This window comes from Pontibacterium sp., assembly GCF_964228735.1.
Classification (GTDB): Bacteria; Pseudomonadota; Gammaproteobacteria; order Pseudomonadales; family Balneatricaceae; genus Pontibacterium.
The window spans coordinates 1-44,662 of sequence record NZ_CAXRBQ010000167.1 but is presented as its reverse complement, the minus strand read 5'-3'; the positions used below and the strand labels follow the sequence as shown (position 1 = coordinate 44,662).

Below are 44,662 nucleotides of genomic sequence, written 5' to 3'. Positions count from 1 at the left end.
GCGATTGTCAGTGGTCTGGTGTTCTCCACCATCCTGACGCTGATCGTGGTGCCGGTGCTTTATCGCCTGAGCATGGGGCGGGCAGCGCGTGCCAAACAGGCCCGACATCTGAGTTGAATCAAGACAGAAGAAATATTCCGTTTGCGAATGCGGTGAATACAGAAATCTGGTCTACGCTGGCATAAGACTTATTTGCGCAAGCCCGCCCTCTGTGACACTGATGACCACATCTCAAGGAGACGTTTTATGAGTATGGAAAACAACCGCCTGTTGATGCAGCTGGACAAATACCGCCGTGAAGTAAACCGTGAGGTGTTGAATCCGGCAATCTCCGAGCTGGCGTTGGAAGACCTTAAACCGATGCTGGGCATGGTGGCACAGGCGCGGGCGCAGTATGTGTCTGAGCTTTTAGAGGTGGCAAAACTATCAGGTAATAACCTGCCCACTCCTGAACAGATTCGTCAGTTGAAGGTGTGTCGGGAAACCTACGACGAGCTGGTGGCCGCCGCCAATGCACTGGAGACTGTGATTCAGCGTGGTTATCTGGATGTGAAAAACAGTTGAGGTGATACAGAGGCTAAGCAGCCTCTGTATGTTGTGTACTTCGGGACTGTTCAGAACTCGTAGCTGAGCTCAATGTTATAGCGGCGCTCGCCCTCATCCCCGCCGTTCAGGTGTTCCTCAACGGCGAATTCCATCTCGAAACCGCTGATCGGTGCTTCGTATTCTAGCTTCAGATGGGCGATCCAGCGCTCGTCATCGTCCCAGGTCCAGTCGGTCTCATCCTCGGCGCGCTCGGCATCCAATTCACGTTGCCAGAAGGGACCGGCGGTCAGCTCCCAGCCATCTACAGGTGTTATCCAGCTCAGGAACAGACCCGCTTCGTATTGCTGCTCCATCTCAGCTTCCTGCATTTTGTCGCGCTTGTCGTCGTGCCACAGGCTCAGGCGTTCCTGTTTGTACTCAATAAACGGGTGCAGGTAGAGCGCCGGAGACGGGGTGGAGTATTCACCGATTGCCTTAATCTCCCACTCGTAGCCTTTCAGGTCACCGCTACGTGCTTTGGCATCTTCGTGCAGCATGTTGGCGCCGTAGGATACATGCAGGTAACGGTCGTAGCGCGCTTTCAGCAACCAGCGGTCGGCTCCCAGAACACGGCCGGTGTCGTAACGCAGGCCAACGCCTGCATAGGTGATGCGGTCAAACTCGGTACGGGTCTTGTCCTTCTTGAGGCTGCCGTCCTCGTTTAGCTGCAGATCACGGTCTTTATTGCGCTTGAAAAGGTGGCCTACGCGACCGATATATTCCAGCTCGGGTACGCGGCTCTCGGTGGTGTAGGTGATCAGGGTGTCGACTTCTGTTTTGCGCTTTTGCTTGATCTTGCGTTTGTCGAAAGAGCCGCTGTCGTAAGTCGTTACATCGGAGATGGCACCGTCGGTGTATTTCAGATCCGTTTTGATCTCCCATCCTTCAGCGACCGCAGTCGATGCGAACAGGCAGGCACTGCTTAACAGCAGCAGTGCGTTAGAGCGGTTCATAGAGTGTTTCCTTGTCCAAGAGCTTCAGCAGCTGTTTGAGCGGTGCAGGTTTGGCGTACAGGTAACCCTGGGCATAGTGGCCGCCGCGGCTGTGTACAAAGTGCTGTTGGGATTCGGTTTCAATCCCTTCGGAGACGGTTTTGAGTCCCATGGAGTTGGCCAGCGTGATGATGGTTTCGATTACTTGGTCGCCCTGGCCGCGGTTCATCTCGGCGATAAAGCTGCGGTCGATCTTCAGGCCGTCGATCGGCAACGAGTGCAGGTAGCTGAGGGAGGAGTAGCCGGTGCCAAAGTCGTCGATCCAGATATCGGCCCCCACCTTTTTCCAGTCCCGTAGGGTATCGGCGCAGGACTGGATGTTTTCCATCATGCTGGTTTCGGTCAGTTCCAGATGCAGTGTATGTTTTGGTAGCCGATGACGCTGAATAATGTTGTGAATGGCGTCCTGAATGGCAGGCTCACGCAGTACCGCACCGGAGATGTTAACTGACAACTTGAAACGGTCGCGGCGTGGCATGATCTGCTGAATCAGATCAAGACAGGCGTGCTCTAGTGTCCACAGGGTCAGGGGCATGATCTGGTCGGTTTTTTCGATCAATGGGATAAACGTATCCGGTGCAATTGGCCCGCGTTCCGGATGCTCCCAGCGGATCAGAGCCTCTGCACCGACGATGTCACCGTTTTCCATATCCACAATTGGCTGGTAGGCCAGCTTCAGTTCGCCCTTGTGCATCGCATCGCGCACACCCTGCTGAATCAGCATCTTACTGATCACTTCATTGTTCATCTGTGGCTCAAAGAAGCGGTGGCGTTTGCGGCCGGAGTGCTTGGCAGCGTACATGGCGATGTCGGCCTGTTTCAGCAGTTCGGTTACGCTGCGGCCGTGTTCCGGGAACAACGTAATGCCCACGCTGGCCGAAACGGTGTAACGCCGGTCTTCAATGGTGAAGCTGTGGTCGAGCACGTCGGCAATACGCGTGGCGATGCGGCTGATCTGCTGTCGGTCTTTGCAGTTGGGCAACATCATCACGAACTCATCGCCGCCCAAACGGGCCAGCAACAGGCTTTCCGGCACCGGGAAGTCGATGTTTTCCGCTTCAGTGACCAACAGGTTGGTGAGGCGGTTACCGGCCTGGATCAGCAACTTATCCCCCACCTCGTGGCCGGCTACGTCGTTAACCTGCTTGAAGTGGTCCAGGTCGATGAACAGCACGGCGACCTGGTTGTTGTGGCGGTCGGCCCAACTCAGCATCTTGTTGAGCTCTTCGTTGAACATACGCCGGTTGGGTAGTTGGGTCAGTGCATCGTGGTATGCGAGCCGTTCTACCTGACTGCGGGAACGGTTGATCGAGTCTTTCATCTCCTCCAGGGCATCGCCCAGCAGGCCAAACTCGTCGTTCCGCTCCAGCTTGAAGTGGATCTGGCTTTCGCCTGCCGCATAGCGGCGACAATGGTCCACCAGTTGGCGAATGGGCGCCAGCAGGTGCTGAGAAAGGAAGAACACCAGTGCCATCGCCGCGGCAAGTAGCAGGATGATGATGCTGAGTGATGTGATAACAATACTGTTGCGCAATTCCTTGCCCTGCAGTGCCAAATCGGCGCTCATCTCACGGATGTCTTCCTCGGCTTCGGTGTAGGTGATGGCGATGCGCAGCACCGCAAAAGTGGTTTCACCGGAGTGGATGGGTTGGGCGATATGGATGTACTGGCCGATCTTACGGGTATCAGGCTCCAGCGTAACCGGTAGGCCGGGCGGCAGCAGTTCGCTGATATGGCGGCCGTAGTTGTGCAATTCGGCGCTGCCGTCGTGAATGACGGTACCGCTCGTGTTGTAGATGTAGGTGTAGGCTACATTGGTGTTGCGTGACAATGCTTCCAGCTGTTCCTGAATGGAACTGAAGTCGGAGCCGTACACTGCCGTGTCCAGGTTGTTGGCCAGAGATTCTGCCACCAACTGCGCATCGCGGATCAGCTGCTTTTCTACCGCGTCGGTCAGGTGATGTTGCCCCTCTTCGATGGCCGCGTGGGCATACCGTTCCAGGTAGAAGATATTCACCAGCAATACGCAGCAACCCACCAGTGCGGTCATGGCGGCCAGCAGGATGCCGTAGCGTGTGGCGATAGAGTGTTTCATTCAGCCCAGTTCCGGCTGTTGTTGTAGATCTCAGCAAGCAGTTTGGGTACATCGTCATTGAGTGCTTCAAACCCGCTGGTTTTTTCGTAGCGCGACAGCAGTTTGCCGTGGCTGTCCGGGGTCATGCCTAGCAACAGGGCTTTAAGGGCAGCAGCCCGTTCAGCGCTAAGTTTACTGCTGACCAGCTCCAGCGCCCGCGGATAGGGTTTGGAGCGGTAGATAATGCGTAGTTCCGCTTTTAGGGCTTCTGGCACTCGGCCAGGATTTTGCCAGTCGCCATCGTTAAGGGCACCGGCTTCCACCAGTTGTTTGTGCACCCAGAGCAGGTTGTTCTTTTCGTTGCGGCTGAACAGGTAGTTGACCTTGTTGCTGTCCTGCTCGGCGTGCAGGCCTTTGATCTGGTTAAGACGCTGCCCTTGCTTCTCGAGAATCAGGCGGGGTAGGTAGTAACTGCTGAAGGAGTTGTTGTGCTCGAAGGCGATCCGTTTGCCGTTCAGATCCTGCAGGCTTTTCAGGCCGGAGTCCTTGTGGGTGTAGATCAGGGTCTGATAGCGCTGCTGACGTGACTTCCACTTCATCACCAGGGGCACCGCGTCTGCTTCATGCACCAGCACCGCGGCGCTGTAAGGGGTTTCAGTCACCCAGTGCACATCGCCGTTCTTGACCGCTTCGACCAGTTCATCCAGCTCGGAAAACAGGCGCACCTCGGCACGGGTAATACCCACGTGGCCCAGCTGCTTGGCAACGTACTTTGCCATTGGGCGTAACTGCTTGAAGTCTTTCTTGGGACGGTCGCTGAGCTGTGCGAGCACCAAAGTCTCGGCAGCCACATGCGAAGTGATCAGGAGTGTGGACAGGCAGATCATCCTGATCAGGTTGCGCAAACTACGGCGATACAACATAACTACTTCCTGTATCGGAGCACGGCTGTTTCCGTGCTCCGGGTGAGGCGGGGATTCTATCAGGCCATGTCGATCACAGCATCAACCAGCTTGTTGATGCCGGAGGCTGCTTCCGAGATCGAACCTGCCAGCATGTATGCGGGCGTGGTCACGACTTTCTTGTCGGTGTCGGTCACCGTCTCATTCACAGGACAGGCCTGGTGTTTGCCGCCCATCGCTTCGATCGCTGCGGCGGTATCCGCATCGGTGCCGATGGTGCAGGTGGTGCCTTCGCCAAACAGCAGTGGGGTCATGGCCGGTGCAATGCAGATCAGACCAACCGGTTTACCTGCGGCATGCATCGCTTTGGTAAAGCGGGCAACGTCTTCGTTTACGCTGCAGTTTGCGCCTTCCACGGCAAAGTTGCTGAGGTTTTTGGCGGCGCCAAATCCGCCCGGGATAATCAGGGCGTCGTAGTCGTCTGGGTTGGCATCGGCCAGATCGAGAATATTGCCACGCGCCAGACGGGCGGCTTCAACCAGAACATTGCGGCTCTCATTGGCTTCCTCACCTTTAAGGTGATCGATAACGTGCAGCTGCTCGATATTGGGTGCCATGCACTGATAGCTGCCGCTGTTCTGCTCGATACGCAGCAGTGTCAGGACTGACTCGTAGATCTCTGATCCATCAAAAACACCACATCCTGCCAGAATTACCGCAACTTTTTTCATGCTGAGATCCTCTCTTGAACTGAAAAGCATTTAGACCTGATCAGATAGAATGACCTGTAATTGTGACAACCGTCATTACGCCATAGGTATGACCGGGCCGGTAGGAAATACGCTAACTACTTACCACCAGATTACGTTAAGATTTGGGCTAATACCACGCGCCCTCTGGTCCGGCAGGCTCTGTCGGGATGCGTATCGTAAGGGGCGCCGCGCTGATTTTCATTGCCACCGATCAGGTTATTGAATGAACAACCGTCAAATAAGGCAGTGGAGTCATATTTCTGTCATGTTTTTCGAGTCCAATCTCGTGCGAAAGAAGGATGTTGCCCGTGGCCTTTAACAATAGCCAGCGTTTCTACCCTGAAACCCGTATGCGCCGTATGCGTGCTGATGATTTCTCCCGTCGTCTGATGCGGGAAAACACCCTGACCCCGGATGATCTGATCTACCCGGTGTTTGTGATTGAGGGCCAGAACGAAACCGAGATCGTACCGTCTATGCCAGGCGTAGAGCGCATGAGCATCGATCTGCTGGTGAAGGAAGCCAAAGAGCTAGTGTCCCTGGGTGTGCCTGCTGTGGCGCTGTTCCCGGTGACCCCGCTGGATGCTAAATCTGAATTCGCTGAAGAAGCTTACAACCCGGACGGTCTGGCACAGCGCACCGTTAAAGCGTTGAAAGATGCCTGTCCTGAGCTGGGCGTGATCACCGATGTGGCGCTGGACCCGTTCACCACCCACGGCCAGGACGGCATCATCGACGAGAACGGTTACGTGCTGAATGACCGCACCGTGGACACGCTGGTGCAGCAGGCGCTGTCTCATGCGGAAGCCGGTGCTGATGTGGTGGCACCAAGTGACATGATGGATGGCCGTATCGGCTCCATTCGTGATGAGCTGGAAAGCAACGGTCACGTAAACACCCGCATCATGTCGTATGCTGCTAAGTACGCAAGTGCTTACTACGGCCCGTTCCGCGATGCGGTGGGATCTGCTGGCAACCTGGGTAAAGGTAACAAGTTTAACTACCAGATGGACCCGGCCAACAGTGACGAAGCCCTGCATGAAGTAGCTATGGATCTGGCAGAGGGCGCCGATATGGTGATGGTCAAACCGGGCATGCCGTATCTTGATATCGTACGCCGGGTGAAGGATGAACTGTCAGCGCCGACCTTTGTGTACCAGGTCAGCGGTGAATACGCGATGCATATGGCCGCGTTCCAGAACGGCTGGCTGGATGAGAAGTCAGTGATGATGGAATCGTTGATTGCCTTCAAGCGCGCGGGTGCCGACGGTGTGTTGACCTACTTTGCGAAACGCGCAGCACAGCTGATGAATGAGTAATCGGTAGCCAAAATCCAATAGGGCTGCTGATCAGAAAGGAGTTTGAGTAATGGTTGAAGATACCGCAGTACAGAGCAGTGAAGCGGCAGTAGCCCTGCTGGAGAGCCGTGAGAGCGTACCTACCACCGAACCGGTGGAGGAAACCCCGGTTGACCTCAAGGCCCCCGAGCTATACATCAACCGCGAGCTGAGTCACCTGCAGTTCAACATCCGTGTGCTGGAACAGGCGCTGGATGAAAATCACCCGCTGCTCGAACGGCTGATGTTCCTGCTTATCTTCTCCAGCAACCTGGACGAATTCTTTGAGATCCGTGTCGCCGAGCAGCTGCACCAGCTGAAATACGGCCGTGAAGCGGTGGGGCCGGATGCGATGCACCCGGAAAAAATCATCAGCCGCATCTCCGAAATCTGCCATGCGCAGATCGAACGTCAGTACCAGATCCTCAACGAGATTCTGTTCCCGGAGATGGAAGCCGAAGGCATTCATTTCCTGCGTCGTCGTCTGTGGACCGACGAGCAGCGCGAGTGGATCCGCCAGTACTTCGAGAACAATGTGGTACCGGTACTCAGCCCGGTGGGTCTAGACCCGTCGCACCCGTTCCCACGTCTGGTTAACAAGAGCCTTAACTTTATCGTTGAACTGGATGGCAAAGACGCCTTTGGCCGCCAGACCGGTATGGCGATTATCCCGGCACCGCGTTCGCTGCCGCGTCTGGTACGTCTGCCGGATGAGATCTGCGAAGGTGAGGGCGATCACCTGATCTTCCTCTCCTCCCTGATCCACGAATTTGCCGATGAACTGTTCCCGGGTATGAAGGTGAAAGGCTGCTTCCAGTTCCGTATCACCCGTAATGCCGACCTGACCTTCGACTTCGAAGAGATCGAAGATCTGGCCAACACCCTGCGTGGTGAGCTGCACTCCCGTAAATACGGTGATGCGGTGCGCCTTGAGGTGGACAGCCGTACGCCGGAAGAGTTGATCTCCTTCCTGCAGCAGGAATTCACTTTGAACGAGAGTCAGACCTACCGTGTCAACGGCCCGGTGAACCTGACCCGTATGATGGCGGTGCGTGATCTGGTGGAGCGCAACGACCTGCGCTACAAACCGTTCTCTCCGGGGATTCCGGGCAAGCTGAAGGATCAGAAGGATATCTTCACTGCACTGAAGCAGAGCGACCAGTTGTTGCTGCACCCATTCCAGTCGTTTATTCCGGTAGTCGATCTGCTGCGTCAGTCTGCCAAGGATCCCAATGTCGTGGCGATCAAGCAGACGTTGTACCGTACCGGTGTGAAGTCCGACATCGTTAACGCGCTGGTGGAAGCGGCCCGTAGCGGTAAAGAGGTGACTGTGGTTATCGAGCTGCGTGCCCGCTTCGATGAGGAGAGTAACCTGCACCTGGCCAGCCGCCTGCAGGAGGCCGGCTGCTTGGTTGTCTACGGTGTGGTGGGTTACAAGTGCCACGCCAAGGCGATGCTGATCGTGCGCCAGGAAGGCAACAAACTGGTACGTTACTCGCATCTGGGTACCGGCAACTACCACTCCGGTACCGCGCGCCTGTACACCGACTACAGCTTCCTTACCGCCGATCAGGAAGTGGGTGAAGACGTACACAAAGTGTTCCAGCAGCTGACCGGTATGGGCAAGATCCAGAAACTGAAGAAGTTGTACAACGCACCGTTCACCTTGCATGCAAAAATGCTGGAGATGATCCAGCGAGAGGCACGTCATGCCAAGTCCGGAAAAGACGCGCATATCATGGTGAAGGTGAATGGTCTGACCGAGCCGAAGCTGATCCGTGCGCTGTACGACGCGTCGCGCGCAGGTGTAAAAATCGACTTGGTTATTCGTGGCATGTGTCGTTTGCGTCCGGGTATCCCGGATCTGTCCGAGAACATCCGTGTCCGTTCGATTATCGGCCGCTTCCTGGAGCATACCCGCGTGTGTTACTTCGCCAACAACGGCAAACCGGAAGTGTTTGCTGCGAGTGCCGACTGGATGGAACGTAACATGCTCAACCGTGTGGAAACCGGCTTCCAGCTGTTTGGTAAAAACGCTGACCGTCTGAAGAAAGAGATGGATTACTACATGATGGACAACACCCAGGCATGGGACCTGCACGCCGACGGTAGTTATACACAGGCGCATCCGGCGGAAGGTGAAGAGCCGTTCTCTGCACAGCAGGCGTTGCTGGACGATTTCGCACGCTGAGACCTACCCTCTCAGACAACAGCCTCGATGGAGGCTGTTGTCTTTTCCCCATCGCTCCTTCTAACACAAGCACATTTCCTTTCCCTGCGATTTACTATTTTTTGTATTTTCCAGCTACCCTCTATCTGGCGTATAACTGTTCTAAACGTGACGCATATCGCACTATTGTTGCAGGCATATGACTCTATGGTCGCCAATTGCGCTTTTAGTAAATATCCGTCAGAATTGACCTCTTTTATTTCTTATGGGAAATAAGTGTTTCTAATCCTGCATGGGTGACCCCCGGCAGTAGACCGCCAAGTACGTGTTAAAAAGCGCGTCAGACATGGCTTAGGAATCAGATTATGATCAACCAGCAACCGGCACTTGAGCTTGTTGATATCCACAAATCGTACGGTGCAATTGAGGTCCTGAAAGGGGTCTCCCTGACCGCCAACGAAGGCGACGTAGTCTCCATCCTGGGCTCCAGTGGCTCCGGTAAGAGTACGCTGCTGCGCTGTATCAACTTACTTGAGCGTCCAAATCAGGGACAGATCCGCGTTGGCGGAGAAGAGCTGGCCCTAAAACCTGCCAAAGACGGCGCGCTGGTGGCTGCTGACCGCAAACAACTCGAAAAGATGCGTTCCCGCATCGGGTTTGTGTTCCAGCAGTTCAATCTGTGGCCGCACAAAACAATCCTACAGAACATCATCGAATCTCCGATTCACGTACTGAAACAGCCGAAAGATCAGGCTGTTACCCGTGCACAGGAACTGCTGCGCAAGGTCGGTCTGTACGAGAAGCAGGATGTCTACCCGGGCAACCTGTCCGGTGGTCAGCAACAGCGTATCGCGATCGCCCGTACACTGGCGATGGATCCACAGCTGCTGCTGTTTGATGAACCGACTTCAGCACTCGACCCGGAACTGGTGAACGAAGTGTTGAGTGTTATGCGTGACCTGGCTGATGAAGGCCGCACGATGCTGATCGTAACGCACGAGATGCGATTTGCCCGTGATGTGTCTTCACAAGTAATTTTCCTGCATCAGGGACAGGTGGAAGAGTGCGGAACGGCCGAACAGGTCTTCGAAGCGCCTAAGTCCCAGCGCGTGCAGGACTTTATGTCCAGTCACCAGTAACAAAACAAACAACAATAAACTCAAAAGAGAGATAGTAGAGATGAAACTTCAGAAGCTGATCGGCGCTGTAGCGCTTATGGCAGGCTCCCTGATGATGGGATCCCAGGCAATTGCAGGCGACAAGCTGCGCATTGCAACTGAGGGTGCGTACGCGCCATTCAACATGGTCAACGCTCAGGGCGAACTGGAAGGTTTCGACGTTGATATCGCACGTGCACTGTGTGCAGAGATGAAAGCGGATTGCGAAATCGTTGCTCAGGACTGGGACGGTATTATCCCGGGTCTGCGTGCGCGCAAATATGATGCGATCGTCGCTTCTATGTCTATCACTGAAGAACGTCTGCGTGTTGTTGATTTCACCGACCCATACTACTCCAACGTGCTGGCATTCGTTGCGGCTAAAGGCAGCTCCGTTGACACCAGCAAAGACGGCCTGAAAGGCCTGACCATCGGTGCACAGCGTGCAACCATCGCCGGTCAGTACCTGGAAGACAACCTGGGTGACATTGCTAACGTTAAACTGTACGACACTCAGGACAATGCGTACCTTGACCTGAACGCAGGCCGTCTGGACGTATTGCTGTCTGATAAGTTCCCAGCGTATGACTGGCTGCAGACCGATGCGGGTAACGGCTTTGAGTTTAAAGGCGAAGACATCGACATCAACGACAAGATCGGTATCGCGCTGCGTAAAGGCGACAAGTGGAAAGCTCGCATCAACGATGCACTGAAAGCGATCGTTGAAAACGGTACTTACGCGAAGATCAACGCGAAGTACTTCCCATTCTCCATCTACTGATCTGACTGCGGGGACGGCTGCACGGCTGTCCCTGCCACAATCCGGTTAATTACATGGATCTGCAAGGATTTGGGCACCTCCTGGTCTCCGGTACATGGGTGACGATACAGCTGGCTTTGGCCAGTCTCGTATTCGGCCTGATGTTCGGTTTGATGGGCGCTGCCGCTAAACTCTCCCCATTTCGTGTCCTGCGTTATATGGCCACGCTCTACACCACGCTGGTGCGTGGTATTCCGGAGCTGTTGCTGGTACTGACGCTCTACTTCGGTGGCTCCCAGCTGCTGATGTGGTTTATGGGTTTCTTCGGCTACGACGAATACATCGAGATCAGCCCCTTCATCGCGGGTGTGGGTGCGCTGTCGATCGCCTTTGGTGCTTATGCCACCGAGGTGTTTCGTATGGCGATGCTGGCCATCCCGAAAGGGCAGTGGGAATCGGCCTATGCCTTTGGCATGAGTCCGGTGCAGACCTTCTTCCGGATTATCCTACCGCAGCTCTGGCGTCTGGCGATTCCAGGGCTGGGTAACTTGTTCCAGGTCCTGCTGAAAGATACCGCACTGGTATCTGTCGTGGGCCTGAACGACCTGATGCGACAGGCTTATGTTGCTTCTGGCTCCACCAAAGAGCCGTTTACCTTCTACATGGCGGCGGCCCTGATCTACCTGGGTCTGACCGTTCTGGCCACGTTGACCACTCAATTTCTGGAACGTCGTGCTGATCCGGCAGGCAAAGGAGCACGTGCATGAGTTGGGAATGGGGCATAATTATCGAATATTTACCCCGTCTGCTGGACGGTGCCTGGCTGACGCTTGAGTTGGTACTGGTCTCCGGGCTGATGGGGTTGGCACTGGCCGTGCCGATCGCGCTGGCGCGTTCATCCGATAACTTCTGGGTCCGTGCACTGCCGTTTGCTTACATCTTCTTTTTCCGTGGTACACCGCTGTTGGTGCAGATCTTCCTGATCTACTACGGAGCATCCCAGTTTGATGCGGTGAAAGAGTCGGCACTTTGGGTTGTGCTGAAAGAGCCATACTGGTGTGCGATTATCGCTTTCACCCTGAACACCGCTGCGTACAGCGCCGAGCTGTTTCGTGGTGCGATCCAGGCGATCCCGAAAGGTGAAATTGAAGCCGCAAAAGCGATGGGTATGAGCCCGCCACTGATGATCCGTCGTGTTGTACTGCCACGTGCCTTTGGTATCGCACTGCCGGCGTACGGTAACGAGATGGTACTGATGCTGAAGGGTAGTGCACTGGCGTCCACCATCACGCTGCTGGATCTGACCGGTATGGCACGTACCATTATCGCCCGTACCTATACCCCGCTGGAGATGTTTATGGCGGCAGGTCTGGTTTACCTGGTGATCGGTGCTGCGATGATCGGCATCTTCCGTCTCATCGAATACCGCTTTAACCGCTACCAGTACTACAAGCACACACCGCTGCCGGCCAACATCGACCCGCAGCTGCGTGATGAGCACATCGACGACTAAATCAACACTGAGTCTAGGGTTCCGAGAAGCAAAATTTTACCCTTGGAACCTATGACTTAGTTGGTTTAGGCGGTGGACTACTACGTTTAAGATCACCTACTTTGCCCCAAACACCTCATCAAAGAAGCCGATACCGGCAGCAGTCAGCACCAGACTGCCCTTAGCGTTGCGATAAGCGATGTTCCTGGCTTCAAGTACTTTTCGAGACTCATCAATTAATCCTCCCTTGAGCCCACATGCTCGCAAGATATCTTGCTTTTCTTCCGTATCAATTTGTTCAAGTAGTTTGTCATTCACGCCAGCCTCATGGGTCGTAAGCAATGCAAACTCATAACCGCACTCTTGGACACCACGCGCCAAAACCATCAGCAAAGATTGAATCTTCATCGCGACATCACTGTATGCCTCATCTCGCTCCAGTGAGCGAATAAAAACAAAACCTTCTCGAAGGACAAGCTGATAACCGATGCTTTCATAGTGTTCCCGATAATAACTGTCGTAGTTTTTAAACAGTTCTTCGTAAAGCTCATCGGGCTGCAAGGATCCATCGCTTCGATAGGACCTCTCATTGATCACTCGCCCGTTTACTAGCTCGCGGTATATTTGTTGGCTAAGTGACATATTAATCATGAGTCATACCCTTTAAGGCTAGGGGGAAATACTCCAGACAGTGCCCCTGATAACGTATCCGATTTAATGAGAACCGTGGCTTCAATGGGGTATCAAGGCGGCTGCGAAGCCAACCTAACCCCTCTAGCAGGTCTGGTAGTGCGTAGTCATCCAGCCTCTCGGTAAGGTAGCCATGAATGTGCTGGTGAACATCAGTTTCGTCTTGAGTTATCTCACAAGACTCCATTAGAACTTGGATATGCTGTTTACGCCGCATCAACAATTGCTCCTGTTGATAGCGGTCATCATTCTGGCGATCTAACCTTGCCAACTCCGATTCCTGATTCTTGCGAAGTTTCGGAAGGGCCACTCGAAGGTGTTCGTCAAAGCACTGAGCGTGGTTGATATCACCCCATTCAAGACGCGCATCAAAGCGCATTTTTTTTAGGCCTGCAAAGATCTTCCCATAGTTAAATACATCTAAACGGCTATCAAGATACTTACTGTTGAGCTTCCCATCGTGGAGAGTCAATACTTCGTCTCTCAACTTATTGAAAATGCTTTCAATACAATCATATTGGTGCCGTTGCCTAGCACTTTGGCGGACATATCGTTCCAGGGTCTTCCTTATCGCCTCGATGTCTTTGGCATAAGCTCGAATGCTATTTTTTGCGTAAAGGACTCGTTGGCTAACTGAAGGCATTCCAGCTTTTTGCAGTGTTGTCGCAATTTCTTCAACAGCTGTGAGTGCTGGGAATCCAGTCTTGATTTGTTCTCGCTCATTCAGAAACTGAAGCGTGGGCAATACATGCTTCTGATAGATTTGGTTGATCTCTTCTAACGCTTTTTTTGCCTTCAGAGTTTGTTCAAGATCTGCAATATCCTGTTCCTCGACAACTTTGGAAAGATGGTCGGCCTGCCCTTGAAGGCTGAGAACATTTTGTTTGATTCGGGCATGAGCATTTCTCAGTCTCTCGAAAAGAACCACTAATACCTGTTCAAACTCTTCGTCTCCCTGAAGGATATGACACTCTTGCAGTCGCTTCAGGCTGTTGTTTAGGTCAGAGCGAAGAACTTCAAGCTGTTCACTGGATAGTTCTCGCAGCCGGCTACGATCAAAATGGCGAAACATCTCTATTACAAAGGGTTGAAATACCATCACCGATCGATGGCGATCCACTTCCATAAGTAGCCCAGAATGGGCCAAATTATCGATATCTAAGGTCTGTCTGAGTCTTTTCTGGTCTCGCTCCTGTTCGACAGATTGAATTGCCCTGCGAACACGCTCGTAATAAAAACTAAGCGGAACCTCCCCCCCTTCCTGTTGTTCATCCAGATAATCGATAAGGTCCAAAAAAACATCCTTTTTTTCGATCATCGCAATGAGGGTTTTATCTGTGGAGACGATCATGAAACAACCTCAGGCATAGGTTGCTGCGACTCCTTAAAAAGTCGCTCACAATAACTGTGATAAACGACACGACGCCGGTTGTTATAACTTGCTGTAGTAGCCCGAAACGACCCAAGATTCACGTAGTTTTTCACCGCTTGGACTATTTCTGATGAGATATCAGGACTGGCACCGAACAGCACAAATCCATGTTCTTCTGCGATACGAATCGCTGTCTTGAGGTTTTCCCTATCCAAAGAACCCATCTCATCCATAATAAGCGGTATACAGATCTGAGCATCGCTACGCAGCAAACGCTTAATCAAGACGGACAGAAGTAGACTGTTAACCATACTGGTGGTGCCGTTGGACTGCTCCTTATCGTCATAGATTTCCAGTCCCTCCAAGCGATAGCGGTAATAAACTTTCTGGATAATTTGGTCCATGCTCAAAGTCGGCCCGCCTTTCGCTGCTTTCTTAAAGAACTCCTCGCAGAAGTCATTCAAACGGCTATAGAGCCTCGCATCATGCAGTTCCTCTGTGTAAAAATTAATTGTTTCAAGCTCTTTTAGCAGTTGTTCGAATCGCGGATGTAACGTTAGGCAAACCTGAACCTCAGCTAGGTTTGAGACCTGATAGTCTTTAAACTGCTGATTGATTTCATGGCTGAACGTCTGGATCTGTTTCGCGGCACCTTTCAGCTCATCCATTTTTATGGAGGTCTCTTTGTTATGAGAGGCGACACGATCTCGGTAATTCAACCAACGTCCATCTAGCGTATCGAACTCCCTCCTAAATCGATCTCGGTAATGTTTAACATCTGCAAGGCCTAACTGCCGATACCCTTCACTTACATCCTCTTCCAACAGGTTTGCCTGAAGGAGTTTTGAAACACCATCGACGACCTCTTCGCCGAGTCTCTGAAGAGATCGAGTTTGTTCACGCAGAGAATCTATTGTTCTTTCTTCCACCTCCATCTTTTCTGGCTCAAGCAGGTCTTTCCAGAGGTCGATAATTCGAGCATGCGTGTCCTTAATACTGGCCAAATGCGACAAACGACTATTAACTTCTGCTTGCTGTTTCTCATCGGCTTTGAAAGCTTCCTCTTCGGCAGTTAACTCACGACTAAGTACATCATGCTTCCCTTTCAACTCCTTTAATTCTTGGCTAAGAGCATTGGATTGTTGCTCAAAGTCTTGGAGTTGATCTTGATACTCGGCGGCTTGGGACTGATGGGTCGTATAGGCTTTGACCAACTCCACGTCCGCCTTGACGCTTTCAACCTCTTTCCTTTTCTGCGTAAGATGTTGTTCCAAGTCAGCTGAGGACTGTTTTCCCAGTGCATTGAGGTTTCTCAACTCCTTCTGAACCTTTTGTTGCTGTTTGCGAACGTCATCCAGCCTAGCCTTAAGGTCCATACGATTTTTCTGTGCATCAAAAGGAACAAAGGGTAGGTCAGGGAATGCTTCGTTAAGGAAGCAGAGCTTGCCGCCGTCTTCTCCGAAAAGGGCAGAAAACTGTTGAATAATTTCCAACTGATCGCCTGATGGCTGTACCCTTAACTGCGAGAAGCTTTGATTAATGCTGTATAGCACTGCCGCACTGTCGCTGGAAACGTGTTCAAGCAATGCTGGGGTTCTTCCTTCGAGTAGAGAAACCAATCCTTCCTCTTGGGACTGTAGCCGTCTGCTCTCCCTGATGAGATTTTCCATACGGCGCTGCCGGGCTTCGGCAGACTGTAAATTCCCTATGTCCTCCTCAAGCTCCTGACGATAGCCCACTAACGCCTCTACAATCTGATCATTACTAAAGCTTTCGGGGTACTCACGGACTATCGTAGCAATGCGTTTGAGCCTGTTCTGAGTAGATTCTGCCGCTCTGTGGATGGCTTTTTGCTGACCAGATATATCTTTAAACTCACCATCCTTCTGGCCAAAAAGCTTCCGATTCCCCTCAAATTCTTGGTACTTCTCCCGGTATTTCTGTTTACCATCCTTCACCGCTTGGGTAAGTCTATCCAAAGACCTGTTTAAATTGACTTCTACATTTACATAAAGCTGAGCAGCCCGCCTAGAGTCATGTTCATATTGCTTATAGTTGCTCTCGAACGCTCCCCAAGAGGGCAGATGATTCTGAAGATTCTGTAGTCGATCACCTTCTTCCTTGAGGCTGTGATACGCTTCTAGGATCTGATCAAAATCGATAGATACCTGTTCAGCTTCACGTTGCTTCTCGCCCTCGATGATAGTGGCAACGGCATTCGGCAACGTTTGATCATCCCGAGCACTAATATCAAACGCTAAATGAATCAGTTGTCGCCAAGCCTCTATTTCTCTTACCGTCCCTCCTTGCTTTAGAGGTAAAAGGCAATATCGACCAAGCAAGGGATCTAGAGGTTTTTCAGAAAACAGCCGATCTTTTATCGTTTTAACATCGCCCAGCTGCTCTCCACCCAGTTGCTTGAGCTCTGAAAGCAGTGATTTCAGAGACAGCGACTCCTTGGGTCCTCCCAAGCCTTCGTTTTCATTACTAGCAAAGTCCCAAAATAGGTTCCGTATCATTTCGTATTCACACGGCACCGCCATACGGCCATAGCTGAATTCTCTGTTGGCGCGATGGAGAACCAGACAAAAAGTACCGTGAACATTTTCGGCTTCTAAGATGATGAAGGAGTGGTCTTCGGGAAAGTAATAGCCGTAACTTTCCTGACCATCGTACTCACTGCCATTGGCCCCCTTAAAGCCAAATTTTTTCTCACAGCGCCGGAAATTCTCTTCTGGCAATAAGAATAGCTTTAGGGCATTTAGCATTGATGTTTTGCCGAGGTTGTTACGTCCGAACAATGCCGTATGTTGATCCACTCGAATTTCTGTATAGGCATAGGCCGCACTGTTAACAAAGACCAGTTGGCGTATGGTGAAATAATCCTGAAAGGCACCTGCCTGGTGCATAAGCGTTATCCTTAAGTTCCGAGAGTTTTTACAGATAGGTTTCTTGCTCGAGAGTGCGCCCAGCACTTCTAAGTACTTGGATAGCACGATCTAAATCCGGGTGACGCCCTGCATATCGTGATAGATCTGTACGTTCCTGGAGTGATAGAGGTCTAGATGATCCGGTAAGGCGATCTTCAATATCCTCTGGTAAGAGAAAGCGGATATTTAGATCGCCAGTCATTTCGAACAGCGTAGAGAACATCTTCACGCCGCCCAGGTCTGGGTCAAATAAACAGCTGATACTCTGATACTCTTCTAGAAAAGATCGGTGCAGAGAGTTCGTGATACTGTTTCCCTGCCCAAATATAAGGTCTACATCACCCATTTCGACAGGCATTACGCAGTGGTTGATTGCAAAAGTCAGTGTTTGCTGGAATGCAAGGAAGTTCTCTAAGTTCTCAACGATCAGAGCATGTGCGTTCAGGGCAACGGGACATTTCCAATCTTGATCACGGCAAAGCACCACCTGGGGGTGGCTAAATTCGATGCTGCGTAACAGGAGAAAGGAACCGCTTACGCGACTGCGATGACTATCGCCAGCTGAAGCGGCACTTATACGATCAGAATAGGAGACTTCGCTGTACCTAGCCCAGAGCTGGCAAAACGCCTCCTCGTTTTTTATTTGAACCCGATAACAATCCCGTTTCATCAACTCAGCGGTGAAGACCTGCTGGATCCAAGAGGGGGAATATCCGTCCCTCTCTAACAGCTTAACCAGCACGTCATAGTTGATCTGAAGGCCTGCTCGGATCTTGCTCAGATAAGCCGCCATCCGACTTAGCTTCGGTACTCCTGCCACTTTTCCATCCTTGAGCCCATACGCATCATCCTTTGGTTCTTTTTTGGAAACAAATCAATCATGTACCTAGAGAATAGCCTCAAATCATTGAGATAGCGATAACCGTACCCCTACCCACATGTGAGGAGAGATAATGCCCCTAAAGGGCTTACGCCAAGGTGGGGAATCGGAGATGAATATCCCAAAACCTGGATCAGTTGAGCAGAAAGGCATCCGCTGGAAACAACATCAAACAGTGCTAGGAGTAACCGGTTGGCTCGCTAACAGCGTGTATGAAGTCCAAACTATCCTGGGTGCTGATCACCAGGATCAGCTTATCGAATTGATTCGCATGTTCGGTGCCTATCAAGTCTGGCTCGCTGCAACAGTGCTGATAGCAATAATAGACCAACCGCTTGTCATCTCAACCTTCACCAAGCGGGATGTGACAGAGCAGGAGGAAAGCCATTCCCGTTACGCGGCTCTCTACTTTGCTTTGATCATAGCGATCGGTTGGGCGATCTAAGAGGGGGGAATACGGCTTTCTAGGCGGCGGCAATGTCACCTACCTATTGTTTGTCAATCTCTGCAAAACTCATTGTCAGAGCCTCTGCTTCTCCTTACTGATAATAGATCAGGCTATTTAGAAAGCGCTACTCACTCACAACAGGTATCATCGCGGCAACAGCGCATACCAACGATGATATACGCACTACCCAGCAATATAGTTATATTGAAAACACTTAAAGTAAATGTGTAGAGAAAGGCAAAATATTGGGGTGTTTACCGTTCTTTTCTTAGCAGCGCCTTATACCCATCCCGATAGCTGGGATAACGGAAGTTGTAACCGGTTGCCCGCAGCAGCCGGTTACTGCACCGCTTACTTCCCGCCCGCCGCGTTGCACTACGATCTGTGATTTCTACTCCCATTTGCGCCGCTAACCACGCTGATACTTCATGCATGGGTGCCGGTTCGTCGTCGCTGGCCAGATAGATACGGGCCATGGGGTGACCGGTTAGTGAACGGTTCACCAAGTGGGTCAGCACATCGGCACAGTCGTCACGATGGATGCGGTTGCTGAACAGCGGTGGTTCTTCTGGTGCGCTACGACCGCTTCTGACCTGGTTCAGCAGATGGTTACGACCTGGTCCATAGATACCGCTAAAACGCACCACGGTGGCAGGCACACGGGCATGCAGGGCGATATGCTCCGCCTCGAGCATCACCTGACCTGAAAAACTGGTGGGTTCGGTCGGGCTGGTTTCATCCACCCAGCCGCTGTCGTTCTGGTGATAGACCGAGGTGCTGGAGGTGAAGAACAGGTGTTTGGGTGGTGCTGGCAGGGCTTTGAGCAGATGCTTCAGGCCGTCGCAGTATGCGGCCCGATAGCCGGACTCATCATGGCGTGATGCGGCAACGGCATACACTACAATAGTAACTGCGGGCAGGCCTTTCAGACTGTCAGGGTCGCCCAAATCAGCCTGGATCCCTTGGATGCCGTCGGGGAGCTGGTTTATATTACGGCGAAGACCGTATACCTCCAGACCTTGATCTAGTAAGTTAAGTCCTAGCTGACAACCAACATCGCCACATCCGGCGATCAGAACTGACTGCTTCGGCATCACTCTCTCCATCTGGTGTATGCGGGCATATTTGCAAAGGAAGTCTCAGGAATGACCCTCACTGAATTGCGTTATATCGTGACCCTTGCCAGAGAGCAACACTTCGGCCGCGCCGCGGAACGTTGCTTTGTCAGCCAGCCCACCCTGTCGATTGCGGTGAAAAAGCTGGAAGAAGAGCTGGGCATTCCCTTGTTTGAGCGTAGTAAAAACTCAGTAAAGGTCACCCCCGTGGGGGACAAGATTGTGCAACAGGCGCAGCGCGTGCTGGAGCAGGCGGAAGCGATCAAAGACCTGGCCCACGAAGGTAAAGACCAGCTTAAAAGTCCGCTGCGTGTGGGGGCGATCTACACTATTGGGCCTTACCTGTTTCCGCATCTGGTGCCGGAAGTGCAGTCGTTGGCACCGCAGATGCCGCTCTATATCGAAGAGAACTTCACCGAGAACCTGCGTCTGAAGATCCGCAACGGCGAGCTGGACGCGATCATTATCGCTATGCCGTTTCAGGAACCGGATGTCCTAACCCGCGAACTCTACGACGAAAGCTTCGAGATGCTGCTGCCAGCGGAGCACCCGTGGGCATCCACTAAAGAGATCGACAGCCAGGCCCTGTCCGAAACCCAGTTGCTACTGCTAGGCGAAGGTCACTGTTTCCGTGATCAGGTATTGGAAGCCTGTCCGACCCTCAATCAGTCGATGCATGAGCAGCACACCGTAATGGAAGGTAGCTCGCTGGAAACCATCCGCATGATGGTGGCATCCGGCCTGGGCGCCAGTGTGTTGCCGTCCTCTGCGGTGAAAAACACCCACTACAAATCCGAGATGGTGGTGACCCGTCCGTTCAAGGCGCCGGGCCCACGCCGCACTGTAGCAGTGGCTTGGCGTGCCAGCTTCCCACGTCCACAAGCCATCGATGTTCTGGTTCAGGCGATCAGCCGTTGTCACTTGTTGGGAGTTAACGACAGCTGATGTCCCTGCCACTGGCCGAGATTCCTGTTACCGACCTGAAAGGGGTTGGTACAGCACTGGCGCTGAAACTGGAGCGCCTGGCAATTCATACCCTGCAAGACCTGCTGTTCCACCTGCCGCTGCGTTATCAGGACCGGACTCGTATCGTGCCGATCGGCTCGTTGCGGCCGGGAGATGAGTGTGTGGTGGAGGGAGAGATCAAAGTCTCCGATGTGGTGCAGGGGCGCCGCCGCAGCCTTCTATGCCGAATTCAGGATGGCACCGGTACCCTGACCCTGCGCTTTTTCCACTTTAACGCTTCGCAAAAAAACAGCCTGCGTCCGGGCACCCGTATACGCTGCTTTTCCGAAGCGCGCACCGGCGCTGCCGGGCTGGAGATGGTGCACCCCGAATACACCAAGGTGGATTCTGATGCGTTGGTGCCGGTAGCGGAAACACTGACGCCGGTGTATCCAACCACCGAAGGCCTGCATCAGCCGCGTTTGCGCTCACTGGTGAGTCAGGCGCTGACCTATCTGGACAAGCAGGGTTTGCAGGAGCTACTGCCGGACAACATTCGACAGCAATGGCGTTTGCCTGAGTTGAACGATGCGATCCGTTATCTGCACCACCCGCCTGCGGAAGTGGATCAGCACCTGCTTCTGGACGGTAAACATCCTTCCCAGCGACGTCTGGCTTTTGAGGAGCTGCTTGCCCATCACTTCTCCCTGCTAAAACTGCGTGCCAAAACCCGTGAACAAGGTGCACCGGTGATGCGTTCCACAGGTGAGCTGGTCCAGCCATTTCTCAACGGCCTGCCGTTTCCGCTGACCGGTGCACAGCAGCGGGTCAGTGCCGAAGTGGGGAATGATCTGGTACAGCCCTATCCGATGCTGCGCTTGGTGCAGGGCGACGTAGGCTCAGGTAAAACCGTGGTCGCAGCCTTAGCTGCCCTACAGGCGGTAGAGAGTGGCTTTCAGGCGGCCGTGATGGCGCCAACCGAGATCCTCGCCGAACAGCACTACAACAACTTCACCGCTTGGCTGGAGCCGCTGGGTATTCAGGTGGCCTGGCTTGCAGGCAAGCTCAAGGGTAAACAACGCCAAGCCCAGCTGGATGCGATCCGCAACGGCGAGGCGAGGGTTGTTGTCGGCACCCATGCGCTGTTCCAGGAAGAGGTTGTGTTCAACGACCTGGGCTTGGTTGTGGTGGATGAGCAGCACCGCTTTGGTGTGCACCAGCGCCTGAGCCTGCGCGAAAAGGGGCGTAACGGTGAACTGTCACCCCATCAGCTGATCATGACCGCAACACCGATTCCGCGCACGCTGACCATGAGTGCCTATGCTGACCTGGACTGCTCCATTATCGATGAGCTGCCACCGGGCCGCACGCCAGTGGCTACCGTGGTGATTGGTGATGAACGCCGCAATCAGGTGATCGAGCGGGTGCGTTCAGCCTGCAACGAAGGCCGGCAGGTGTACTGGGTGTGCACCCTGATTGAGGAATCCGAGGCCTTGCAGTGTCAGGCTGCTGAAGTCACAGCGGAACAACTGGCCGCGGCATTGCCGGAGCTGCGTATTGGGTTGGTACATGGCCGCATGAAGCCGGCGGAAAAAGCCGAGGTGATGGGCCGTTTTAAGGCTGCTGAGTTGGATCTGCTGGTCGCCACCACCGTGATTGAGGTAGGTGTGGATGTCCCTAACGCCAGCGTGATGATCATCGAAAACCCGGAACGCCTGGGGCTGGCTCAGTTGCACCAGTTGCGCGGCCGTGTAGGTCGTGGCTCGGTGGAAAGTTTTTGTGTGCTGATGTATCACGCACCGCTCTCCAAGCAGGGGCGCGAACGTCTCAAGGTGATGCGTGAAACCACCGATGGCTTCAAGATCGCCGAAAAGGACCTGGAACTGCGTGGTCCGGGCGAAGTGCTGGGCACCCGCCAAACCGGCATGATGCAGTTTAAGATCGCCGATCTGCAGCGGGACAGTGATCTACTCACCCGTGTCAAACAGGTGGCTGGACAGATGCAGGGTTATCCACAGCACGTGGAACCGATGATCCGGCGCTGGTTGGGTGCCGGAGAGGAGTACGGCAACGTTTAGCGTTATAATGGCGCTCACGTTTATTTTTGAAGTATTGCCGGAATCCACATGTCTCAACCAACCGCACAGCAACTTGAACTGATCGAACAGCAACTGGGCCGCAAACCGCGTGGTTTGGCCGGTGTCGCGGTCGCAACCGATTCCGGTGTGCCACTGGTGCTGCAGATACAGTCGCTGGTAGAAGATCAACCCTTTCCTACTCTGTTCTGGCTCTGCTCCAAAGACCTCTATCAGGCTATCGCCGAGATCGAAACCTCCGGTTGGGTAAAACAGATCGAAGCCGAGCTGGAAACCAACGCCGAGCTGCGCGAAGCCTTTCTGGCTAACCAGCAGGCCTACGTGGATCTGCGCTGGAAACTGATGCGCGACGAAGACCGTCAACGTATCGAAGAACTGGGCTTCACCGATCTGTTCAACCAATACGGCATTGGTGGTATCCGCCACTGGGATAAAGTCCGTTGCCTGCACATGCAATACGCCCACCATCTGGCGGATGGAAATGTGATCGGTGCCCGCCTGGATGAAGAGTTTGGCCTCGACAAACTGACCATCAATATCTGATCAAAACCGCCGATATCCTGATATAACTCAAGCAACGGAACGTTTAATGTTTTGCGGCTGCAAAAGCCCGTGAACAGGTCTATGCTGACTGTTTGCGGTTGTGCGCTGACATTGCTTTCCGTTGTATAGGATTTATGGAGTATCGGTAACTGATGTGTAGGTCTCAGCAAGCTGTTTGGATCTTTTTGCTTTGGGTGTTCAGCTTCACCGGCGCGTATGCCGCTACCCCGACCTGTAGTGCGGTTTTTCCAGACGGCGTATCCAGCAACAACAATGGCGGCAAGATCAAGATTGAGTGGGCGTCTAAAGTCATCAGTAGCCCCAATAATATCCTCGCCACCAAGCGTCTGGACGACCGTTCCGGTGGCAACAGTTGTAACACCACTTCTTGCGGTTATACCGGCTCAGCCGCAGAGTCGATGGACTACAACACCTTCCCGAACAACAACAACGACGTAGAGATCGGTTACAACGAAACCCGCACCCTGTTGCCGGGCAACTACGACGATATCCGCCTGAGCTCCAACGCGATCGCAACCCTGACACCGGGTGACTACAAACTGCGTGGCTCCCTTCACCTGCGCAGTAACGCCCAGATCAGAATCAGCGGTACAGGCACGGTGCGGATCCTGCTGAAGGGAAACGGCCGCTTTGAATCCGGATCAGACATCAACGCCGGTGGCGATGCGTCCCAACTGATTATCTACAGCCGTGGCGAAGTCAAACTTGAGAGCAACGCTACTGTAACCGGATTTATCTACGCCAAACGTACGGTGCGCCTCTACAACCGTGCCGAAGTGACTGGCGCAGTCAGCGGCAAAGACGTTGAGCTGCGTAGCTCTGCGTCCAAGGTGACCTACCTGCCGTCTGCGGTATCCAGTGCTGCCTTTGGCGACCTGTGTGGCGGTGGCTCAGTTATTCCTACAGAACCACCTCCGGCGGCCACAGGCTGTGCTGCGATCTGGTCTGACGGTGTGCAGAGCCACAGCAGTCAGGGCGAGGTGAAATTCGAATGGCGTGCCCAGGTTATCAACAGCCCCGACAACATCATCAATGCTGTGGAAATTGATGATGATTCCGGTGGCACCAGCTGCGGCAGCACCACCTGTACGGCTAGCTTCAGCGCGTCTGAAGCGCTGGACTTCGATGGCTTCAAATCCAGTGGCGGCAGTGACTTTAAGGTTGAATACAAACAAAGCCGCACGATCTCACCGGGTACCTACAAAAAGATTGAGCTAAAAGGTCAGGCCCTGCTGACTATGGAGCCTGGTGACTATTACGTAACCGACGACTTCAAACTGAAGTGGGATTCCGAGATCCGCATCTCCTCCGGCACTGTCCGGATCTTTGCGCGTAAGAAGTTCGAATCGGAAGGGCGTGGAAGGGTGAATAGTAATGGCAACCCGGAACAGCTTCTAATCCTTGCCAAAGACGATGTTAAGTTAAAGAACACCGATGACGTTAAGGCGTTTATCTACAGTGAAAAGGATGTCGAGCTGGGGCACGGTTCCGATGTCGTTGGTGGGGTGAGTGGTAAGGATGTGAAGCTCAAGTCCTCCAACGCGACAGTCACCTATGATGCGGATGGCGCTGCCACTGCTGCGTTTGGTGATATCTGCAGCGGTGGTCCGGCTGCTGCCCCCGAGCCGATTGCGGAATACCGCTTTGATGAATGTACCGTTGATTCAACGCTTGCCGACGAAACCGGTAACTACAACGCTACGCCAAACGGGGTATCAACCACTGATGGCGGTGTGGTGGGTAAAGCTCTGGATCTGAGTGCAGGTAGTACCAGTGACTGGGTGGATCTGCCACGTGGTGTTGCCAACGGTCTGGATGATTTCTCCATCGCCCTGTGGATAAAAACCTCGGTGAGCAAAAGTCAGCAGGAGATTATCCAGGCACTGGGTTCCAACACTAACGATGATGAGCTTGAGATCTATCTAATCAACAGTAGTCGCGTACGTTTCCAGACACGCGATGACGATGTTTACCTGGACAGCGGCAGTAGCCTGACCGATGGCAGCTGGCACCATTTGGTGATCACCCGCGATGGTAATCAGGGATGCCTGTATGTGGATGGTTCCTTGCAAGAGTGTGAAACCGGCTTACGCAGTGGCACCCTGTCGGTACCCCAGAATGCATTCGTGCTTGGCCAGGAACAGGATTCCTACGGCGGCAGCTTCTCTTCCTCACAGTCCTTTGAAGGCCTGATGGACGAGCTGAAAATCTACAACCGCACGCTGAGTGCCAGTGATGCCAGTGCTATCTACACCAATGAACAGGCCGGGAATAACTCGGATGGTAGTAGCCGTGCCGCGCTAAATTGTGAACCCGAAGAGCTGGAAGCATCCGTCGACCTTCGTTTTGATGAGTTGAGCTGGAACGGCTCTGCGAATGAGGTCAAAGACAGCAGCACAAGCGGGACCTACAGTGGCAGTGCACAAGGGCAAGCGAACACCATTGCGAATGGTCAGGTCTGTCGGGCAGCTGAAGTAGACGGTTTTGATGACTATATCTCCATCGATAATCTGTCCGATACACTCAAAGGTACGGCAAGCCTAAGCTTCTGGATTCGCACCAATCAAGATGGGTCCGATACTGTGTGGCGGGCACCTGCATTAACAGGTGTGGAAGAGGATGGTGGTACCGATGACATATTCTGGGGATGGTTAGATGCTTCAGGTCGTATCGGCTTGGGTGTCGGAAACAGCAGTGGCATGTCGACCTCGTCAATCAATGATAATGCTTGGCACCATGTTGTTCTGACCCGAGACTCCAGCGATGGAGACTATCAGGTGTTTGTGGATGGCTCGTTGGAGCGAAGCGGAACCCTGGCGACAGGTGAAATTGGTAACAGTTTTGCGAGCCTGGGCCGGGTCGAGAATACGGGCAGTACGGAGCCGGTTTATCTCCAAGGTGAGTTTGATGAACTGGTCGTATTCCCGACGGTGTTGTCCTCTGGTCAGGTGAGTACCATCTTCGATAACCAGAGTAATAATAAACGCTGGGATGGCAGTGATGCTGTTTGTGAAGAAGCAGATACGGTGGACCACTACGGTATTTCCGCTCCAGCGACTGCGCTGACCTGTGAAGCGGCTGAGGTGACAATCACGGCGTATGACTCATCCGGCAATATTGTCGCGCCAGAAAGCGGTACGACCATTACTCTTTCAACAGACAATGCTGTAGATGGCTGGTCGTTGCCACCGAATGGAACGCCTCTTTCCGGGAACAGCTATACCTTTGATGGCACGCAAACCTCGGTTGTCCTCAATCTGATGAATACCAATCCGGAAGTGCTCAATATCGATGTGACCGACGGCAGCGCGACGGAATTGAAAGGAGATAGTGCTAAAGACCCGAGCATCACCTTTGCCGATGCGGCCTTTAGGTTCGATACCATCGCGGCTCAAACGTCAGGTAAAGAAGGATCTGCAGTAACCTTAAGTGCGATTCAGACAGATGCTGATACCGGTCGATGCGTGGCGTTACAACCTAATCCTGCCGCCAACGTGGATGTAACCTTTGCCTACAGTTGTGAAGATCCATCTTCCTGTGCAACGAAGGAAAACGGGCTGACCGTTAATGGTGTTGCTGTGGACAGTGAAGCTGTGAGTTACACCACAGTACCAGTGACGTTTAATTCTAGTGGGCAGGCCTCGCTTAATCTGAACTACAGTGATGCGGGCCAGATTAAGGTTCATGCAGCAGCCGAATTGGCTGTTGAGAGCGCACCGACTAAGGCAACAGTTGTAGGTAGCAGTAACACTTTTGTTGTGGCGCCTGCAGGCTTTTGTATCCAGCCAATGAAAGATGGCTCAATTTTTTCCTGTTCTACTGCCGATGCCAACTGCAATCCATTAGCTGCTGCTGGAGAGAAATTTACAATTCAGGTCTCAGCACGTCAGTGGGGCGATGGTGGGACAGATTATTGTAACTACAGTTCTACTCCGAATTTTGAGCTGAGCAGTCTCACTCTCCAGGAAAGCGCTACTGTTTTAGCCCCTGCTCCGGGTGGTTCTGACGGGGACGTTGTTGCTGAACCCCTGAGCTTAAGTAAGGGCGTAGGCGAAACGGATCAGGTATCTATTGATGAAGTAGGCGTTTTCACTCTTACTTCAAAAGATGTGGATTACATGGGCGTTACTATCCCTGCATCAACCAGCGTACCTATTGGCCGCTTTTACCCTAAATACTTTGTTTTGAATGATGGTGTGAAGCTGACCAACCGTGAGGAGAGCAGCTGTTCCGACGCTGTGTTCACCTATATGGACGAAGAATTTGGGGCGATCTTTAGCCTGACCGCGCAGAACGCAGGTGGAGATAAAACCGAAAACTATTTCGGTAGTTTCGCTAAGTTGAACAGTTTATCTGAACTTAATGTATTGCTGGGACAGGCACCCTCAGGTGGCGTGTGGACAGGGTATAGTGATCGGCAAGAGGTTAACGGTGATGCTCCGAGTTGGAACAAAGGGGTTTTATCAGTAGACCTCGCGTTGGTATTTGAGCGTACAGGCAATCCGGACGGGCCTTATGCTGACTTAGCCGTTGCTATAGCACCGGTTGATGATGACGGCGTTCAGTTAGATAGCTTTGACATTGATACGGACGCTGATTCTGTGGATGACTATGCGCTGATAGAGCGAACAGAGATCCGCTTCGGCCGTATGCAGATTCAGAACACCTACGGCCCGGAAACCGCATCCCTGAATCAGCCGGTCTTTATCCAGTACTTTGATGGCACAAATTTCGTCACCAATGAGGATGATACGTGTACGCCAATTGTAACCAGCGATATGACTTTACAGGTGGAAGGTGCATCGGCACTGGCACAAGGCGTGGTGACAGACGTAACAATCGGTTCAGGTACCACTAATCTGGTCATTGGTACTAAACTGGACGAAGGCAACGCAGGTGAAGCCAATCTCACCTACAGCGCGCCAGGTGCAGGAAATACCGGCACTGTAACCAATACTTATGCGGCGCCAGCGTGGTTGCGGTTTGATTGGCAGGATGGGGATGGCGTCCATGACGACAATCCGTTCGCCACAGCGATCTTTGGTCGCTACCGTGGTAATGACCGGGTGATCTACTGGCTGGAGCAGTAATCCAGCCCGTACCAATCCTGAAGACACAAAAAAGCCCGCAGCAGTCACCTGTTGCGGGCTTTTCTTATGTCTGGGGGAAACTTAGTTGTTTTCCTGGTACCAGTGAACCGCCTGGGTTCGGTTAACCACACCGATCTTTTTGTACAGGTTGTACAGGTGGGTTTTTACCGTGTGCTGGCTCAGGAACAGAGTCTTAGCGATGTCGGCGTTGCTCTTACCCTGGGACGTCAAGTCCAGTACTTCCAGTTCGCGGGGGCTGAGGGCTTCGGTCAGCTTGGAGGCGGAGCGTGGCGCTTTACGGAAGCTGGCCATCTCGTTCATCTGGCTGCGAGAGAACCAGTAACGGCCTTCCAGCAGCTCACTCAGGCCTTTCTCCAGTAGTTCTTCACCCATATCTTCGGTGAAGACGCCACTTAGCACAGGCCACTTGAGCGCATCCTGCAGATCCTGTTCTTCAGCAACGTTCAGCAACGCTACGGTTGTTTCTTCGGCTGCGGCTTGCAGCTCTTCAAGGAGTTTCAGGGCATCTGCCCAGTCTGCCGCACTACAGTCGACCAGAACAAGGTTGTTCTTGATCGTCTCGGCTGATGGCGCACCATCAGAGAACGCGTGAGTGTCCATTTCACTGGCGTCAGGCAGCAGTGCAGCTAACTGCTGGGCAAGTGTCTCTTTGTCTGAAATCAGTATTGTTTTCTGCGCTTCAGACGTCGCAGGGGCGACAGCCACTTCTGACATGTTTCTTTCCATAACAGATGAACCAAAAAACTCCTGATAGTCTAGGATAATTTAACCGACAGCGGGGAGTTTTCTCTAAGAAAAACGTCTTAGAATCCTAAAACAAAACGTTTTGCTGAGCTATAGCAAATTTTAAACCTTACAGTTGAGCAGAGAATAGTATTTTAGACAATAAAAAAGCAGGCATATAGCCTGCTTTTTTATAGAAATCAGAAGCTTACGCGCCAGTCAGCTGCTTGTATTTTTCCATCAGCTGATCCTGGGTCTCTTCGTGATCCGGATCTTTAGGAATACAGTCAACCGGGCAAACCTCTACACACTGCGGAGTATCGTAGTGACCTACACACTCGGTACATTTCGCAGGGTCAATCTCGTAAATCTCATCCCCAGGAGTGATCGCCTCATTCGGGCACTCCGGTTCACATACATCACAGTTGATGCATTCATCGGTAATGATCAATGCCATGACGGCTACCTCACTGAATCAAATATATTATTTATTGCCCAGATGCTCTGTCAGGGCCAGTGCCACTGAAGGGTGGACGAATTTGTTCACATCGCCGCCCAACGAGGCTATTTCACGGATCAAGGTCGATGAAATGAACGACAGGTGCTCCGCGGGAGTCAGAAAAATACTCTCTGCCTGAGGTGCCAGCTGTCGGTTCATGTTGGCCAGCTGGAACTCGTATTCGAAATCGGATACGGCCCGCAAGCCACGCAGTATAATGTTCGCATTATGGTCTTTGACAAGATCTGCGAGCAGACAGTCAAAACCTGCGACCTCGACGTTGTCCAAGTGACCTACTACGTCATGGACCAGTGAAGTTCGAAGCTCCAACGGCAGCATTGGCTGCTTTTTTGGGCTTTCCGCGATGGCTACGACGACCTTGTCAAAAAGCTTGGCGGCGCGCTCCACCAGGTCGGAATGACCGTTAGTGATAGGATCAAAGGTTCCTGGGTATACGGCGATATTCATACTGGACCCGCAGGGGTATGCTTCCGATCAAATATTAGCAATATTGCATTCGCGGCATAGTAGCGGAATTGCAAGTGGCGTACAAATACTATAATGGAATGATTTGATTTGAATCAGGAATAAAAAAACCGTTTTTTATGCAATTTGTATATATAACGTAGGGGTATTCAGATGTATTGGACAAGAAGGTTTTTGCTGGCTTTTACAGTGCTTTGGGCGCTGAGTGGCTGCCAAACCTTACAGCAGATAGATAAAGGATTATATCAGGTGGCGGACGCGGTCAGTGAGGAGGATCGCGTGACCGGTCAACGCAGCCTGAGCTTTGCCGGACGTTCTGAGCAGATTGCCAAGGGCAATCAGTACGTTGAGCAGATGCTGGCGCAAGAGAAGAAAGAGGGGCGTAAGGTTGATGCTGCGCTGAATAAGCAGCAGTACTACCGTTTGGTGCGTGTATTTGACCGCATCCACACCATCAGTCACCTGAGCAGTGAGCGCTGGCACCCGGTATTGATCGACCGTGACAGCTTTAACGCATTCACCACCGGCGGTACCTACATCGTGGTGCATCTAGGCCTGATGGAGCAGCTAAAAAGCGACGACGAGCTGGCTGCGGTCATTGGTCATGAGATTGCCCACACTGTGGCAAACCATGTCTTTGAGCGGCAGAGCCATGCCCAGGTGAGTGCCATTGCCGGTTCGAAGTCCGCCCGCAAGGGTGTTTATCAGGCCGCGTTTACCCACGAAAGTGAGCGCGAAGCGGACCGAATTGGCATTTTGTATAGCGCCCTGGCGGGATTTGATCCGATGGCAGCGAGTCGTATCTGGGCGCGGCAGTACAAACTGCAGGGTAATGCCCGTGCATTGTTTGCACACGATCACCCGGTAAATGCCGAGCGTCAGGCGGAAACCGCAAAAGTGGGGCAGGCGGTGAACCAGTATTACATGCCGGGCAAACGTAACCCACAGTATGCCAGTCTGCTTAAAAACAATGTGCTCTGGCAGCAGGGCGAATCTGCCCAGGCAGGCGAGGGTGGTGGTCTGCAGGCCTTAGTGGGTACTGCGTTTGGTGCCTATGTACAGCATGAGCAGGCCAAGCAGGAAGCACGTCGTCAGCAGGCGCATGCGAACTTTGTAAAAGCGATCGAGACACGCCTGACGCTGGAAAACAGCAGCGCTCCGGATGCCAAAACACTGGATACCCAGTGGCGCTACAGTGAAGGTCCGCGTTTGAAGCAGGTGGTTGTTGGCTTGCTGATCAAAAAGGGCGAAGAAGTGCTGCGTACAGTTGCCCATGTGGATGGAGAGGTGCGTGCCGGTAGTCGTTTTAAGGCCCGGTTTACCCTGCCGGAAGGGGTAACAGCGCAAGAATTGAAGTCGTTGCAGGGACGCTTCTATTTGGATGATGCGCTGCCTGTGCAGTAACAAATTGGTCACAAAGTGTTAACCTTAATCTGTTTGTAACAGGGAATGTCGTCATTTTGCGGTAGCATAATGGCGGCAACACAGACAGGAGGTAACGTGGCCAGACGCACCAAAGAGCAAGCGGAACAAACGAAACAAGCCTTATTGGATACAGCGCTTGAGATGTTTAGCCAGCAGGGGATCAGTCAGACCAGCCTGAAGTCGATTGCGGCTGGCGCTGAAGTGACCCACGGCGCGTTGTACTGGCACTTTAAGAACCGCACCGATCTGGTGGAAACACTCTATGAAGAGCGTTCGTTGCCACTGGATGCGCTCTTTCTTGATCAATTGCAGGCCGCACGACAGGATGCTTTGGTTGCACTCAAAGATTTCTTACTGGAGTGGTTCAAGCTGGTGGTGGGGAAGGCTACTTATACCCAGCGCTGGCAGGTGTTTCATATGCAGAGGGGCGGTTTATGCCCGGAACTGGAGCACATCGCACCACTTCTGGAAGAAGAGCGAAAACGCTGGCGCGAGTCGCTGGGCAAACTCATCAAGAAAGCCCGCAAGCAGAAGCAGATTCCGGCCAAGACCGGCAAGCAGGATCTGGTTGTCGATAACCTGCTGATCCTGATCTACAGCCTGATCAATACGTCACTGGCCACGCCAGCCTTGTGCAAAGGTAAGAAACAAGCGGAGCAGCTGATCGATACCTATATTCAGGGTATGAGAGTCTGACTCTCATACCTCTACACCCTATTGTTTAAAGAGCAGGATGTAACGTCACAGCAACTCTTCACGAACAAACAGCTGATACCGCACCTGACCTGCTTCCTTCTGGCGGTGTTGATGCCAGTTGGCAGGCACCACCGAACCGGTCAGGTCGGATTCGGTTTCCACATAGATCACCGCTTCTGCGGCTAGCATGCCGCGTTGCTCCAGCAGTTCACAACACGGGGCTGCCAGGTCTTTGCGGAACGGTGGGTCCATAAAGATGATGTCGTAGCGTTGTTCTTCATCAGCGATACGGCGTTCCAGCCAGCTCAGCACCGAGTCCTGAATCACCTCAGCACGGTTACAACGCAGCAACTGCAGGTTGTCGCGTAGCTGACGCACCACCGACGGCTCCTGATCGATAAAGGTCACCGTTTCCGCACCCCGCGACAGCGCTTCGAAACCCAATGCACCGCTGCCACTGAACAGGTCCAGACAGTGGGCACCGGCAATATACGGTTGCAGCCAGTTGAATAGGGTCTCGCGCACCCTGTCCGGTGTTGGGCGCAGGCCCTGCAACGGGGTAAACGGGATCTTACGACCGCGCCATTCTCCGCCGATAATGCGCAGCTGTGACGGTTTTTCGGTAGGGGTTTGGTTCTTGCGGGGTGGATTACGTCTTCCCATTGAGGATCTTAATCTCTGCTTAGTTACCGGATGGGCGGTTGTCGATGGTGATCAGGATCTGATTATCCCGGTCCAGACTGGCGCTGGCCAGCGTCACGATCTGATCGCTGCTCACAGCACGCAGTTGTTCGCTGTAGTTGCTCAATGTATCGAGTGGTAATTGATACAGCGCCACCTGTCGCAGGGCAGTCAGCTGGTTTTGTTCTTCGGCCATACGTGCCTGCCAGCTTTCAATCACCTGATCACGGCTGCTGTCCGCCTGCTCAGGTGTAAGCCGATTGCGCAGTGCGGTCAGTAGGTTATCCAGGGGCTGATCTGAATGCAGAAGCAGCGCGCTGTAACCGCCATCCTGCAGGGATGACCAAAGCTGGCGGTAATCAAAGCTCAGGCGGTTGCTGGTTTGTGCCAGCGCATCCTGCAGCAGGTGAGCTGCCAGTTTATGTGCTGCAAACTGATCGCTGTTGCGTGGCGGTATGGCGGAACCCAGCAGCAGGTGGAAGCGACTGTCGTTGGTGGCCGGCAGAATCTGCTCTTGAGGATGGCTGCTCAGCTGGCGTAGGCTGAGTGATGTTGGCACCAGACGTGGTGGCTGTTCAGCGAGTTGTTCAGCCATATCTTCAGCGTCGTCACCGGACACAAAGAAACGGGCGTTGTTGAGCATCACCTGGTAGCGGCTGTTCAATTGCATCAGCGGATCTTGCTGGTCGCCACCGGTCAGGCGGCTGAAAAAGCTGTTCAGCAGCTGCTGGTCGGTTTTATGGGATTGCAGATAGTCGCGCGCTTTCAGCTTTTCCAGCACTGGTTGCCACAGTACCGGCTCGATTGGTTGCTGCAGCTTGGCGAACAACGCCTGCCAATCGGGCTGCTCATCCAGGGATGTAAGGCTGAACTCCAGGTTCAGATGGTCCTGTGCCTGAATTAGGCTGTAACGCACGGAATTAGGCAGGACTTGGGCTGCAAGCTGGCTTTCAAGTATCTGGGCCAGCAGCGTCTGCAGTTGTTTGTCGCTGTTGCTGATCGCACTACCGGTGGGGAGCAGTACGCTCAGGTTGGTGGTGTCGGCTTTGTTCTCAACCCAGTACACCGGCAGGTTCTCTGCACGGTTCAGCTCCAGATAATCCGGCTCCCGCGAATCCAGCGTAGCCAGGTACAGGATGGTGATCGCCGATACCCACATGATGATTTTCAGGTAGGTACGATTAAACAGCGGCTTGTAGGGGTCAGACATAAGTCGCGACAGTCCTTTCCTTTGTATGGATATTGGCGCTCTATGATAAGATACCGGGCGGTAATTCAAAATGACTCATAATCTGCAACGAGTCAGCGTTATAGTGAGCTGGTCTGATCGAAGCACGCCGGGCGTATGCGCCGGATTTTAGCATCTCAGACCCTCGTCGGACGCCGGAAACTGATTTTTTATTTATGCGCTTGTTTTGCAGCAGGGTACTGCCGGTTGGGAAATCCCAAGTGGGGTGCGTGCTGTATTGAGGAATACTGATGTTTAAGAAACTGAAATCGCTGTTTGGTGGCGGCGACGAAGAGAAAGAAAAGGTTGTATCGGCCGAAGAAACCGCGGTTGCTGAACCGGAGGTTGAAGCGGAACCGTCGGTAGAAGAGCCGACCGCGAAAGAAGAGCCTTCAGCAGAGACCGAGTCTTCAGCAGATAAAGAACCTTCAGCGAGTGAAGAGTCTTCAGTGGAAGCCGCACCAGAAGCGGTAGAGGAAGTGCCGGTAGCAGAGGTTGTTGCGGAAGAGCCTGCCAGCGATCAGCCGGAAGCGGTTGCAGAACCCGAAGTGGTGGCTGAGCCGGTTGAACCTGTTGCAGAGCCAGAACCTGAGCCGCAGCCAGAGCCAGTTGTCGAAGCGCCTGCACCTGTTGTGGCAGCAGAACCTGAGCCGGAAAAGAAAGGCCGTTTCTTCGCTCGAATCAAGGCTGGTCTGACCCGCACCAAGGCGAATCTGACCAAGCAGCTGGGTAACCTGTTCCTGGGTGCTAAAGAGATTGACGACGATCTGCTGGAAGAGATCGAAACTCTGTTGCTGATGGCTGACGTGGGTGTGGAAGCCACCACCGAGATTATCGAACGCCTGACCGACAAGGTTGAGCGTAAGCAGCTGGGTGATGCCCAGGCGCTGCAGGTTGCCCTGAAAGAGGAACTGGCTGCGCTGCTGCATGAGGTGGATGAGCCGCTGAAGGTTGAGGCCAAAGAGGGTCCTTACGTGATCCTGATGGTGGGTGTGAACGGTGTAGGTAAGACCACCACCATCGGTAAGCTGGCGAAGAAATTCCAGGCAGAAGGTAAGTCTGTGATGCTGGCGGCGGGTGATACGTTCCGTGCAGCAGCGGTTGAGCAGCTGCAGGTTTGGGGTGAACGTAATGATGTACCGGTGGTGGCACAGCACACCGGTGCCGATTCCGCGTCCGTGATCTACGATGCGGTGCAGTCTGCACAGGCGAAGAATGTTGATGTGCTGATCGCCGATACTGCAGGTCGTCTGCAGAACAAAGACCACCTGATGGAAGAACTGGCAAAGGTGGTGCGGGTGATGAAGAAACTGTCACCGGCAGCACCACACGAAGTAATGCTGGTGCTGGATGCCGGTACCGGTCAGAACGCACTGAGCCAGGCGAAAACCTTCAAAGAAGCCGTGGGTGTATCCGGTATCACCCTGACCAAGCTGGACGGTACCGCCAAAGGTGGTGTGATCTTCGCCATTGCCAAGCAGATGGAGTTGCCGATCCGCTTTATCGGTGTGGGTGAGCAGATCGACGATCTGCGTCCGTTTAATTCCGACGAGTTTGTCGACGCCCTCTTCGAAGAGTAACAAAGAGTAGAAAACGGATGATCCGCTTCGATCGAGTCAGTAAACGCTTTGCCACCGGGCAGGATGCCCTGAGTGATATTAGTTTCGACCTCAAGCGCGGGGAGATGGCGTTTCTGACCGGTCACTCGGGTGCGGGAAAAAGTACCCTGCTGAAGCTGATCATGTTGATGGAGCGTCCCACGCAGGGCAACGTGTTTGTGGGTGATCAGGATCTGTCCCGCATGAAAGGTGGTGAGATCCCGTACCTGCGTCGCAAGATCGGCGTCGTGTTCCAGAATCACCAGCTGCTCTTTGATCGTACCGTGTTTGAGAACATCGCCCTACCGCTGGAGATCTCCGGTTACTCGCCGGAAGATGCTGCCCGCCGAGTGCGTGCCGCGCTGGACAAGGTGGGCTTGCTCTCCAAAGAGAAGATGAACCCGGTGATGCTCTCAACCGGTGAGCAGCAGCGTGTGGGGATCGCCCGGGCGATTGTCAACAAGCCGCAACTGCTGCTGGCGGATGAGCCAACCGGTAACCTCGACCCGGCGCTGTCGGAAGAGATCATGCGCCTGTTTATGGAGTTCAATCGTCACGGCACCACCGTGCTGATCGCGAGTCACGATCTCAACCTGATCTCGCGCATGCGCAACCGTATCCTGACCCTGAAACGCGGGAGGCTGGTGGCCGGTGCCTAATCGAGTGGAAGAACGGCGTCGTGGCGCGGTGCGTCAACAGCCTGCCAGCAAAGCTACACGTCAGGGCAAGCAAGCGCAGCCTCAGCAGACTGCTGCACCCCAGAAAGGTGCTGAGCGCCATCGCATCAAGTTCGCCGATGCGCGCCGCAGCTGGATTCGCAACCATACAGATGTAGCCGCCAACGCCTATCACCGCCTCTGGGCATCGCCGCTCTCAACCTTGATGACTCTGGCCGTACTGGCGATTGCACTGGCTTTGCCGGGCGCATTGCTGGCGGGACTGAAGAACCTGCATGGCTTGAGTGAGGACTGGGGCGCGGAACCGCGTATTTCCCTCTACCTGCATACCAATATTACCGAGACCAAGGCCGAACAGGTCAGTCGGGAGCTGTTGCTGCGCGACGATCTTTCCGCCGTGGAGCTGATCAGTGCAGAGCAGGGGCTGCTGGAGTTTCGTCGTACCACCGGCCTGGACGATGTACTGAAATACTTGTCGGACAACCCACTGCCCAGTGTGATTGTGGTGCTGCCACGGGGCAAAGACGCCACCACCTTGCCGCTGCTGCGCGAACAGCTCGCCGAGCTACCTGAGGTAGAGGAAGCGGTGCTGGATATGGCTTGGGTACAACGCCTGACCGCGTTTGTCGCCGTGTCGGAGCGTGGTGTAATCGTGTTTGGTGTTCTGCTGGCGCTGGCTGTATTGATGGTGGTGGGTAACACCATCCGCCTGCTGATCGAAAACCGCCGTGACGAGATCATTGTGGCGAAGCTGGTGGGTGCCACCAACGCCTGGGTACGTCGTCCGTTCCTCTATACCGGTGCCTGGTTTGGCTTGCTGGGCGGTGTGATCGCCTGGGTGCTGGTGCAGGTAAGCCTGATGTTGCTGGAACCGCCGGTGGCGCAGCTGGCCGAGTTGTACGAAAGCCAGTTTGAGATTCAGGGCCTGGGCTGGTTGGGCTCGCTGTTGCTGATTCTGGTTAGCACCCTGCTGGGGCTGGCCGGTGCATGGCTGGCAGTCGGTCGTCACCTGCGCGAAGTCGAGCCCCGCTAAACACGTAAAGCAGCCTTAAAATTCCGGCCCAAAGCCATTGATTTGGGCCATTGTTGCACCAATTGAACGCTGATTTCCCTGAAAACGACGCAATTTGGGCGAAACGGTGCCCTTCCTGTCTTGAAATCTTCATCTTTCCCCGCTAATTTACAGTGTTCTTTGGGGCAGCACCCCAGCAGAGTTGGAACTAAATCCTGCCAAGCAGGTCACAGTGACGGATTCACTTTTTTCGTCATTAGATACGAGGTCAAAAAAGTTGGGCACAAGCTTACAAATCGTCGAAAACCTCTCTCCGGGTCGCAATCTGGATGCCTACGTGCAATCCGTAAGTGCAATCCCTGTACTGAGTGCAGATGAGGAGCGTAAGCTGGCAGAGCGTCTCTACTACGAGGAAGATGTCGCGTCTGCACGTCAGCTCGTTATGTCACATCTGCGATTTGTGGTTCACGTAGCAAAGTCCTATTCCGGTTACGGTCTGCCATTGGGTGACCTGATCCAGGAGGGTAACGTAGGTCTGATGAAAGCGGTACGTCGCTTTGATCCGACCATGGGTGTTCGTCTGGTTTCCTTTGCGGTGCATTGGATCAAGGCGGAGATGCACGAGTTTATCCTGCGTAACTGGCGTATCGTAAAAGTAGCCACCACCAAGGCTCAGCGTAAGTTGTTCTTCAACCTGCGTTCCATGAAAAAGGGCCTGACCTGGATGACCAACGACGAGGTTAAAGCCGTCGCGGATGATCTGGGTGTGGAAGCTAAAACCGTGCGTGAAATGGAAGGCCGTCTGGCTGCCAACGACACCGCATTTGATGCGCCGGTGGCGGATGACGACGAGACCCCGTTCTATGCGCCAGCCAACTACCTGGAAGATATGAGCGCCGATCCGGCCAGCCAGGTGGAAGATGCCAACTGGAAGCAGGAAACTGAACAGCAGTTGATGACGGCAATGCAGCAGCTGGACGAGCGCAGCCAGGATATTCTGATCCAGCGTTGGTTGCGTGAAGAGAAAGCCACCCTGCATGAACTGGCCGCGAAGTATCAGGTTTCGGCGGAACGTATCCGTCAGCTTGAGAAAAACGCCATGAAGAAGATTCGATTGTCGCTGGAAGCCTAATGCTCCAGAGATAATATCCACACCGAAAAAGAGCCGCTAAACAGCGGCTCTTTTTTTGCCTGCGATTCGGCTCCAGAGATGACTGCAGATCAAGACGACCGGCGACCCTTTACGCTATAATCCCGCTTCACGAATATCAGAGACAGACCATGCCTGCATCCATCTTTCTGCTGATTGCCGCCCTGAGCGGTTTAATCGCTGTAGCACTAGGTGCATTTGGTGCCCACGGCCTGAAAGGCTACCTGGCTCCCTACCTGATGGATGTGTACCAGACCGGCGTGCAGTACCAGTTCTACCACACGCTGGCGTTGCTGGTGGTAGCAGTATTGGCGTTGCGTGAACCCGGCCGTGCACTGAGCGTAGCGGGCTGGAGCTTTACCCTCGGCATTGTGCTCTTCTCTGGCAGCCTGTATCTGTTGGCACTGAGTGGTACCCACTGGCTGGGTGCGGTGACGCCGATAGGTGGCTTGGCATTTCTGGTTGGCTGGGCAGCGCTGGCCTATTCAGCCATACAACTGAGCAGGAAACTGAACGATGCAGATTAATCTGAACGGTGACTCTCTGGATGTGCGCGACGGCGCCTCCCTGACCGATCTGGTGGAGCAGCTGGGCCTGACCGGCAAGCGTATCGCCATCGAGCTGAACATGGAGATCATCCCTCGCAGTGAGCATCCGACCACTCAGCTGGCGGAAAACGACACTGTGGAAATCGTCAACGCGATTGGTGGCGGCTGATCTGCCGTCCCTACCATCCGTAGATACATCAGCCATACGATAACGATAAACCTGGGAACAAAAGAATGTCTGAGCAAGCAAACGACGCCTTGGTAATTGCCGGTAAGAGCTACAACTCCCGTCTGCTGGTCGGTACCGGTAAGTACAAAGACCTGGATGAAACCCGTGATGCTATCGCAGCCAGTGGTGCTGAGATCGTAACCGTGGCGGTACGCCGTACCAACATCGGTCAGAACGCGGACGAGCCTAACCTGCTGGACGTAATTTCCCCGGACAAGTACACCATCCTGCCAAACACCGCTGGCTGCTACACCGCAGATGACGCGGTACGTACCTGCCGCCTGGCGCGTGAACTGCTGGACGGTCACAACCTGGTGAAGCTGGAAGTACTGGGTGACCAGAAGACCCTGTACCCGAACATGGTGGAAACCATCAAAGCGACCGAAACCCTGGTGAAGGACGGCTTTGACGTGATGGTGTATTGCAACGATGACCCGATCGTCGCAGCACAGCTGGAAGACATGGGCTGCGTAGCAGTAATGCCGCTGGGTTCCCTGATCGGTTCCGGTCTGGGCATCCTCAACCCACACAACATCAACATCATCATGGAAAGCGCGAAGGTGCCGGTGCTGGTTGATGCGGGTGTAGGTACAGCGTCTGACGCTGCAATCGCCATGGAGATGGGCTGTGAAGGTGTGCTGATGAACACCGCAATCGCAGCGGCAAAAGACCCGATCATGATGGCATCCGCGATGCGTAAAGCGATCGAAGCGGGCCGTGAAGCTTACCTGGCTGGTCGCATGCCACGTAAGAAATACGCCAGCGCCTCCTCCCCAATGGACGGCCTGATCAAGTAATTAATTAAGTTACACGCCAGAGCCCGGTGCTGGTCACCGGGTTTTGCGTTTCTGCAGCGAGAGCTATGAGCGAAGAACAGATCCCACAGCAGCCTGAATCTGAAGCAGGCGAAGAGAAGAAATACATGCGAAAGGTACGTAGCTTTGTGCTGCGTGCCGGTCGAATGACCGAAGGTCAGCAGCGCGGCTTCGATGAAGCCTGGCCGCTGATGGGCCTGGAGCTGGAAAACGGCATGATCGATACCGCCGAAGTCTTCGGTCGTGAAGCACCGGTGGTGCTGGAGATCGGTTTTGGTATGGGCGATTCCCTGATCTCCATGGCCAAAGACCAGCCGGAGAAGAACTACATCGGTATCGAAGTTCACCGTCCGGGCGTGGGTCGTCTGCTCAACAACGCCAAGCTGGAAGGTCTGGAGAACATCCGTGTGTACTGCGACGATGCCGTAGAAGTACTGGCGCAGTGTATCCCGGATGGCAGCCTCGACACGCTGCAGCTGTTCTTCCCGGATCCATGGCACAAGAAAAAGCACCACAAACGCCGTATCGTGCAGCCTGAATTTGCCCAGGCGCTGCGCAAAAAGCTGAAAGTGGGCGGTGTGTTCCACATGGCCACCGACTGGGAAAATTACGCCGAGCACATGATGGAAGTGATGAGTGCGGCAGAAGGCTACCAGAACGTGGCCGGTGATGGTCAGTACTCACCACAGCCGGAATGGCGCCCGGTGACCAAGTTCCAGAAACGCGGTGAGCGTCTGGGGCATGGGGTCTGGGACCTGATGTTCGAGCGCACCGAATAATCTATTAAATGGCTGGTTTTACCAGCCATTTTTCTATCTGCGGGCCAATCTAAACCAGTCTGTATAACACTGATTTAGCGATTAACTGTGCATTTGTTGCTATATCCAGCTTATTCTTGGCCGCACTTATATGGTGGCGCACAGTACGTTCCGATATCCCCAGAATGATCTCAATCTCCGGATACGTTTTCCCCTCACATAACCACATAACACACTCGCGCTCCCGTTTGGTGAGGCGAAAGGTTTGCGAAAGATTTTCGTTGCTGGCCAGTAATTGCTCAAAGCGGTAATGAAAGCTGTTGGCAACTACGCTAAGGGCTTTGCCATGCTCTTTCAGATACTGCTCTTCGTCGCGAGTACGAAACGTCATTCCCCAGCCAACAGTGCTCTTATCGAAGCTTCGTTGGGGAATACCCAGGCCGGACGTGAGGTTGTACTCAGCTGCCTCATTCCAAAATCGCTGGGTTAGCTCAGTGGGTTCGAAGATCTGATCGCAATCACGCCATAGAAATGGTTTCTGCAGAAGCATACAGCCTTTTGCCGTGGGATCGACAAATTGATACTCCTGCTCAAGGTAGTGGGTTACCCAGCTTTCAGGATAATTCCCCGTGCTTGCAACCTTTGCGGCAAGTGGTGAAAGGTTGAGGTAAACGTAGTGTTCCACATCAAACTGCTGAATTAGCCGATCGAGATTTTCACCCAACTGCTCAAAAGAAGTTGACGTGTTTAGCGTCTCCATCAACTGCCACAGATCATCCATGTCGGCTCCCTGTCAGATCTGACAACTGCTACTCCGTGTAGCGTTTTATTACTATCTACTGCATTTGAGTTGTATGGATAATAACCAAGCCAGATTGCTTGTTCTATAGCCTACAGTGTACTTTCAGCCAACTTCTATCGATATTACGTTCCTGCACTATAGGTTTAGCCATACATACAATCCCTACTACTATTTTCTGCATCTTATAATGCTGTAGGCAGGAAGCTTAAAGATTACAAGGAACCGAGTAATGGCATCAGAAACGTCTGTTGATAATGGGTACGTGGTTGTTTGGCAGCAACATTCCAACTCTACAGGTCATCGTCTTGCTGGCAAAACAATTGATGTGGACGGGAATCCTCTAGGAGATTTTTTTTTCATTGGGCAGCAGACCTTCAGGCCATTCGAGCCAGCGGTTTCCTCTTTAGCTGATGGCAGTTACGTTGTTATTTGGCGCGGAGACACACGGTATTATGATGATCTAGAAGGTCATGCTCTTCTTGGTCAGATTTATAATCCCGACGGTAGTCCTAAGGGTGAAGAGATTGTAGTTAGTACAGACCACCATTCTACTAATACTTCTCTTTCTGTTACGGCAACCGCAAATGGTGGTTTTGTCACTACGTGGACAAGCTATGGAGTGGAAAATGATTCTCAAGAAGATAGCTTTGGCATATCTGGTCAATTATTTTCTCGAGACGGTGAAAAGATTGGCGATAGTTTTTTAGTTAACACAAATACCAATCGCAGCCAACAGTACTCGGATGTTACAACGTTATCTAACGGAAGATTCGTAGTCACTTGGGAATCTGATGATCCAGAAATAGCTGGTAGCTATACAACCTGGGATAATAATATTGGCATCTATAGAGGTATATCTGGTCAAATTTTTAGTGCTTCAGGAGAACCCATCGGTGATGAATTTAGAGTAAATACGTTTACACAAGGTACTCAAAGCACTCCTGTGGTTTCACCTCTAGAAAGCGGAGGTTTTGTTGTCGCATGGAGTGGGTTTAATTCACTGGAGAGCGATGGCCCTGTCACCAATCAAGGAATAACTGCCCAAGTATTTGATGGTAACGGGAAAAGGATTGGGGACGAGATATCAGTTAATACATATGAGCGCTGGTTTCAAGAAAATCCTTCGGCAGTAGGGCTCTCTAACGGTGGCTTTGTTATTACATGGACATCCAGCTCAGATGTAAGCGGCCAATTATTTGATGCTCACTATAATCCCATTGGAAGCGAGTTTACAGTTAACACTAGCGTTGAACACTCCCAAGGAGACTCTGCAACTGTAGCAGTCGAAGATGGAGGTTTTATTGTAACTTGGACTGATTTGGGGGGAATGTCTACCGCTGGAAGTATCGCCGGACAAAGGTTTGATGCAACTGGAAATAAGATAGGTGAACAGTTTTCCATAGCAAGCCCTTATGGACGAGTGGGAGCAAGTGATATAGCAAGGCTACTTCCTGTTTCAAGTACTTTGCTAGAATCGAATGATGTAAATATTGCGATATACGAAGATGAGAATTTTGTTAAATTTGAAGTTGGAGATAGTAAGCCAGAAAACAACAGTCTGACCTATATCATCAGCGATGGTCTTCCAGAAAACCAAGGAAATGTTGTTAACAACAATGATGGCACTTTCACCTTTCTTCCAGGCGATGACTTTAAATCACTGACAGAGGATCAAGCTCAAGATGTTACCTTCACTTACATTGTTACTGATAGCGCAGGTAATACCTCCTCCCCTGCTACAGTTACTATCACCGTAAATGGTGTCGACCACCTCCCAGAAGCTGATGATTATAGTAGCACCGGTAGGGAAGATGATACTTCAATCACCGGCACCCTAACTGCCACTGATGAAGACGGCGGAGATCTCTCCTATGCATTGGTAGATGCACCATCCAAGGGCTCCGTTACCGTAACTCAAGATGGCAACTTTAGCTTTGAACCAGGTGATGATTTTGATGATCTCGGTGCAGGAGAGTCTCGTGATATTACGTTTACCTACGTTGCCACTGATCCTGAAGGGAATACCTCAAATCCGGGAACTGTGACAGTCACGATTGCAGGTATCAATCAACAGCCGATTGTAACTGCTGTTGCTATCAGTGGCACAGAAGATGATGCTGGCATCAGTAGCAGCGTGATTGGGACTGATCCAGAAGGTGGTGAGTTAACTTACTCGTTGCTGGAAGCGCCAGCCGAAGGCAGCGTAGAGTTCGGTACCGATGGTAATTTCACTTTCGTTCCCGGTGATGACTTTAAAGATCTTGCGGATGGTGAAAGTCGGGATGTTTCCTTCACCTATATTGCCACAGACGAACATGGAGCTACCTCCGATCCCGAACTTGTTACTGTAACCGTTTCCGGAATTAACCATGCCCCCGTTGTGTCCAATGTCACCACGACCGGCTCCAGAGAAGACAATGAAATCACCGGAGGCCTTCTTGGCACTGATGAAGACGGTGACGATCTGACATTTAATCTTGTGGATGCACCGACTGAAGGCAGCGTTGTTTTCGATGGAAACGGCCTGTTCAGTTTTTCACCGGGTAGTGATTTTGATGATCTCGCTGAAGGTGAATCCCGCGAAATTAGCTTTACCTATACCGCAACCGATGAAATCGGACTAACGAGTGATCCGGCCTCCGTCACCATCACGGTTTCTGACAAGCCGGAAGGATTTGTCGCTGTCTGGAGCTCTTACCGAGAGGACGCTGAAGGATGGGGCGTCTTTGGCCAGTACTATGAGGCGGATGGTACTGCCGCAGGTGATATCTTTCAGGTGAATACCACCGAAGTAAAGTCGCAGGATGAGCCTGCAATTACCTCCCTAACCCATATTTTTCATGAAGGTATATACGAAAACGGCTGAAAGCCCTATGGTTATTGGTGTCTATACAATTCCCACAAGCCATCAGCCGTTTACAAAATGGTACCACATACTTTTCAATTTTCATCCCTTTCCCGCC

General features: G+C 52.9%; 38 protein-coding genes. 23 read left to right on the top strand and 15 right to left on the bottom strand.

Translation table 11 applies throughout. The features are described from left to right. Window positions 1-246 precede the first annotated feature (246 nt). Window positions 247-564, top strand: a complete 318-nt coding sequence (locus ACEQ15_RS18165; protein ID WP_370280675.1) for a hypothetical protein — start codon at window positions 247-249, stop codon at window positions 562-564. Between the two features lie 50 nt (window positions 565-614). Here the strand turns inward: ACEQ15_RS18165 and ACEQ15_RS18160 are convergent, their stop codons facing one another. Genes ACEQ15_RS18160 through elbB form a run of 4 tightly spaced genes read right to left on the bottom strand, consistent with a single transcriptional unit; the run spans window position 615 to window position 5,284 of the window. Further along, window positions 615-1,538, bottom strand: a complete 924-nt coding sequence (locus ACEQ15_RS18160; protein ID WP_370280674.1) for a hypothetical protein — start codon at window positions 1,536-1,538, stop codon at window positions 615-617. Continuing rightward, window positions 1,525-3,672: an EAL domain-containing protein gene (locus ACEQ15_RS18155; protein ID WP_370280673.1), complete on the bottom strand. Its 2,148-nt coding sequence runs from the start codon at window positions 3,670-3,672 to the stop codon at window positions 1,525-1,527. The genes ACEQ15_RS18160 and ACEQ15_RS18155 overlap by 14 nt, the downstream gene beginning before the upstream one ends. Further along, a complete protein-coding gene (locus ACEQ15_RS18150; protein ID WP_370280672.1) occupies window positions 3,669-4,574 on the bottom strand; it encodes a phosphate/phosphite/phosphonate ABC transporter substrate-binding protein in 906 nt (301 codons plus the stop codon). Before ACEQ15_RS18150 ends, ACEQ15_RS18155 begins: the two co-directional genes overlap by 4 nt. Before the next feature lie 59 nt (window positions 4,575-4,633). After that, window positions 4,634-5,284 carry an isoprenoid biosynthesis glyoxalase ElbB gene (gene elbB, locus ACEQ15_RS18145; RefSeq protein WP_370280671.1) on the bottom strand — a complete coding sequence of 217 codons (651 nt, stop codon included), beginning with the start codon at window positions 5,282-5,284 and terminating at the stop codon, window positions 4,634-4,636. 329 nt (window positions 5,285-5,613) lie between these two features. Here elbB and hemB point away from each other — a divergent pair, with 329 nt between their 5' ends. From hemB to ACEQ15_RS18115, 6 genes are all read left to right on the top strand, one after another. Beyond that, the gene (gene hemB, locus ACEQ15_RS18140) at window positions 5,614-6,624 is read left to right on the top strand and encodes a porphobilinogen synthase (protein WP_370280670.1); all 1,011 of its coding nucleotides are present in this window, start codon (window positions 5,614-5,616) and stop codon (window positions 6,622-6,624) included. Between the two features lie 49 nt (window positions 6,625-6,673). After that, window positions 6,674-8,833, top strand: coding sequence for a polyphosphate kinase 1 (gene ppk1 / locus ACEQ15_RS18135; protein ID WP_370280669.1), 2,160 nt, complete (start codon window positions 6,674-6,676; stop codon window positions 8,831-8,833). A gap of 344 nt (window positions 8,834-9,177) precedes the next feature. After that, window positions 9,178-9,951, top strand: coding sequence for an ABC transporter ATP-binding protein (locus tag ACEQ15_RS18130; RefSeq protein WP_370280668.1), 774 nt, complete (start codon window positions 9,178-9,180; stop codon window positions 9,949-9,951). 40 nt (window positions 9,952-9,991) lie between these two features. Then, window positions 9,992-10,750 carry an ABC transporter substrate-binding protein gene (locus tag ACEQ15_RS18125; protein WP_370280667.1) on the top strand — a complete coding sequence of 253 codons (759 nt, stop codon included), beginning with the start codon at window positions 9,992-9,994 and terminating at the stop codon, window positions 10,748-10,750. A gap of 53 nt (window positions 10,751-10,803) precedes the next feature. Then, window positions 10,804-11,496: an ABC transporter permease gene (locus ACEQ15_RS18120; RefSeq protein ID WP_370280666.1), complete on the top strand. Its 693-nt coding sequence runs from the start codon at window positions 10,804-10,806 to the stop codon at window positions 11,494-11,496. Next, window positions 11,493-12,242, top strand: coding sequence for an ABC transporter permease (locus ACEQ15_RS18115; protein ID WP_370280665.1), 750 nt, complete (start codon window positions 11,493-11,495; stop codon window positions 12,240-12,242). The genes ACEQ15_RS18120 and ACEQ15_RS18115 overlap by 4 nt, the downstream gene beginning before the upstream one ends. A 96-nt stretch (window positions 12,243-12,338) precedes the next feature. Here ACEQ15_RS18115 and ACEQ15_RS18110 read toward each other — a convergent pair whose 3' ends face one another. The 4 genes from ACEQ15_RS18110 to ACEQ15_RS18095 are packed head-to-tail and all read right to left on the bottom strand — an operon-like array spanning window position 12,339 to window position 18,006. Beyond that, window positions 12,339-12,872 carry a hypothetical protein gene (locus ACEQ15_RS18110; protein ID WP_370280664.1) on the bottom strand — a complete coding sequence of 178 codons (534 nt, stop codon included), beginning with the start codon at window positions 12,870-12,872 and terminating at the stop codon, window positions 12,339-12,341. Beyond that, window positions 12,865-14,262: a hypothetical protein gene (locus ACEQ15_RS18105; RefSeq protein ID WP_370280663.1), complete on the bottom strand. Its 1,398-nt coding sequence runs from the start codon at window positions 14,260-14,262 to the stop codon at window positions 12,865-12,867. The genes ACEQ15_RS18110 and ACEQ15_RS18105 overlap by 8 nt, the downstream gene beginning before the upstream one ends. Further along, the gene (locus ACEQ15_RS18100; RefSeq protein ID WP_370280662.1) at window positions 14,259-17,192 is read right to left on the bottom strand and encodes a hypothetical protein; all 2,934 of its coding nucleotides are present in this window, start codon (window positions 17,190-17,192) and stop codon (window positions 14,259-14,261) included. Before ACEQ15_RS18100 ends, ACEQ15_RS18105 begins: the two co-directional genes overlap by 4 nt. Before the next feature lie 28 nt (window positions 17,193-17,220). Next, window positions 17,221-18,006, bottom strand: a complete 786-nt coding sequence (locus ACEQ15_RS18095) for a hypothetical protein (RefSeq protein WP_370280661.1) — start codon at window positions 18,004-18,006, stop codon at window positions 17,221-17,223. Between the two features lie 199 nt (window positions 18,007-18,205). Here ACEQ15_RS18095 and ACEQ15_RS18090 point away from each other — a divergent pair, with 199 nt between their 5' ends. After that, window positions 18,206-18,538, top strand: a complete 333-nt coding sequence (locus ACEQ15_RS18090; protein ID WP_370280660.1) for a hypothetical protein — start codon at window positions 18,206-18,208, stop codon at window positions 18,536-18,538. Window positions 18,539-18,795: 257 nt separating this feature from the next. Here the strand turns inward: ACEQ15_RS18090 and ACEQ15_RS18085 are convergent, their stop codons facing one another. After that, the gene (locus ACEQ15_RS18085; protein ID WP_370280659.1) at window positions 18,796-19,635 is read right to left on the bottom strand and encodes an SDR family oxidoreductase; all 840 of its coding nucleotides are present in this window, start codon (window positions 19,633-19,635) and stop codon (window positions 18,796-18,798) included. Between the two features lie 51 nt (window positions 19,636-19,686). Between ACEQ15_RS18085 and ACEQ15_RS18080 the strand changes: the two genes are divergently transcribed. The 4 genes from ACEQ15_RS18080 to ACEQ15_RS18065 all read left to right on the top strand — a co-directional run bounded on the left by ACEQ15_RS18080 (window position 19,687) and on the right by ACEQ15_RS18065 (window position 28,351). Then, complete coding sequence (locus ACEQ15_RS18080; protein WP_370280658.1) at window positions 19,687-20,601, top strand: hydrogen peroxide-inducible genes activator; 915 nt, start codon at window positions 19,687-19,689, stop codon at window positions 20,599-20,601. After that, window positions 20,601-22,679: an ATP-dependent DNA helicase RecG gene (recG, locus tag ACEQ15_RS18075; RefSeq protein WP_370280657.1), complete on the top strand. Its 2,079-nt coding sequence runs from the start codon at window positions 20,601-20,603 to the stop codon at window positions 22,677-22,679. The genes ACEQ15_RS18080 and recG overlap by 1 nt, the downstream gene beginning before the upstream one ends. Window positions 22,680-22,727: 48 nt before the next feature. Continuing rightward, window positions 22,728-23,240, top strand: coding sequence for a DUF501 domain-containing protein (locus ACEQ15_RS18070; protein WP_370280656.1), 513 nt, complete (start codon window positions 22,728-22,730; stop codon window positions 23,238-23,240). A gap of 152 nt (window positions 23,241-23,392) precedes the next feature. Further along, window positions 23,393-28,351, top strand: a complete 4,959-nt coding sequence (locus tag ACEQ15_RS18065; RefSeq protein ID WP_370280655.1) for a DUF6701 domain-containing protein — start codon at window positions 23,393-23,395, stop codon at window positions 28,349-28,351. Between the two features lie 81 nt (window positions 28,352-28,432). Here the strand turns inward: ACEQ15_RS18065 and ACEQ15_RS18060 are convergent, their stop codons facing one another. From ACEQ15_RS18060 to coaD, 3 genes are all read right to left on the bottom strand, one after another. Then, window positions 28,433-29,086: a LuxR C-terminal-related transcriptional regulator gene (locus ACEQ15_RS18060; RefSeq protein WP_370280654.1), complete on the bottom strand. Its 654-nt coding sequence runs from the start codon at window positions 29,084-29,086 to the stop codon at window positions 28,433-28,435. A 217-nt stretch (window positions 29,087-29,303) separates the two neighbouring features. Further along, window positions 29,304-29,552 (bottom strand): YfhL family 4Fe-4S dicluster ferredoxin, encoded by a 249-nt coding sequence (locus ACEQ15_RS18055; protein WP_282352162.1) that lies wholly within the window; start codon window positions 29,550-29,552, stop codon window positions 29,304-29,306. 27 nt (window positions 29,553-29,579) lie between these two features. Continuing rightward, a complete protein-coding gene (coaD, locus tag ACEQ15_RS18050) occupies window positions 29,580-30,062 on the bottom strand; it encodes a pantetheine-phosphate adenylyltransferase (RefSeq protein ID WP_370280653.1) in 483 nt (160 codons plus the stop codon). A gap of 267 nt (window positions 30,063-30,329) precedes the next feature. On the opposite strand from coaD, the gene ACEQ15_RS18045 reads away from it, so the two are divergent. Continuing rightward, the gene (locus ACEQ15_RS18045) at window positions 30,330-31,484 is read left to right on the top strand and encodes a M48 family metallopeptidase (RefSeq protein WP_370280652.1); all 1,155 of its coding nucleotides are present in this window, start codon (window positions 30,330-30,332) and stop codon (window positions 31,482-31,484) included. A 96-nt stretch (window positions 31,485-31,580) separates the two neighbouring features. Further along, window positions 31,581-32,201, top strand: coding sequence for a TetR family transcriptional regulator (locus tag ACEQ15_RS18040; protein ID WP_370280651.1), 621 nt, complete (start codon window positions 31,581-31,583; stop codon window positions 32,199-32,201). A gap of 45 nt (window positions 32,202-32,246) precedes the next feature. On the opposite strand, the gene rsmD is transcribed toward ACEQ15_RS18040, so the two are convergent. Both rsmD and ACEQ15_RS18030 read right to left on the bottom strand, forming a co-directional pair. Then, a complete protein-coding gene (rsmD, locus tag ACEQ15_RS18035; RefSeq protein WP_370280650.1) occupies window positions 32,247-32,864 on the bottom strand; it encodes a 16S rRNA (guanine(966)-N(2))-methyltransferase RsmD in 618 nt (205 codons plus the stop codon). A gap of 19 nt (window positions 32,865-32,883) precedes the next feature. Then, window positions 32,884-34,092 (bottom strand): hypothetical protein, encoded by a 1,209-nt coding sequence (locus ACEQ15_RS18030; protein WP_370280649.1) that lies wholly within the window; start codon window positions 34,090-34,092, stop codon window positions 32,884-32,886. 269 nt (window positions 34,093-34,361) lie between these two features. On the opposite strand from ACEQ15_RS18030, the gene ftsY reads away from it, so the two are divergent. The 8 genes from ftsY (at window position 34,362) to trmB (ending at window position 40,918) form a co-directional block, all read left to right on the top strand. After that, window positions 34,362-35,690: a signal recognition particle-docking protein FtsY gene (ftsY, locus tag ACEQ15_RS18025; protein WP_370280648.1), complete on the top strand. Its 1,329-nt coding sequence runs from the start codon at window positions 34,362-34,364 to the stop codon at window positions 35,688-35,690. Window positions 35,691-35,707: 17 nt separating this feature from the next. Beyond that, window positions 35,708-36,367: a cell division ATP-binding protein FtsE gene (gene ftsE, locus ACEQ15_RS18020; RefSeq protein ID WP_370280647.1), complete on the top strand. Its 660-nt coding sequence runs from the start codon at window positions 35,708-35,710 to the stop codon at window positions 36,365-36,367. Continuing rightward, complete coding sequence (ftsX, locus tag ACEQ15_RS18015) at window positions 36,360-37,418, top strand: permease-like cell division protein FtsX (RefSeq protein WP_370280646.1); 1,059 nt, start codon at window positions 36,360-36,362, stop codon at window positions 37,416-37,418. Before ftsE ends, ftsX begins: the two co-directional genes overlap by 8 nt. A gap of 256 nt (window positions 37,419-37,674) precedes the next feature. Then, window positions 37,675-38,529, top strand: a complete 855-nt coding sequence (rpoH, locus tag ACEQ15_RS18010; protein WP_370280645.1) for an RNA polymerase sigma factor RpoH — start codon at window positions 37,675-37,677, stop codon at window positions 38,527-38,529. 149 nt (window positions 38,530-38,678) lie between these two features. After that, window positions 38,679-39,074, top strand: coding sequence for a DUF423 domain-containing protein (locus ACEQ15_RS18005; protein ID WP_370280644.1), 396 nt, complete (start codon window positions 38,679-38,681; stop codon window positions 39,072-39,074). After that, on the top strand, window positions 39,064-39,264 hold the full coding sequence (thiS, locus tag ACEQ15_RS18000; RefSeq protein ID WP_370280643.1) for a sulfur carrier protein ThiS: 201 nt from the start codon (window positions 39,064-39,066) through the stop codon (window positions 39,262-39,264). Before ACEQ15_RS18005 ends, thiS begins: the two co-directional genes overlap by 11 nt. A 65-nt stretch (window positions 39,265-39,329) precedes the next feature. Then, window positions 39,330-40,121: a thiazole synthase gene (locus ACEQ15_RS17995; protein WP_370280642.1), complete on the top strand. Its 792-nt coding sequence runs from the start codon at window positions 39,330-39,332 to the stop codon at window positions 40,119-40,121. A gap of 65 nt (window positions 40,122-40,186) precedes the next feature. Then, a complete protein-coding gene (gene trmB, locus ACEQ15_RS17990; protein ID WP_370280641.1) occupies window positions 40,187-40,918 on the top strand; it encodes a tRNA (guanosine(46)-N7)-methyltransferase TrmB in 732 nt (243 codons plus the stop codon). Window positions 40,919-40,967: 49 nt separating this feature from the next. On the opposite strand, the gene ACEQ15_RS17985 is transcribed toward trmB, so the two are convergent. Then, window positions 40,968-41,678 carry an autoinducer binding domain-containing protein gene (locus ACEQ15_RS17985; protein WP_370280640.1) on the bottom strand — a complete coding sequence of 237 codons (711 nt, stop codon included), beginning with the start codon at window positions 41,676-41,678 and terminating at the stop codon, window positions 40,968-40,970. A gap of 250 nt (window positions 41,679-41,928) precedes the next feature. Here ACEQ15_RS17985 and ACEQ15_RS17980 point away from each other — a divergent pair, with 250 nt between their 5' ends. Then, window positions 41,929-44,565, top strand: a complete 2,637-nt coding sequence (locus ACEQ15_RS17980) for an Ig-like domain-containing protein (protein ID WP_370280639.1) — start codon at window positions 41,929-41,931, stop codon at window positions 44,563-44,565. The last annotated feature ends 97 nt before the right edge of the window (window positions 44,566-44,662 follow it).

What these genes read in the sequence shown, in the direction of transcription:
- ACEQ15_RS18110 (WP_370280664.1), bottom strand. Translation starts at nt 12,872, where the DNA reads ATGATTAATATGTCACTTAGCCAACAAATATACCGCGAGCTAGTAAAC.
- ACEQ15_RS18005 (WP_370280644.1), top strand. Translation starts at nt 38,679, where the DNA reads ATGCCTGCATCCATCTTTCTGCTGATTGCCGCCCTGAGCGGTTTAATC.
- thiS (WP_370280643.1), top strand. Translation starts at nt 39,064, where the DNA reads ATGCAGATTAATCTGAACGGTGACTCTCTGGATGTGCGCGACGGCGCC.
- rsmD (WP_370280650.1), bottom strand. Translation starts at nt 32,864, where the DNA reads ATGGGAAGACGTAATCCACCCCGCAAGAACCAAACCCCTACCGAAAAA.
- ftsY (WP_370280648.1), top strand. Translation starts at nt 34,362, where the DNA reads ATGTTTAAGAAACTGAAATCGCTGTTTGGTGGCGGCGACGAAGAGAAA.
- ACEQ15_RS18120 (WP_370280666.1), top strand. Translation starts at nt 10,804, where the DNA reads ATGGATCTGCAAGGATTTGGGCACCTCCTGGTCTCCGGTACATGGGTG.
- ACEQ15_RS18070 (WP_370280656.1), top strand. Translation starts at nt 22,728, where the DNA reads ATGTCTCAACCAACCGCACAGCAACTTGAACTGATCGAACAGCAACTG.
- ACEQ15_RS17985 (WP_370280640.1), bottom strand. Translation starts at nt 41,678, where the DNA reads ATGGATGATCTGTGGCAGTTGATGGAGACGCTAAACACGTCAACTTCT.
- ACEQ15_RS18100 (WP_370280662.1), bottom strand. Translation starts at nt 17,192, where the DNA reads ATGCACCAGGCAGGTGCCTTTCAGGATTATTTCACCATACGCCAACTG.
- elbB (WP_370280671.1), bottom strand. Translation starts at nt 5,284, where the DNA reads ATGAAAAAAGTTGCGGTAATTCTGGCAGGATGTGGTGTTTTTGATGGA.
- ACEQ15_RS18065 (WP_370280655.1), top strand. Translation starts at nt 23,393, where the DNA reads ATGTGTAGGTCTCAGCAAGCTGTTTGGATCTTTTTGCTTTGGGTGTTC.
- ACEQ15_RS18155 (WP_370280673.1), bottom strand. Translation starts at nt 3,672, where the DNA reads ATGAAACACTCTATCGCCACACGCTACGGCATCCTGCTGGCCGCCATG.
- ACEQ15_RS18125 (WP_370280667.1), top strand. Translation starts at nt 9,992, where the DNA reads ATGAAACTTCAGAAGCTGATCGGCGCTGTAGCGCTTATGGCAGGCTCC.
- ftsE (WP_370280647.1), top strand. Translation starts at nt 35,708, where the DNA reads ATGATCCGCTTCGATCGAGTCAGTAAACGCTTTGCCACCGGGCAGGAT.
- ACEQ15_RS18095 (WP_370280661.1), bottom strand. Translation starts at nt 18,006, where the DNA reads ATGGCGGCTTATCTGAGCAAGATCCGAGCAGGCCTTCAGATCAACTAT.
- ACEQ15_RS18085 (WP_370280659.1), bottom strand. Translation starts at nt 19,635, where the DNA reads ATGCCGAAGCAGTCAGTTCTGATCGCCGGATGTGGCGATGTTGGTTGT.
- recG (WP_370280657.1), top strand. Translation starts at nt 20,601, where the DNA reads ATGTCCCTGCCACTGGCCGAGATTCCTGTTACCGACCTGAAAGGGGTT.
- ACEQ15_RS17980 (WP_370280639.1), top strand. Translation starts at nt 41,929, where the DNA reads ATGGCATCAGAAACGTCTGTTGATAATGGGTACGTGGTTGTTTGGCAG.
- ACEQ15_RS18090 (WP_370280660.1), top strand. Translation starts at nt 18,206, where the DNA reads ATGAATATCCCAAAACCTGGATCAGTTGAGCAGAAAGGCATCCGCTGG.
- ACEQ15_RS18160 (WP_370280674.1), bottom strand. Translation starts at nt 1,538, where the DNA reads ATGAACCGCTCTAACGCACTGCTGCTGTTAAGCAGTGCCTGCCTGTTC.
- ACEQ15_RS18055 (WP_282352162.1), bottom strand. Translation starts at nt 29,552, where the DNA reads ATGGCATTGATCATTACCGATGAATGCATCAACTGTGATGTATGTGAA.
- ACEQ15_RS17995 (WP_370280642.1), top strand. Translation starts at nt 39,330, where the DNA reads ATGTCTGAGCAAGCAAACGACGCCTTGGTAATTGCCGGTAAGAGCTAC.
- trmB (WP_370280641.1), top strand. Translation starts at nt 40,187, where the DNA reads ATGAGCGAAGAACAGATCCCACAGCAGCCTGAATCTGAAGCAGGCGAA.
- ACEQ15_RS18130 (WP_370280668.1), top strand. Translation starts at nt 9,178, where the DNA reads ATGATCAACCAGCAACCGGCACTTGAGCTTGTTGATATCCACAAATCG.
- ACEQ15_RS18105 (WP_370280663.1), bottom strand. Translation starts at nt 14,262, where the DNA reads ATGATCGTCTCCACAGATAAAACCCTCATTGCGATGATCGAAAAAAAG.
- coaD (WP_370280653.1), bottom strand. Translation starts at nt 30,062, where the DNA reads ATGAATATCGCCGTATACCCAGGAACCTTTGATCCTATCACTAACGGT.
- ppk1 (WP_370280669.1), top strand. Translation starts at nt 6,674, where the DNA reads ATGGTTGAAGATACCGCAGTACAGAGCAGTGAAGCGGCAGTAGCCCTG.
- ACEQ15_RS18150 (WP_370280672.1), bottom strand. Translation starts at nt 4,574, where the DNA reads ATGTTGTATCGCCGTAGTTTGCGCAACCTGATCAGGATGATCTGCCTG.
- ACEQ15_RS18030 (WP_370280649.1), bottom strand. Translation starts at nt 34,092, where the DNA reads ATGTCTGACCCCTACAAGCCGCTGTTTAATCGTACCTACCTGAAAATC.
- ACEQ15_RS18060 (WP_370280654.1), bottom strand. Translation starts at nt 29,086, where the DNA reads ATGTCAGAAGTGGCTGTCGCCCCTGCGACGTCTGAAGCGCAGAAAACA.
- ACEQ15_RS18080 (WP_370280658.1), top strand. Translation starts at nt 19,687, where the DNA reads ATGACCCTCACTGAATTGCGTTATATCGTGACCCTTGCCAGAGAGCAA.
- ACEQ15_RS18115 (WP_370280665.1), top strand. Translation starts at nt 11,493, where the DNA reads ATGAGTTGGGAATGGGGCATAATTATCGAATATTTACCCCGTCTGCTG.
- ACEQ15_RS18165 (WP_370280675.1), top strand. Translation starts at nt 247, where the DNA reads ATGAGTATGGAAAACAACCGCCTGTTGATGCAGCTGGACAAATACCGC.